Below are 56671 nucleotides of genomic sequence, written 5' to 3'. Positions count from 1 at the left end.
AAGCAAGCTGGGACAAGCAGTTCCAAAAACAAATTCGAGAATGGATGGATGCAATCGCAAGCCGAGACCCTCAATTCAAGCAATGGCAGGACGCCAAGACGGATGTGCAAACACTTGGTGCAGGGCAGCATCAATGGCTGGTAAGTATAAAAAAAGCGGACAAGCAGGTAGGGTATTTGGTGATAGGAGAATCACCTGATTCCACTTCCCATGAGAAATTTGTTCTACTGGAATACGGTGTCGGGGAGTACATCTTGTTCGATGACGCCTTTGCTCCGAAGGAAATCGCCGCGGAGCCCGTTTATGACGGGTTCGCTTCCTATTGGCTGATCACCCAGAAGTCAGATACACAAATGGTCAATGCAAAAACAGGAGAAATGTATCCCACTTCCTTTCAAATTAGCGAGCCCGCTGTCGATGCTTTTGCAGGCGAGCAGCTCATACAAAATGGCCAACGCCTAACGCAAATGAGAATTTTAAGCGCAGCCGAGTCTGATCCTTTTGATCATATCGGGTGGGTCAGCCAATTGAGTACAACGGATACAGACGTGTCCTGGAACCAATTGTGGAAACAAGATTATGCCTCACCAGTAACATTAGCCGTCCCGATTCACCAGTCACAGGTTTTGGCCCCCTTTGTCGTAGGTTCCCTGCATTTATGGAATGACCAAAACGCTTATGTCGGTGTATGGGATGAGGGCCTGCGCTTTGTCCCGTATTCATATGCCCATCGCGTCGGACGATTTTTCGTAAATGAAACAAGCTCTCCTGCCGAATAACCGGTTGGAGAGCTTGTTTTTTACGTTTTCTATTCACCGATGTTCTGTAGGAGAGAGACGCTCATGAACGGCATGAAAAATTTCATGGGCGGTCATTCCCTCTGCATTAATGACGGGAGCTCCTGTAATCGTTTTGTTTTGATCACCCAGTACGTTGATATCCTGTCCCGTAATGACAATCGCATCTACCACCTGCTGCCAGTTGCCTAAATCAACAACTTCGTAACCATTTTGACGCAGCATCTTGCACACTTCAGACAGGGAATTTTCTACCGCTACTCTCGCCATATGCACCCTCCGTCTCGTTCATGATAGGTTCCACGAATTTTATTTGCGCCACAACAGTCGTATGGACATAGGAATGGCACCAAACCAGCGTGACGACCAGGACTCGCGTGGAGTCTTACGTAAACGGCGTTCATCTTTTGGAGTATCCATGTACTGAACAAACAGTTTCGTCAGGTATTTTAAATATTCCTGAAAGGACATCGCACTTGACCTCCTTCTTACTCGCGGTTCACACCACGGCGCAAGCGCTGTCCCCTCTATTGTTCCCCGTCCTGTGTTCTTTCAACCACTTGCCTCGTAATTTCCAGTACAATATCGGAAAGACTCTTTCCTGTTGTATCCACCTGAATAGGCGCGAAATCGTATACACCTGCGCGCTCCGCCATTAAGGTTTTTACCCTTGTCGCGACTCCTCCTGCCAACAACGGACGGCCTGTATCCTTTTCCAAACGCTTGATGAGCTCTTCCTCCGTAGCATGCAGCGCGATTACGATGCCATGCTCCAACATCATCTCTACGTTTTGCTTCCGTAATACAGCTCCTCCCCCAGTTGTTACTACCTGAGATCCTACTGCCAGTAATTGCGCCAGACGTTGAGTCTCGACGTCACGGAAATACGCTTCACCTTGATCCGTGAAGATTTCTGGAATGCTGCGACCTTCCCATTCTACGATTGCATCATCCAAGTCCGTATGCTTCATTTCTAAAGAGGCAGCGAGTGCGGCGCCAACCGTGGTTTTTCCCGTTCCCATAAATCCGACTAACACCAGGTTTTTCATTTCATTTCTGCCCCTTTCCAATCGTTGGGTAGGTATTGATCTTTACCGTTTTTAGTTGTTGATTATACTCCGTCTCATATCCCAATGCTTTTTCAAAAAAGGTCAGTGGAACCATCGTACGTTCTTTGATTTCAATTAGCGGGCTGCCTAAATCTATTCGCTTGCCATCAACTTCAGCAAAGCGCTCCCGCTCCTTTATAAATACTTCGCGTCCATTTCCTTTTACGCGGATCATTTGTTTCTTGTCGTCCCAGCTAATCGCTACTCCCATTTTCTCGCCGAGCTCACGCAACGGAATATAAACCGTATTGTGGGTGACCCGAGCAGGAATCGATGGATAAAAGCTCATGTTATTGATGATTGTGGTGATATAAGGTTCCAGTTGTACGGCACCAAAGCCATTCTTATTTGCACTATTGGTATACAGGGTGAAATATTTGGCTTCCCCTTGCAAGGTTTGTCCAAGCGCCTGATCGAGATGCTCTGCACCAATGACACTGCCATGATAATTTTGCTGGATGCGCTGTAAGAATCGCTTATAGGCATCGTCACCGATTTTGCGGCGCAGGTTGTCGAACAGGAGTGCCCCCCGGGAATACCAGGTCAGCTTAAACTCTTCTTCGGTAGAAAACTTCTGCAATGGTTTGTCGAGCTTTCCATTTGGATAACGCTCTTGTAAACGCTTGACATCCCGGTTGTACGTATCCAGCAGAGTCGTAGCTGATTGGGCACCATAACGCTTCTGCAAGTAATGGGACACACCCAGCTCCACCAGCCCCTCATCAAGCCACCCATGCGAGGACTCCAATGTAGCCACACTGTTGTACCACCAAAGATGCCCTACCTCATGCGGCAGCCAATGATCAATCAGATTGTTGTAATGCATGTCTCTTTTGAATACGGCGAGGTTTGCGTATTCCATGGCGTACGTCGTCCCCGTACTTGTTTCCGCAATCGCCACGTTCGGATACGGCAACGGCCCATACATATCGATGAAAGTAGGAAAGACCGATTGAGCAATGGCTTTGATTCTTTCAATGTTGCCTTTATCAACGGAAGCAATGTCAACCGTTAAATTCGGAGCAAATTGAATCGTTTCAATGTGATAAAGAGGACTTCCCACCAGTCCAAAGTTCAACAGTTTTTTTGCTTGATAATGGACTTGCTGCTTATTGCCACCGATTGACTTCGTTTGCCCTCTGCCCCATGAACTGACCCATTTGTATCCCTGTGGAGAAGTAAATGACACATCATAATCTCCATAGTGGTAAACGAATGGATCACCAAAATCAACGCGTTGCGGTGGGTCATACCAAACGCCTTTTTGGTTTTGGGCACCGAGCATCGGGTACCATGTCGTCAACGTCCAAATATCGTCTTTCACCCCAAAACGTGTGCCTCTGCGTGGAACCGGGTTCTCGAATTCAATGGTTAAAGCGCCACGAAGCTCCTTGCCAAGCGGATTTGCCAGCTTCACCAGCGATTGACCACGTTCAAAAGAAAGCGGCTTGTCCTTGTAGCGAATCGACTTCACCGTCATTTTGTTCCAAAGGTAATCGTAAATATACAATCGTACATCTGGCGTTTTCGGATTGTCGAACTCCAAGGTCATGTTTCCGGTTATTTTTGCTTCGGACGTATGTAATTCAGCTTGAATCTTATAGTCAGGGTTCAAATCCTTAACATAAGACGGCAGAGGCGGATCATAGGAAAATGGATCAACGAACTTTTGCGCCTCCTCAGGTGATTGATTCATGGCAATGATTTGAGAAATAGCTGGCCAATACGCGACGACTCCAACTGAGCCAAAAAAAATGAGGATCGTCACACATACTAGTAAGCTCGTTTTATGTAGTGATTTCATGACAGCCCCCAAATAATAAACCGCCCGGCGGCAGGCGCTAAATGTTTTTGTTTCATTGTAGCAAATATATGTCAAACTGAGTAGAAATTCAGGAGATTCTGTAGAGAAACCGCCATATTTGACAATGATCTCATCTGCTGAAAATAAAAAAAGCCGCCACTCATTGTATCGTAAGGATTGGCAGCTTTCTTTAGTATTTACCAGGTTTCGTACATAATTTTTCCGGTCTGGCTAAGATCATAGCCCCCGACTGCTTCCAATTCCTTTTGAAATGGACGCGACCCGAGAACATCAAGAACAGCCTGAATGAGCTGCTCGTTTTCCTTGTTTTTCAACAAGACGAGGTCATATCGCTCACACACAGTTGGGACAAACTCCACTCCCACGAGTGAAGCCGCCTTTTCAATGCCCACTCCTACATCTGCTTCGCGCCGGGCCACGACTCCTGCGACTGCCAGATGATTGGACTCTTCCCGTTCATAGCCAATCACGTCACTCCCCGCTATCTTTGCCAGTCGAAACTGCTCTTCAATCAACGTGCGTGCACCGGACCCTTTTTCCCGATTGACCATGCGAATGCTCGGCTTCGTAAAATCACTCCATGCTTTGATCTGTTTTGGATTGCCTGCCTGAACGTAGAATCCGGCCCAACGTGACAACATATGGATGACAACAAAACGATGTCCACACAAAATGCGACGAATATACGGGACATTGTATTCATTGGTATCCCCATCGTACAAGTGCGTGCTGACGATATCAGCCTTACCCGTATACATCGCCACGAGGCTGTTCAGTGAGCCCACGTACGAGCGAAGCGGTCGGTATGCCTCATCCTTTTTCTCCAAATGCCCCGCCAGTAGGTCCAAGCTCACATCCTGTCCGCTAATAATGATATTGCGGCCTGTACCAGTCTGCTCATATCGTGCCGATTGTTGGGCTTGTCCTGTCTGCGGGATGCTGACGGCTGAGGCTTGTCTGTATTCTCCCTTTGCCTTCGCCTTGTACGCTTCCAGATCGCTTTCGTCTACGCGCATTTGCCGACCTACGCGATATGCGGGCAGCTCTCCTTTTTTTATGAGATCGTAGACCGTCAGCTTGGAAATACGTAAAATTTTCGCTATTTCTTCGGTGGTGTAAGAATTTTGTTGACTCATGTCCCGCCTCCGTTATCCCCTTTGCTCTATTGTCAAACAAGTGTCGTAAAATCGCAATTGATTATTCATTACGAATCCATATAATCTAGTTATGTCCAGTTATAATTACATATAACTAAATATAATTATGGAGGTCCTTTTTTATGAAGAAGCACTGGTTTGCCATATTGACAGCATTTTGCTTAATGCTAACGGCTTGCTCGACGACACAAACCGCACCACAAGCAAGTGAGCCGACCAAAACCGATGCAGCAAAGGTAGAACTGATGATTTCTGCTGCTGCTAGCTTGACGGATGCCTTGAATGAGTTGAAAACGCAATACGAAACGGAACACCCGGGAACAACCCTCACCTTTAACTTCGGAGGCTCGGGCAAACTCGCCACACAAATTACGCAAGGTGCTCCGTCTGACGTATTTTTGTCTGCTAGTAAAAAAGACATGGACGGTCTAGAGGAACAGCAACTGATCGCCAAAGACACACGCCAAGACTTCACGAAAAACTCGCTTGTGCTCATTGCAGGTAACAAAAGTGCTGTCTCTATCTCTTCTTTTGAAGAGCTGAACAACGCAGCGATCAAGCATATTGCCGTCGGCGAGCCTGAGACAGTACCCGCTGGGCGATATGCGAAAGAAACATTGGATACGCTGAAAATGTGGGATTCTCTTTCAGCACAAATGGTATTTGGCAGCGATGTTCGCCAAGTTTTGACCTTCGTAGAATCCGGTAACGCCGATGTCGGTATTGTCTATTCCAGTGATGCTGCCGCTTCGAAAGATGTTAAGATATTGGCGACAGCCAAGCCTGAATGGCACAAGCCGATCGTTTATCCAGGTGCGGTCGTCAGCGCATCGAAGAACCAAGATGCAGCAAAAGCTTTTCTAGCCTACTTGACAAGCGACAAAGGAAAAGCGATCTTACAGAAGTACGGGTTTCAATAAACGAACGGAATCGAATGGGAGGTGGCAAGCGTGATTGAAACCAATCTTACTCCATTGATGCTCTCCCTTAAAGTAGCTGCGCTCTCCACCTCCTTTGTTTTTATCCTCGGGATGGTTTCTGCAAGGTGGATGACACAAAAGGATTTTTGGGGAAAGAATGTGCTGGAGTCCTTCTTTTTGCTTCCGCTTGTTCTCCCCCCCACTGTTGTTGGCTTCGGTCTGCTGCTGCTTTTTGGGAAAAACGGTTTTCTCGGTCAGCTTCTGCATGATTGGTTCAATATTACCGTCGTCTTTACGCTGACAGGAGCCGTTATTGCCTCGATTGTCGTTTCCTTTCCGCTGATGTATCAAAGTGCAGTCGCTGCCTTCACAGGAGTGGATCGTCGTTTGGAGAATGCGGCACGCACGATGGGGGCGTCGGAATGGCGTTTATTCTGGACCGTTACCTTTCCCTTGGCTTGGCCTGGCCTGTTGGCTGGGTTTGTTCTTTCTTTTGCCCGTGGTTTAGGGGAGTTTGGTGCTACGCTGATGCTCGCAGGCTACATCCCTGGGAAAACCGATACGATTCCCGTCGCCATTTATTTTGCTGTTGAGGCTGGTCAAATGGATAAGGCATTGTTTTGGGTCATCATTATTGTTTCCTTGGGGATGGGTACGACTCTCTGGCTGAATTGGTGGAGTCGTCGCAATGTGCGCAGGTACGCCAATCAAAAGTAAGGCAGGTGAATGGTAATTGCTCTTTCTCGACATACAGAAGCGTTTGCCTGATTTTATTTTGGATGTGTCCTTTACGGTGCAAAAAGAAATTGCTGTGCTGTTTGGACCATCCGGCTCTGGTAAAACAACGATATTGAACAGTATTGCAGGTCTGGTTCATCCTGATACTGGCGTGATCCAATTAAACGAGAACGTCTTTTATCGTGAAGGACAGAAGCCGCTTCCTGTACAAAAACGCAGCATCGGGTATTTATTTCAAGATTACGCACTGTTCCCTCACATGACCGTCGAGCAAAATGTTCGATACGGCTTAAAAAAGGGGCATGAACTGAATTTGGCTCCATTGTTATCCTCAGTGGGAATCGATCATCTGTTGCAAAAATATCCTCACCAGTTATCCGGGGGACAAAAACAACGGGTGGCACTCGTACGTGCACTTGCGACTGAACCAGACATTCTGCTCCTTGATGAGCCTTTATCGGCGCTGGACGCGGATACGCGTAAACAATGCCAGGATGAGTTGCTTCGCCTTCACGCCATGTGGAACATCCCTTTTCTGCTGGTCACCCATGATCGTGAAGAAGCCGAGAAGCTCGCTGATGTCATTTTCCTGATCGATAATGGCTCAATCAAAGAACGGAAAAATGTAAAAAGCCATTCAGCAACGTCCATTTCCCGATAATGGGATGGCATTGCTGGATGGCTTTTTACCTATCGAGCTGTGATTGGTTCAATTTTTACATCGTTTTGTTTTGCCCACTTATGTACTTCGCCGAGGAATTGCAGGACGTCATGGCTCTCGTGATGGACACAAAGTGTATCAGCCGCCAAGTCAATGTGCTCGCCATTGACCGTCATTACTCTTTGTTTTAAAACGAGCTGACGTGTCTGCTCCATGCGTTCTTCCTTGCTGATCAGCACGCTTCCTTCCAGATCACGCGGCGCCAATCGACCATTCGGCAAATAAGCCCGCTCTGCAAATACTTCCTCTGCCACCTGAAGCCCGTGTTCCAAGCCAGCCTCTACGAGCTTACTGCCAGAGAGTGCATAGAGGATCAGATCTTCGTCAATATCTGCAATGGCTTGGACAACCGCTTCGGCGAGCTCTGGCCGCTCGGCCGCTTCGTTATATAGCGCACCATGCAATTTCACATGGTGAAGCTCCCCGCCGAGTGCTTTTGTAGTCCCTGCCAAGGCTGCAATTTGATACAACACCAGCTCATACACTTCATTGACAGACAAGTTCATCGAACGACGTCCGAAGCCTTGAATATCTGCATAGCCGGGATGTGCCCCGATTTTCACATCATGCCTGAGTGCGGCTTCGATTGTTCTGCAAATAATATGGGGATCCCCTGCATGCAATCCGCAAGCAATATTAACGGAGGTGATCCATTTCATAATCCCCAAATCCTCTGATTGTCGACCTCTGCTGAAGCCCTCTGCCATATCGCAGTTAATATCCAGATGAATCATGTATGCTCACCTTTCTTTCGCTACTCTATCTTTTGAAAACGCATTCATACGCGTGTCTTCTCGTTTTCTTCCACTTTAGCATACCATGTACGCCAGTTTAACAAAAGCAAAAAAGCTGCCGAAAAATGGCAGCTTATGAACAACTATGTCGAACCAACGGTTGCTTGACTGCTTTCTTCTGTCTGTAAGGTCTCTGCTAGTGCCATTACCTGGTTCTTTTCTTGTTTATAATCGTATTCCTTTGCCTTATCCGGTCTGGCATTGTTGTACTCTACCGGGATCTCATGGCGATGGGAACGTTCAATTTTCGTTACAAAGTGCAGCTTTTCCATAATGCGTATCGTTTCGTCCAACAAATTGGCATCCACATACATCGAAACGTAATTTAAGCGCTTGGAGATGTAATGAATGGTGCCAAATTTGCGTAAATTTTTGGCGGCACGCGTGTTTTTCACCCACACGGCGACCCCCAGACGTCGCTCTCTCATGTTTTGCCGTCGGTCTCCTTCCTAATCGTGGTATACTTACTGGTGAAAGCTTATGCAGAAAGGAATCGTGGTCTATGCTGGCTACGTTTTATCATCAATTCGAGGAAGCGCTTCACCGCGAAAAAATCGTGACCCATAGCAGTTGGCAAACCTATGCGGGCCAGCTCTTTTTCTATGTATGCAGTACGCTCCCTGCTCCTCTGCTTACAAACCAGCTCATGGAAACAGGAGAGCGCCTGACCACTGATACCAAATTACAGCCAGAATGCATTTACGTGCGTTCTGATGACGTGCAGCATGTGTATCGCTTCCGCTTTCGCGTACCTGACGAAAAACAGTTTTGCTGCGGCAATCTTTGTGAAGACTGCTTTCTGCTACGCCAAAATGAATCGGGAACAGCGTAAATTACGATGGCTTTTTCACGCTACAGCCACAGCTTCCGCCTGTTCCGCAACCGCTGCCCTGCGCCTCTAAAAATGGATTGTTGCTCGGAACCTTGATCGTTTCCGAGACGGAATGAGCAATGGTTCTACTCACCTGATACAAGAGCTCATCCAGAGCATCCTCTGCTCGCTTGAACGCCTGTACGGAATCCCTCAGTTCAATGTTGCGCTTCAGTTCCCGTACTTCTTTGGATATATGATTGTAATCCGGGTGATACTTCCCGAACCGTTGCACATCTTCGTACTGTTCCTTCTTAGCCTCGAACACGACGAGCAGACGTTGCACTTCCTCATCTGCTTCCATTTGGCGTTTGGCCTCCAGATACTCCGAGACCTCGCGCGATTGGTTAATCATTGTGGACAGCTCATGAGAACCCATGATCAACTGCGTCATATCCACTGCTTCCAATGTTTCCATAAAGCGAGACCTCCTTTCGCCGCAAAGCTTGAAACTTTACGTCATTCCTGATTGTATCACGATGCACACCCTTAGTACAGATATTCGGGCACTACAATGCGCACTCGCTCGATGCTATCGAGACGGTAACACTGTTTGCCTCCCTGTCCAGCAATCGTAACCATCCAGTACCCCATTTCCAGGCGTACTTCTGTCGGTAGCCCACGCAGCTTATCTTTTCCACCTTGCTGGATCTCGACTTCCAGCTTCAGTTCGATTGCGCGCTTAAACAAATCCCGCATGGATTGTGGATGATACGATTGAAAATGCTTCGTCCACATTTTTGGAAGCGCTGCGATTTGCTCATTTTGCTCAGGGAACGTGTTTTCTATAGCATAACCGTCCCAAGGCCGTTCGATGAGAAGCAAGCCCTTATTCCCCGCGTGACTGTTTGGGAGTGGCTGGAGCTCTTTACTTGCACTAGCAATATGTGATAGCACTTGCGGCTCATAACCAAACTGTCGTAGTAAACGGATTAATTCTTTTTCCTGCGAGAACGGAATCAAAAAAGTAGTGGGCGAGACTATTTGGGTAAGAAATGGACGAAAGTCAGGAATTTCGCGCCATTCCTCCAGAAATCCGGCATGTGCTGTCCGCACGAGGAAGTACGGCTCCATTTGAATCTGCCTCGCTGTTCTCGCCCATTGACTCACAACCTCAACCAAGCTCTCAGGCAACGGATGAACACAGGAGGCTCGGAGCTTTTCAATGACTTGCTCCTCCGTCCCTCCTTGAGCCAAATACGCTTGCAACAGCCTTGCTTGCAATTCACCCCGAATCAACTGCCCATCAAATTGGAGCTGGCAAAATTGACTGATCTCCCATACATCCAGCAACGGGACAAGCGGAGGGATTGTAATGGCACCTGTGGGGTCCACAAACCAGCCTTCCTCTGACGATAATCGCGGCAAGCTGCTCCAACGCCAAAAAATCCCACGCTCCTCGTCCATTCCGAGCTGAATCCATCCCATGCCTAACAATATATGCAGCCATTGCACCACAATCAGCTCCTCCGCATTGTCTGGCAAAGGAAATCCTGCTTCTTTTAGCATGCGTAATTGTTCATGAATGGAACACCACTGCTCGACAGGAACCTGTTTCATCAATTGAATGAAAAATTCCCACCAGTCACCATGCGGCAAAAATTGTTCCATGACGAGTTGATACAGCTCTTCCCAACGTACGAGCGGCGGTTGATGCAGCCATTGCTTCGTTCGATGGAGATCGAGTACGAGTTCTCGCTCCTCCCTATACACCAGGCCAAGTCTGAGCGCAATATCAAGAACAACCGTCAAGGATAAGCCCTCTCTTTGTTCCTGATCGAGCGGCGGAATCAAGATTCCTTTTACATGCTCGTCTGTAAACGAGAGTAGCGGCAGCATTTTTTGCGACATCCTGCGATGAATGCTTCCTTTTTGCGTAATGGGAATGTGGTTGTCTCGAACAAACAACAAAAGCCCAAAAAGATCCAGCTGTATCCCTCTGCCTGCTGATATATAATAAGGGAGCGTTTTTGAAAGAGAAACAAAAGCCTGAGAGGCTTCCGGCAGCATTTGATTCGTCAACTGTTCCCGAACCTCTTGTGGCATCAAATAGCCGATTTCACTCCACATTTTCCGTACAGTCAAGATCAGTCCAAGCCGTCGCAATTTCGTCAAGCCGACTGACAGATGCCTGTGCTCTTTTGCCGTTTCGCGTTCCCACGTTCGTTTGCTAAAAAAGCCTCTCGTCGCTTTGGTTACGAAAAGCCGGATAACGGCTCGTTCCAGCTCATCTGCCTGTTCCCATGCTTGGCCAATAAAAACGGGGTCCAATAATCTCGCCGTTAAATCTTGCTCTTCGGCAATCTGATATCGTTTGGTTTGTTCATGTAGAATCGCTTGTCGCGTTGATTCGGACAGGTATTCCAGCGAATCCTTCACACGCACGCCTGTCACCTCAGTCTATATGATGATCGATTCATTACTTTTACCAATTGGAGGGATCTTGATGTTGCAAGTATTTCCTAGTTTACTCTTAACCGCAACCTTGGCAGTAACCGGTACACAAGTCTTGTCACCTCAACATCCTATCGTATCTGAGCCTGTGGCGAAAGAGGCTGTACAAGCCAATGCTGGTTATGAGGCCGTTGCTGCTCCCTATCCACCGGCTGTGCAGGAAGCTTTGAAGACAGTTCGAAAAAATGGCGGACACACTATTGTTCGTGCCAATGGAAAATCCTATGTAGTCGTGGGTGCAGGACAGCGCCCTACAGGAGGATATCGTTTAGTGGCGGACCAAGTCAAGCGGACTGGCCCTCATGACTTCGCCGTACACGTTCGGGTACAAGCACCAGCTCCAGGTTCGATGAAAATCCAAGTCATCAGCTATCCGACTTTGGTGATTGCCCTGCCAGACCAGCAAGCAAAAGTCAGCGTGCTCATGCGCTAGTCTATTCACGAAAAAAGCCGACAGTTCGAAAGCCACAAGGCGCATCGAAGTCGGCTTTTTTCCTTTTCCCAACAGTTACCCTTGCTTATCAGGGCTTTACCTCAATGGAAAAGCTCTCTGCTACACCATACGACTCGTGGTTATTATGTGCCAATTCTACCTTGACCTCATGCTTCCCAGCAGGGATATCCTTCATGACATAGCTAGGCTCAAATACTTTGGCGATTTTTTTGCCATCGAGGTACAAATGAACATGGCCTTCCCCGTGCTTGTTTTCTTTCCCCATGTTTTCGAGGGAAAAAGAAAAGTTCGTTACGGCCAATTTGAGTTGCAAATCATCTTTTACAAGGGTATGCGTCACAGCGAGTGTCGGTGCTGCATGATGAGCGTGCGACTCGTCTGCTACCGCTTCGGTTTGCGCTTGTTGGTTCGCGTACACAAACCATTCCACACCAGCCGCAATCGCAATCAATAGAAACAAGCGGAAAAGAAATCGTTTGGTTTTCACCGGAGCTGCTCCCTTCCAAAATGAGTCTTACCCCAGTGTGCCCGACTCCTGACTGCTTCATTCATCCATTTTTGCCTCTTGATCTCACCTGTTATCCATACATACTCAGCATTCCAATAGGTAAAAGTAACCACAAGATCCTTTAGGGAGGTCATTACAGCGTATGAATGCATGGAATGAAACTCTTTCTATTTTTGCTTTAGGAGGAGTATATGAAATCGGCAAAAACATGTATGGGATTCAATATGGGGATGAAATTGTCCTCATCGATTGTGGCTCGAAGTTTCCGGATGAGAGTTATTTAGGAATTGATCTGATCATACCGGACATTAGTTATCTGCTAGAAAATCAAGAAAAAGTACGTGCCTTGATCGTCACGCATGGGCATGAGGATCACATTGGGGGTATCCCATATTTTTTGCGACAATTATACGTCCCTGTTTACGGTACCCGCTTAACGTTAGGTCTTATCGAATTAAAGCTGAAGGAGCATAATTTGCTTCATCAGTCCACCCTCATCTCCATCGATCGTGACTCTACCATTTCATTTGGCTCGCTCACAATCAGCTTTTTTCAGACGAACCATAGTATTCCAGATTGCTTGGGTGTTGTATTTGAAACAAAAGCAGGCGCTATTGTGCATACGGGCGATTTTAAATTTGATTTAACACCTGTGCATAAGCAATCCCCCGATTTGCACAGAATGGCTGAAATCGGGCAGAAAGGTGTATTGGCCTTGTTGTCGGAGAGTACCAATGCAGAGCGCCCAGGCTTTACTCCATCAGAAAAACACGTGGGCGATCGTTTATTAGAAGCATTCAGTAAGGCACAGCAAAAAATATTTGTCTCGACGTTTGCCTCCAATGTATATCGGCTCCAACAAGTCATTGATGCCGTAGAAGCGACGAATCGAAAGCTGGCATTATTGGGTCGAAGCATGGTCAATGTGGTCAAAATCGCTTCGGAACAAGGCTATTTGCATATACCAGAAGGCATGCTGGTGGAAATAGAAGAAGTGGGCGAGCTCGATCCGGCCTGTGTCGCTATTCTATGCACTGGAAGTCAAGGCGAACCCATGGCTGCTTTATCACGGTTGTCGACCTCCGGGTATCGGCACGTAAAAGTAGAACGCGGCGATACCGTCATCCTCTCTTCTTCCCCCATTCCAGGGAACGAACGAAATGTAGCGCGCATCGTCGACAACTTGTTTATTATGGGAGCCAACGTTATATATGGCTCTGGAACTGGCATGCATGTATCCGGTCATGGCTTTCAGGAAGAATTGAAGCTCATGCTCACTCTCATGAAGCCACAATACTTTATCCCCATTCACGGCGAGTATCGGATGCTCCATCAACATCGTCAGTTGGCTGAATCCGTCGGCGTTGATTTTGAGTCCATTTTCATAATAAATAACGGGGATGTCGTGGATATTCAGGATGGTGTGGCTGTGCAAGAAAGAAAAATCCCTGCTGGCAATACCTTGGTGGATGGTTTAGGAATCGGGGATGTAGGGAATGGAATATTACGGGATCGCAAACATCTTTCGGAAGATGGCATTCTCGTAATCGTTGTGACGCGCAGTAAAACTGACGGCAAAATTTTGTCGGGTCCTGACCTTATTTCTCGCGGATTCATTCATGCCCCCGAATCAGAGGGCCTGTTGGAAGAAGCGACTCGCCTTGCATCCGAGGTGATCACCAATTTGCAGGAAGCGAATGTGAGTCAGTGGAACCGCCTGAAGCAAGGAATGCGGGATTCAATTGGGAAATTCGTGTATACCAAAACAAAGCGCAGACCCATGATCCTGCCGATTATTATGGATGTGTGAGGGAAAAGCCTTCTTTTAGGAGGGCTTTTCCAGCATGTTATTTTCAATCTTGGGGTGATTTGAAATGGTGAAAATGGTTAGACTTTTAGCGTGCTTTCTTGCAATCTTTTTTATTTTCTTTGCTTCAGTTCCAGAGTCTGAAGGGGCAGAACTCAAGGCAAATGTCATTGTAGATTCAATGATTTATGGAAGATCAGAGGACAACAACACGTTTTTTATTTATGCCCTATTACTTAATCTAGGTGAAGCAACCGCTACAAATTTTAGCTACGCAGGTCTCTCATTTGAGGGCAAAAACGGAATGGACCACTTCTACCCCGAAACTAGCCACACTGTTATCAATTCATCGTTGAAGCTAGAGCCGGGACATTTTGTAGAAGCAAAATTTGAACTGCCCTTAGATTTTATTGATTCTAGGTTTAAAAACATAAATGACATCAGAAAAATTAGTATTTTGATTATCCGCGATAACTCTGCTCCTTATAAAGACGACTCAGCAGTGACTGTGACCGTAAATAATAAAAAGCTTGTGCAACAAACCTTTGTTGAAAATGATGTCACTTATGTTTCCCTTCGCGAGTTAGCCGACGTTCTTGGTGCTACGATCCAGTGGAATGATCCTACCCAAACGGCAACGCTCATCCTGAGAGACAACTTCATGGAATACGATAGACAAATAGTCATACCGGTTGGCAGTGATCGCTTTATTGATCAAGGTCGCGAAACTACTGTGTCGGGAAAAGCGAAGCTGTACAATAACACCACCCTGGTTGTACCTTTACGAGATATTGTAGAAATGCTGGATTACTATGTTGTTTTTGAACATAAAGGGGGTCAGAAAACCATCGTCGTCATTCCGAATGATCTTATCTTTACAGATGAGTAGAGACAAGTTTTCTTTTACGTATGAGAGCTTAGCACCTTATAAAGATACAGCCCTAAGTGTGACAGTTAATAAAGACCTACCCGGGAAGCGCAATTCGGATTACCATTCCAGCAGGAAGTAATCAATTCATAATCAATAATTACCCAGTTACTGCATCGGTAAAAGCAAAGCTGCACAATAATACTATTCTTGTGGTCCCGTTACGAGAAGTTGCAGAAATGTTAGAGTGCGAGGTTATTTTTGTTCATAAATGGGGGCAGAAATCCATTATAGTGATCCCATACGATTTTAGCGAAGATTAACGACTTCAATCACCTTCGCCAGCTATGGGATAGAATAAATTAGAATAAAGAGAGCCCACCAGCTCTCTTTTTTCACCCTCAAAATATCTTCTTCGCATTCTGCTCTTCCTTCAAAATCTCTACAGCCTCGCGGAAACGCATAGAGTGAACGACTTCCCGCTCCCGCAAAAACTTCAAGCTGTCCTGCAAATCAACATCATCGGTCATGTCGATCAACCATTGATACGTCGCGCGGGCTTTTTCTTCCGCCGCAATATCCTCGTAAAGGTCGGCGATTGGATCGCCCTTGGCAGCGATGTAGGCTGCCGTCCACGGCACACCACTGGCATTGTTGTAAAAGAGCGCCCGATCATGATTGGCGTAATGCTCACCCAGTCCCGCTTCCTTTAACTCTTCCACAGTCGCGTCTTTGGTCAGCTTATACACCATCGTGGCAATCATTTCGAGATGCGCAAATTCTTCGGTAGCGATATCCGTTAATAATCCGACCACTTTATTCGGGATCGTATACCGCTGATTCATATAGCGCAGAGCGGCTGCTAGCTCTCCATCCGCCCCTCCGTATTGTTCAATCAAATATTTCGCCATTCTCACATCGCACTTACTGACACGAACCGGATACTGCAGTTTTTTTTCATAGATCCACATCGGTTTCGTTATCCCTCTCTTCTAAACTTGCCAAGGCCATGGATCATCATTCCACTGCCACGGATAGCCTGAATAGCTACGGCCAAGATTTTGCAGAGGCCCGTACAAATTCTCATATTCGTTTGCCAAAACCCAGCGTTGCTCCGTTAAATCATTAAACTGCTGGAGCGCATTCTGATCGGTAGGATGCGTATCTAAATAAAGATTGAGCTCTACCAGTACAAAATCGATCGCTTGTAGCTGTTCAAGCAATGCGTAATATTGTTCGTCGCCAAATCTATTTTCAGCTGTCATGAGTGCCCCCTCCCCAAATGACTCAGTCTGGGATCATAGGGGCTAAAAAGTGCCGGCCATAACGTACCTAATTTCAACGCTTCCATCGGGCTATATTGTGGTAAGTTCTCCGGCTGAAAGGTCATGAACAGCTGAGGGGGGACCTGGTACGTCTTCACCCGAATTGGCGGACATGGATCGAAGGGACCAACGTACGGAAAGTAGTCGCGTGTTTGCGAATGCAATGCCAATATCCTCCTCCAACTTGCAATGTCTGTTCCTTCATGACTACACTATGCAGCCCACCCAGTAGGCGTGATTGCTATCCCAAAAAGAAAAACCGCTCTCCGTATATAAGGAAAGCGGTTAACAACTTTTCGTATTTTATCATGCAGCAGATCCTCCCTATCTGTACTTCATCCCGTCACTTGCAAGCTACCAATCATGCCGCTTTCTTTGTGTCCCGGGATCGTACAATAAAATTCATAGGTTCCCTCCTCCAATGCCTTCCACACTGTTTCAACAGACTCTCCCGGTTTGGCATGCAAGTGAACCACACCCTCAGCCATTCCTCCATGCTGATGTTCGCTGCTTGATTCTGAAATCGTTACAATTTTCCCATACGAGACAACCTGAATATCGTGCTCTACATTGCCATCATTTTGAAAGACGACTTTGATCTCCGTATCTTTTTCAACAGTAAAGTGGTTCGGTTTATAAGAAAAGTCGACGGCTGTGAGGTTGATTTCTGTCGTGGGATCACCAGCATAAAGAGCCGGGGATGGAAACGGTAATGATTGATACCAGAAGAAGACAGCGAGGAGCAATATAGCTGGAGTGCTTGGATGATGAAAAAAGGAGGACCACTTCGTTTCTTTTTTATGAAAATCAATCAGCTTGGCTACGAGCAGCATACATACGGTATAGAGCATGACGAAAACAAACAGGAGGGGCTCTACTTTTACACTGGGAACCATTTCTCCCAGCATCGCGCCCATCATCCCGCCCATGACGCCCGATAAAATTCCTTCTACAATACTCAGCATCGACAATGGAACGCCTAGCAGAATCCCAGCCAGTCCACCTGCCAGCATTCCCCACATAGTGGATAAATAAAGGTCTCCCTTGTAAACATCGCCGAAGATCAACCCTCCGATCAGGCCAATCATCATACTGACAGACATCGTGCTCATCATGCCTTGCATATGATCGATTCTTTGCTTTCGTCGCCAAATAAACCATGTGAAGCAAGCATAAGCGAAACTGACGTAGATCAAGACCTGATACACCGCGCTCAAGATACCACCCCCGAGTATGTTCCTCTCCTTGTAAAGTATGTCCTCCTCCAACAAAATAGGACAAAACGAACGCGAAAACCCTCTGACTACTGTCGAGAGGGCTCATACATTTTCTTATTTCGCCATTATAAAAAAGCTTCATTTCTGAAGCTTTTATTTCATCAGCTTATTCATCGTGGTTAACAGCTCGTCAATGACTGCGCTGTCCCCTTCTTGGATGCGTTCTATCACACAGGATTTCATATGTCCTTCCAAAAGGATACGTCCCACTGAATTTAAGGCGGATTGTACCGCAGCTATTTGATTCAAGACATCATCACAATAAGCATCCTTTTCCACCATGCCTTTAATCCCGCGAATCTGTCCTTCAATCCGATTAAGACGCGCCTGCAAGTTTTGCTTGGTTTTTTCCGAATGATGACTGTTTCGATCAGATGTATGACATGACTGTACAATGTTCAGTTCTGCACTTGACAATGCGATTCCTCCTCTAATCATCCTCGTAAACACCTGTCAGGAAGTTAGCCCCAATTCCTTTCGAACATTTTCCAATCCATATCGCTCGACAAACTTGAAAAACTTCTCTCTCTTTTTCCCTTGTGTCTGATACAGTGAAATGATGCTTTGGACGATGGAGGATAATTGTTCTTCCTTCACCTGCTCGACCAGGAGCTCGGCTGTTCTGGCCTCCATTGTTTTCGATTGTCCTCCGACGTAGATTTCAAAGGTTTCTTTTCGCTTGACGATCCCGATATCTTTTACCAACGGCTCCCCACAGGCATTTGGGCAGCCCGTATAACCGACTCTCATCGTAAAAGGAACGGCCATGCCTGCTATCGTATCATTCAAATTTCTCGCTGCCTCAAGCCCTTCAATCTCTGCTCCTTTGCAAAAAGAACAGACAGACAAATTCTTCACAACAGAACCCGTTTCGTACACGCATAAGCCTTTTTCACGCAGCGCTTTTTTGGCATCCTCAGCCTTCTCTTCATTCATCTCGACAATCAGCTGCTGAAATATCGACAGTTCAATTTGTGCATCCTCGCCAACGATTTGACCGATCACCACCATTTCTGCTGGAGTAAACACAGAACCGCCGACACGAATTTCTGGACTTACGGCAAACTGCACACGCTTCAAAAGGCATTCCTCCTAGAGTAATTGAATTTGCAATATTCTGTCAATCGATAGAGATAAGAAAGGCTGCAATTCTACAATCACAGCCCTTCCCCCAACTTTTGCTTAAATGACATCGTATCCTTGATCTTCAATCGTCTCTTTCACATTGTCCAGCGAAACAACGGATTCATCAAAAGTCACGCTTACCTGATTGTCAGCAAGGCTTACCGTTGCTTTGCTAACCCCGTCTAGTTTTTGAAGAGCACCTTCTATGGAGATGACGCAGTGATTGCAGGACATTCCCTGTACGTTCAAAGTGACATTCATTTTGCATCCTCCTTTGTTTTTGGGAAGCTTAACTTGATTACATTTTACAATACCCCTGTAGGGTATACAATACCCATTTTTATATTTCCTGCTGTGTTGCTGTAAAAAAACTCCCCATCGATAAAAGACAGGGAGTTTTTGCTTACGCTTCTTGGCTGAAATGCGTTCTTATCGGAACAAAAAACGCTTGCTCCACCTCATTCGCAGATAATGGGCGGCTGTAATAGTACCCTTGAATTTCCTTGCAATGATTTTCTGTCAAAATATCCAACTGATCCTTCGTTTCAATGCCTTCTGCAATTACATCCAATTTCAGATGCTTCGCCATCGAAATGATGGTGGCCACAATGGCTTTATCGTTATCATTGCGAGACAGATCTGTTATGAAGGAACGGTCAATCTTTAGCTTGTGGATCGGGAACTTTTTCAAATAGCTCAATGAGCTGTAACCGGTTCCAAAATCATCCAAGCTGATTCTCGTTCCGATTTTATTTAACTCATGAAGGATACTGATTGATACTGCCGGGTCCATCATCATGCTCTCCGTGATTTCCAATTCCAAAAAGTGCGGGGCAAGCTTGGTTTCCTCGAGAATATTTTTGATGTACTGGACCAGGTTCCGTTGGTGGAATTGATGGGAGGACAAATTGACAGAGACGGGTATCAACGGCCCCCCTTTATCATGCCACTGCTTCATTTGCCTGCACGCTTCCCGAAGCACCCATGTACCGATCTCATAGATCAACCCTGTTTCTTCAGCAATAGGGATAAACACTCCTGGTGAAAGCATCCCTTTGGTTGGATGATTCCACCTGACGAGCGCCTCCACTCCGATCATGCGATTACTTTCCGAATGAAATTGAGGTTGGTAGTACACCACCAGCTCTTTTCGTTCAATTGCTTTTCTGAGATCACGTTCTATTTCAATATTTTCCAGCAATTGGGCGTCAAAATCGGTCGTGTAGAACAGGTGACCATTTTTCCCTTGTTTTTTCACCTCGTACATAGCTGTATCCGCTTTTTTGAGCAACGCGACAGCATCCGTACCGTGATCTGGGGATATCGCTGTTCCAATACTTGCGGATATGTAAAATTCACTGTCTTTTAGCGTGAATGGCTGTTTCAATGCTTCAATGATCTTATCGGCTAAACTCGCCGCTTCCCTGCCATCCGCTCCTGTTTCGCAGAGGATGGTAAATTCATCTCCACCCATCCGGGCAATTGTTGCGTGGTACCCTTTGGCACTCTTTGAAATTCTGTCGCTGACCCCCTGCAAAAAGATATCGCCGTAGGAGTGACCCAAGGAATCATTAATCATTTTGAAACGATCGATGTCGATAACCATGACGGCAAAGCTCGATGAATCTTGGCTGCTTTTTTCAATGGATTGATGAAGAACTTGATTTAACTTTCTTCGGTTCGGTAAGTCGGTCAGCTCATCGTGATAGGCCAAATACCTGATTTTTTCTTTCACGCGATTCTCTTCGGTAATATCTTTCACAATGATGTGATTCCCCACCACTTCTCCCTCAATTTCAACCGGGACATTGAGTACACTCAGCTCTACGCGATTTCCGTTCGGATGAAAGATGGTCGTCTCAAAATTATTTCGATTGGGCGCAAAAGACTGGGCGAAAGAATCTTTCGTGAGTTCCCTTTTCTCCTCAACAATATGCATGCGAATTTTCGATACATGCTGGTTGATGAATTCTTCCTCCCGCAGTCCGCCAATCTTCGTAACAGCTGGGTTCATTTTGATAATACATCCACCTGTATCTAAGGAAATAATGCCGTACTCATTATTTTTATAAAGGGAACGATACCAGCTTTCACTTTCCTGAATGACCGTATCCTTTTGCGAAAGTCGTCTGTTAATAAACAAGCCGAACAATGTAATGCCGATCAGTAAAAAAGTGGCCAAGACAATGATATAGGCCAAGCTCTCCGGCTCAATCTGCGTCCCCACTTGTTTTGTCGGCTGTTCCGTTCCGTAGAAATGCGCTGCAGCCATCCCGGTGTAATGCATACCCGCGATTGCGGCACCCATAATGAGTGAGCTGCCCAATTTGTATAAATACGCGTATTTCGACTGATCACGGCGAAAGTAAAACAAAAGCCATAGTGCCGCTGCCGAAGCAGTCGCTGCGATCATAATGGATAAAATGACAATCCTTGTATCGTATGTAATTTCGATCATCATCGCGGCCATTCCAACATAGTGCATCCCAGATATTCCAGCAGCCATAAGAATTCCCGCGATACCTAGCTTTCTCGTATGTAAGTTGCGTTTCGTGATGGTAAACAAGGCTATGCTTGAGACGAAAATGGCAAGGATGACGGATAGAATGACATACTCCATGTCATACAGAACCTTAATGGGGAGGGTAAGTGCCAGCATTCCGACAAAATGCATGGACCATATTCCAAGCCCCATCGTTGTCGCACCAAACATCAACCAGAGTAGCTGATGCTTTCCTTTACTTGTACTCACTCTGGCTGCCAGGTTGAGAGCAGAAAAAGAAGCTGCAACCGCGATAAAATAAGATAGTATCACAAGGAAACTATCGTACGTCCCATGTATCTGGTGATCCAAGCTCCTTCACCGCTTTCCTTTTGTTAATCTCGATGGTCTACTTAAACCATGCTGCCTGATTCACCATAACGATTTACCTGCAAGAAGGAATCGATTTCTTTCGGGGGCAGCGGTTTACTGTAAAAGTACCCTTGGACTTCATTACACAATTGTTCCTTTAGAAAATCAACATGTTCATGTGTTTCTACACCCTCTGCAATAACAGCAATTTTCATGTTATGTGCCATATGGATGATCGTTTTAATAATCGCTTGATTCTGTGGATTCAAATTCCTTAGAAAGGATTGGTCGATTTTGAGCCGATCGATCGGGAATTGACTCAGATAGCTCAAAGAACTGTAGCCCGTCCCGAAATCATCGATACTGATGCTAATCCCCAGACCTTTCAAGCGATGCAATATCCGAATCGTATAGTCTACATTTAGCGCCATGCTTTCCGTGATTTCCAGCTCCAAGTATTGTGGAGCTAACCCCGTTTCTTCAAGGATCGAGGTAATCATCTCAATGAGATTGTTTTGCATAAATTGGCGTAAGGATATATTGACCGCAACAGCCAGCTGTGTAAAGCCTGCTTCCTGCCACGCTTTTGTCTGTTGGCATGCCGTTCGCATTACCCATTCTCCAAGCGGTACAATTAAGCCTGTTTCTTCTGCGATCGGAATAAATTGAATAGGCGGGATGAGACCAAGGTCTGGATGGTCCCAACGAATCAACGCCTCCATGCCAATAATCTGGCCCGTCTGCAAATGAATCTTCGGTTGGTAGTGCAGCGTAAACTGTTTCTCATCCAAAGCTTTTCGCAGCTCTCTTTCAAGCTGTAGTTTTTTCGCTAAAACCAGATGAAGCTCCTCCGAGAAAAATTGATAATTATTTTTCCCTTGCTCTTTTGCCAAATACATGGCAGCGTCTGCATGCTTCAGTAGCGCTTCAATATCGTCTCCATCATCCGGATACATGCTGATGCCGATACTTGGTGTGATAAAGATTTCGATATGGTCTAACGTAATCGATTCGGACATGCTCGTGATGATTCGTTGTGCAATTTCACCAGCCTCCCTGTGTGTGACACCTGTGAGAAAAATGGCGAACTCATCTCCACCCAGTCGAGAAACAGAATCTTCTTTTCGCAAACAACAAAGAAGACGATTTGCTACTGCTTGTAAAAGGACATCCCCAATGGAGTGACCAAGCGTGTCATTGATGTTTTTAAATCGATCCAAATCGATGAACATAACGCCAATTTTCTCATCTTTTTGTTTTGCTTTAAGCATCGCCTCTGCGAGTTTTTCATGAAAAAGCGTTCGATTAGGCAGGTTAGTCAAGGAATCGTAATGGGCCATGTAGCGAATCGTTTCTTCCGCCTTTTTTCGCTCAGTGATGTCAATCATGGAGCCTACCATTTCCACGATTTCTCCGTTTTCCTCAATAGGTGACAACGTAATGTAATAATCATTTCCGGATAGTTTTAGTTCGAAAGTGACAGACTCGCCAGCAAATGCTCTGCGAAAATAGCTTTCCATTTGCTCCGCTACCTCATAAGGAAAGATTTCATACGACGTTTTTCTTAACATCCTCTCAGATGTTAGCCCGAGCTCTTCGGCAATTTTCCCTTCACACAAGGTATACGTAATGTTCCCTCTCTGATCTGTCACGATCTTGAACACACAGTTTTGCAAGTTTCGGACCGTCCTGCGAAAATCGTTCTGCAAGGCTTCTGCCAAAGCTGCCTCTGCTTCAATCCGGTCGGTAATGTCCGTACGGATTGAAACATATTGATACGGAACCCCCCGGTCGTCTAGAAATGGCACGATGGTCGTATTCATCCAGTATTCAGTGCCATCTTTGGCGCGATTCTTCACTTCGCCCTTCCAGACACGTCCTTGCTTGATCGTTTCCCACATTAATTTAAAAAACGACTTGGAATGATAGCGAGAGTTAATGACCCGATGTGTATTTCCAACTAATTCATCCACTTCGTATCTGGAGATTTCACAAAACTTGTCATTTACATAAGTAATGACGCCTTTGTCGTCTGTAATCGCTACAATCGAAGATTCATCCAGTGCATTTTTGATATCGTGCAAGTCCTTCATCGTTTTTGCAAGAGACTCTTCCATCAGCTTTCGTTTCGTGATGTCCGTCCCGATTGCTACATACTGATAAAGGAATCCACTATCGTTCATGAACGGAACTAATGTCATGTTAAGCCAATATTCCGTCCCGTCCTTTGCCCGGTTTTTCATATCGCCTTTCCATACTTTTCCTCGGCTGATGGTATCCCATAGCAATTTAAAATAGTTTCGTGGGTGGAAACCGGAATCGACGATGTTATGGTTCTTTCCGATTAATTCCTCTCTATTAAACTTGGATATTTGACAGAAGTTGTGATTGACGTAGGTGATGATTCCTTTTTCATCTGTTATCGAAATAACTGATGACTCTTCCAATGCAGATAATGCAAACTTTACATCTCTGATATGATTAAACACATGGCACCCCCGCCTGTTTTCGCATTACAATTGAAACTTCCGGATGGAATGCTGCAGCTCTCTTCTGCCATTTCGGCGAGTGTGCTAGAAGCGGTTGTAATCTGTTCCAAAGAAGCTGTTTGTTCTTGTACAGAAGCAACTACGTTTTGCGTGTTTTCCGCTGCCATTCTTGAAACATGCGCAATTCCCACTATAAATTCCACAACGGAAACCGTTCCGTCATTGGCTTTATTGATTTGTCCCGACATTTCTTGTGTACTTTTCGAGACTTCGTCTACTACCCCCAAAATTTTATGGAAGGCAACCCCAGCTTGTTCAATCATGATGACTCCTTCTTGGACAGATACGTCCCCTTGACTCATGACGTGAATCGCCTTTTCCGTATTTCTTTGAATATCCCCAATGATGGAAGCGATCTGCGAAGCGGCTTGCGCGGATTGCTCTGCTAATTTGCGAACTTCATCTGCGACGACCGCAAATCCTCTTCCCTGTTCCCCCGCTCTCGCCGCTTCAATCGCTGCGTTCAACGCCAATAAATTCGTTTGACTCGCGATTTCCGTAATAATCGAAACGATTGAACCAACTTCTTTTGATTTTTCGCTGAGCATATTGACCACTTCGGTAGAAGAGCTCACTCTTTGATTAATCTCTTTCATTTGTTCGATTGATTTGGCAACCACTTCATTACCTTCCGTTGCTGTTTTGTTCGCTTCAACGGATGAGCTGATCGCATGCTCCATGCTCGTTGATACTTGCTGCATCACTTGCGAGATGCTCACAGCAATCTGTGTTGCATTCTCTGCATCATTTACTTGCTGCTCAGCACCTGCTGCAATACCTTGGATCGATTGGGATACGTGCTCTGCTGTCTGATGTGTTAGTTCGGAGCTGGCTGTCAATTCCTCGGAGGATGCGGCTACTTGTTGTGAATGGAAGGAGACTCGTTCTAATAAATCTTGCAAATTGTGCTTCATTTGAGTAAAATGGCGAGCAAGTTCGCCGATTTCGTCACGATTCTTGATCGAAATATCTGCTTGTGCCAAGTTCATGAAGGCGATACCGACTCCTGTGAGAAGCGCCAGCGCGCTAAGCAAGACTCTTTATAACGGTTATTGGCTTTTGAATACCCTGTCAGGTAGCTGTCATCGCCTACAATGACATATCCTCGTGCATACTTTTGTCGTTCACTGACACTAGCAATAATGTCCTTGGACAACATCTCCTTGTGGATTCTGTCTTCAATTATCCTCCTATAAACAGGAATCGATGGAAGAAATCTGAGAAAAACCAATTCCTGCTACTGCCACTAAAAGTAATAACACGGCCAAAAACCCTAAAAAAAGCTTTCTCCTTACCGTCAACTTCATAATAGTTGTTTCCTACATCGTAATTCTACGAATGATTTCTTCTTTCTGTGAAAAATGCGAGTTATTTTATAATCCCTTTCTCTTATGTAACGGCATTTTATATAGGACTTTTGACCTTTTTTATCATATAACATCGTTCTGTAACATTTCTAAAATTCTTTTCGACAAGGAAAAAGCCCCGACTACCAAAGCAGACGAGGCTTGCGTTTTCATTTATGCGGCTCATGTTCCTTACATGTCTTATCGTTTTGGCGCTCGAAAACCTGCTTGCTGCGCTTCTTCCTCCGTCGCAAACCACGTCTCCGCATTTGTTTGCTCATAGCTAGCGGAGCCAGGGACGTGATAGATTTTCTCGCCCTTGCTATTGATATTTCCCTTGATCGTTTTGCCTTCTGGTGGTGCAGTGTTTGTTGCGGTATTGTTATTGGACTGTTTTTTTGGCTTGGCTTTTTCCTTAGGAGCATCTGCCTGCTGCCCTTCTAAAGCCCACAATCCACGATTCTGCTCCCGCGCCTCCCGCTCTGCTGCCAAGAACAGCTCGGCTTGGGCTACATTCGGTGGGATTGTCATGATCCGGGCGTAGCCGTCACGAACGAGCTTTTCATTGACAAAGGTGCCGTCTTCCAAATATACGTAAGCAAGCAAACGCTTGTATTTGTCATAGGGCTCGACATCGAACTTCAGCTTAACCTTTTTGCCCGTTAAAAGCTCTTTGGAGTAATTGCTCGCTTCTTTCCCATACGGTTCGACTGGATGGTTCGGTTTCACTGTCTCCGGGGTATCTACGCCAATCATACGGACTTTTTCTCCGCTATCTAGCTCGAATGTATCGCCATCAACCACTCGTTTGATCACAGCATCCATCTCTCCGTTAGCTTCTGGTTGGCCGGACGCTCCACATGCCGTTAGCAAAAGAGTAAGGGCGAGCAGGTACATAGCAAATCGTCTCATAACTTCCTTCTCCTCTTCTATGTTGCATTGTTTTCCAGCGTAGTGGATTTGCCCGCGCAGGTCAATAGGAGAGAAAAAAACGCATCGCCACAGGAACCGCTACCGCGCGAGCATGTTTTGGATGGAGAAGTCCACTTTGGGTAACGAAAAAAACGACCTTCGCCCAAGGTCGTTTTGTCTATACGTCCAGATTTTAATCACGATCGGCACTAAACAAGAACAACAGGACGACCACGACAATAATAATCCATATAAATTCCTCGTTTTCGCGATCAAAAAAACCGTCGAACAGACCCATGGTGGAGTCCTCCTTTCCTTCTCGTTACAGCCTATGCAAAAGGCTAGACACGTGTCAGTAGTTGGAAGAGCCCAAAAGTGAAATTCGTGTTCGAAAGAATGGATTACGAACAAGTAGACAAGATCAAATGCGTATAGGTACCTAGCTGTCTCACTTTATTCGTAAAACCAAGATGAACAAGCTCCTGTAGCAATCGGGAGCGATCTGCATAACAGCGGTCCTGAATATCTGCTATCACTCTCGTATGTCCGGCTTCCTCTAGGGCTTCCAGATGAGCTTGTCTATGCATCTGATCCTCAAACATCAAATCGGCAATAACCAACCGTCCCCCTGGTTTTAATACGCGGCGACATTCCGCCAAGGCAAGCTGCTTTTGATCATCCGTCAAATGGTGCAAGGCGTAACTCGTAGCCACAAAGTCAAACCGATTTTCTAAAAACGGAAAGGCGAAAAAGGTTCCCAGCTTCGTCTCGACCTCCGCGTGCTTTGCTCTGCATTGCTTCAGCATTTGCGGAGATTGGTCGAACCCGCTCATCTTGGCTCCTTTTTTCACGAGACGCCCTGCGAGGTTCCCGGTTCCCGTTCCAGCATCCAAGCCGCATTCTCCTGGTTTGACTGCAATGGCTGCTACCACCTCATCCAGTACGTTCTCGTACGATTCATGACCATTCCCGCCATGTACCCATTCGTCGTAGCGATCCGCCCATTCATTAAAATTCCATCGATCCACCCAGTTATCCCGCGTCTGCTTCAATCGCTTGTTCGCCTCTGCCAATGTAAATAGCTCTGCTGGATCAATCGATTCCCTACCCTTTACCCGCTCAATCATCGCTTCTGTCGTTTGGATGACCTTGCTCATTTCTACCCACCTTGTATACATAAACGAACGCTGCAGCTCTAAATAATGGAGAAGAGTGCCTTCCTGATCTTTCATATGAATCAGAAGCTCCCGTATGTCTTCTACCGCCATCCCGACCTCGCGCAGGGTAATGATGGTTTGCAGCCTCCAGACATCTTCCTCCGTGAACTGGCGATACCCGGACGCATCTGCTTTCGATGGCTTGATCAGCCCTTTTTCTTCATAATATCGAATCGCACGCGGAGTTATTTGCAAGCGATGGGCCATGTCTTTGATTTGCATGGAACTCTCTCCCTGTTTCATTCTTTCCTTATCATAAACCTTGCCGCAGCGTGAATGTACAGACAGAAAGAAAAAAAGCTGCCGGATTCCTCCCGACAGCTGATTTCTATCTTATTAATGTGGCGCCGGCTCAGAAATTTGTTGGAGAGCATCACTCGCCTCATCGTGGTGAACTTGACGAACAGCCATATCTGCCAACGCCACAATTCCAACCAGCTTGCCATGCTCGACAACGGGCAGGCGACGAATTTGATGCTGAGCCATCACCTTTGCCGCTTCATCAACCGTCATCCCCGGCTGTCCGAGAATAATGTCTCGGGTCATGACCACCTCGGTGGCAGTCGATCCTTCATGCTTTTCAGCCAAACCGCGAATCACAATATCGCGGTCTGTAATGACACCGATCACATCTTCTTTTTCATCCACAACCGGAATGACCCCTACATTCCAATCGCGCATTTTGCAAGCCACTTCATACACATTATCCTTAAGCGTCACAGTAGCGACATCTTTTGTCATAATTTCACGTAGGGTACGATTTTCCAGCTTTGCCATTTCATTCTCCTCCTTTTGCTAATCAACGATTGTAGTTTGTCCGCTCATCTATCGTTTCATTCGCAAGAAAGAGTATGATATATTGCGCTTCTTCTAAAAACAGACTATGATTAAATGAGTGAATATCTCACCCATTTTTAGGAGGAAAAAGAATGGTCATTAAGGACACGGGTATTGGCACGAAAGAAGTCTTTTTCGCCGATCTGGAGCATTATATGAGCGAACTCGGCTTTGATCGCGGCGCTTGGGATTACAAGCATGCTACATACGATTATAAAATCCAAGATAAAGGCAACGTCTTCTACCTGCGCATCGAAGCGAACGTGACGCAAGGCAAGCTTGAGGATACGCACGCAGTACTGAAGCTCGAAGATCCTTACATGGGCAAACACCTTTTCCCACACGGGCTGGATTACGATTACCCAATGCCAGACTCCGTTGTAAAAACAGCGAAGTTGAAGCTGCAATTGCTGGGTGAAAAGCTGTCCTCACATTAATAATTGAAATGCATGGTGTGCAGAGAGGAATCCCCTCTCTGTTTCACGTAGAGGGGGGTATTTTTTATGAAGACGAGGGGCGTACCTGACTTCTTGCTCCTGTTTTTGACCGCCCTACTTGTTGGGTTTGGGATAACCATGGTTCTCAGCTCCAGCTCCATTTTCGCATTGACGAGCTTTACAAGCGGCGGCTGTGATTACTGTGGCGGAGATGAGCTTTATTTCGTGAAGCGTCAATCCGTTTTCTTGCTGCTCGGTGTCGTTGGGATGCTGGTGGCCATGAACATTCCCTTCTCCTTTTATAAGAGAAACTTCTTATTGATTGCGCTCGTCAGCTTCTTTTCTTTGCTCCTGGTTCTTGTTCCGGGTATTGGTAAGGAAGTGAACGGAGCTCGATCATGGTTTGAAATCGGTTCTGCAACTATACAGCCTGCGGAGTTTGCCAAGCTTGGTCTTATTCTGTACTTGGCAGCGATCATCTCTAAAAAGGGGAACGGGATACAAAAGCTGAAATCTGGATTGATGCCCCCACTGATGGTAACGGGAATGTTTTTTATGATGATTGTCGTCCAGCCTGACCTCGGTTCTGCGGCCATCCTGCTCGGGTGCGCTTTGATTGTCATGATCTGCGGTGGGGCCAGAATCCGTCAACTGGTCGGTCTCGGTGCACCAGCTGTGACTGTTGCACTTTTGGTATACATCACAGCAAAGCCCCATGCCTTGAATCGGATTTCTTCCTACCTCGATCCATGGAGTGATATGAGTGGCACCGGCTACAACATTATTCAATCCTGGATTGCGATTGCACATGGCGGCCTGACTGGGACAGGCTTTGGAAAAAGCATTCAAAAGTATTTGTATTTGCCCGAGAGGCATACCGATTTTATTTTCTCGATCATGACAGAAGAGCTTGGCTTTATCGGTGCCTCTGTGTTCCTCTTGATTTTCTTGCTTTTCCTGCTGCGTGGCATCCATATTTGTCTGCGCGTAAAAGACACCTTTGCCAGTCTCGCAGGAATCGGTGTGGTCAGCATGTTCGCCATTCAGGCAATCTTAAACATTGGCGGAGTAACGGGTTTGATTCCATTGACAGGTGTACCATTGCCGTTTATCAGTTATGGTGGCTCCTCCTTACTCGTATGTCTGCTCGCCACAGGCTTTTTGCTCAGTATATCGCGGGAAGTCAGTCGCCAGAAGGTAGAAGAGCAATTACAAAAACAGCCATACGCCATGTAAAAAACAAGCATAAGGGATACCGGATGAGTCCAGTATCCCTTTTTTCTTACTCATTTCGAAGGAGTTCGATTGTTTCCACCCGTACATTCACGGCTTCCACATAAAGACCTGTCAATGTTTCCACCGCTTCTTTTACTTTTTCCTGTAGGACATGACAGACGTGATGAATCTGCGCCCCATAACGGACGGACACACGCATGTCAATGGTGACTCTGTCTTCTATTACGGATACGGTAATGCCTTTCGCGCCGCCATTCAGCTTTTTCGCCAAATCTTGATAAATTCCGCCTGAACGGACTGTGACTTCCAACACTTCTTCTACAGCAACGCCAGCAATGATTGCGATCACCTGATCTGCTACTCGGATTTCGCCAAGTCTGTCAGCCATCAGGACGCCCTCCTCTTCGCCCGTTTCGTTCTTCCCCCACTGGTTTCATTTGCCTTTTCTTTCATTATAAACAAATCATGCTTGGGCTTGGAAGGAAATTTGTTTTTTTCTCTCCGTTAGTGTCGGAGATGTGCAGTGAATGTCAACGAGTGTCAACTGATCTGCAGCAAGCGCCTCCCGCAATACAGGCTCCAGAGCTTGTACCTCTTTAACAACCTTGCTACTGATCCTGCAAGCTTTCGCCAATTGTTGAAAATCTGGATTATGCAATTTCACTCCAAAAGGGATCAAGCCCGCCTGACTCATTTTAACCTCTTCCAATCCTAATGTCCCATTGTTCACCACGAGAATTACAATCGGAAGCTGAAGCTGGGCTGCTGTCATCAATTCCGCCAGATTCATTTGCAATCCCCCATCCCCAGCAATGCAGACGACCTGCTTATCAGGATAGGTTAGCTTTGCAGCCACAGCCGCAGGCAACCCGAATCCCATTGTTCGCCACTTTCCAGAAAAGAGTGGGGTCTGTTTTTTCCCACGGAACGCACGATTAAACCAGATCGTGTGCTCACCCGTATCCAGGACGATAATCGCATCTTCATTGACCACTCCCCCAAGCGTGTGCATCAAGGTTTGTGGCTTTACTTGTTCACTCGCTTGTTGAATAACTGCTTGCTCTGTCTCCTCGCCAAACTCGCCATGCCAACGCTTGATTTGTTCCTGCCACGCATCGTCTTGTCTGCGCGATTGCAAACGTCTCATCCAGATCGGCAGGACATCGTCCAATTCAGCCGTGACAGACTGGAGGTAGGGGTGTGCATGTATCGATGCAGGCTGATGATCTACTTGCATGACGGATAGTTTCTTGGGTAAAAAAGCGCGAGGGAACCAGCTGGCTCCCAAAATTAGCAACAAATCAGCTTCCGCTAAAGCATGTAAAGCTGTTTCGCTGCCCCCCTCTCCCCATCCGCCAATCACAAGTGGATGTGATTCATCTATCGTTCCTTTTGCTCCGAGCGACAGCAACACGCCTGCCCCTAGCTGTTCCGCTAGCTTCACACACAAATCCGCCGACTTGCGGGCACCGATTCCAAGTAGAATGAGAGGCTTTTGCGCCTTTGCAACCTGCTCGGAAGCGAGCTCAATCTCCATCCGATCCGGGTAAATGGCATGTGGAATGCGTGGAAGTGCTGCAAGGACAGCTTCTGAAGTCGTTTGGGTAAAGACGTCCTTGCAAATGGCGAGATGTGTCACTCCTTTTTGCTGCATAGCCGTGACAAATGCTTTGTGCAGAACACTTTGGATTGCATCTGGATGCGTAATTGTCGTTGAATAAAAACTGATGGGACGTATCATGTCTTCTTGAGAGACAAACTGCTTGTACGCTCCACCCAGCTTGTATGTCTCCACTTGACCTGTAATCGCAATGACGGGTACACGATCCGTATGCGCATCTGCAAGTCCATTCAGCAGATTGACGAAACCTGGCCCCATCGTCGCGGTACAAACAGCTGGGTTCCCTGTCAGCTTTGCTTCCGCACTTGCCATCATGGCCGCAGCAGATTCATGCTTGCAAGCAACGTATTGGATGTCGGATTGCTTCGCGATCTGATCCAGCCAGGCAAAGATTCCGTCACCTGCCACCCCATATATTCGTTTTACTCCCCACCGAATCAATTGTTCCGTCAAATATTGCGCGACCTGCATGAAAATCTTCCCCTTCCAGGACAAAGTTCAAATACATGTACTCGTAGTCTACGCATTCTCCAATATTTTACTAAGGCCAAAATGACGGAAGTTGGAGAACCTAACAATAATCAACTGATATTCAAATCCATACCCGAAGGAGGGTAAGAAATGAAACAGCCTGTCAAATGGCTGCTAGCTGTAGTAGTATTCGCACTTCTGGTTACAACGGCGGTTATGGTATCTCCCTTACGCTCAGATGCATTCAGTGAACAGATCGTTAAAGTAGGAGAAGAAGGCTCAGACGTGCGTGAGATGCAGTATCGCTTGAAGCACCTTGGATTTTATACGGGAAAAGTAGACGGCGTATTCGGGTGGCGTTCTTATTGGGCGCTGCGTAACTTTCAGTATGAATTTGGCTTACCCATAGACGGTGTCCTTGGCGCGCAGACGAAAGTAAAGCTGTACAACGCAACGAAAAATTATAAGCCCACTGCTTCTGATCTCGGGGTGCCACAAACCGCAACCCCTGCACCATCGACGCCTTCTACACCTTCTGCGCCTTCTAAACCTACGTACCATGTAGCCGGAATATCGGAGAACGACCTGCGTCTGATGGCGAATGCCGTGTACGGAGAATCTCGTGGAGAGCCCTACATTGGCCAAGTGGCAGTGGCGGCTGTTATTCTAAACCGGACGAAAAACGCGTCCTTTCCCAATACACCAGCGGGCGTTATCTTCGAACCTCGGGCCTTTACGGCTGTGGCGGATGGTCAGATTTGGCTAACACCGAACGAGCAGGCAAAAAAAGCAGTGAATGACGCGCTCAAAGGTTGGGACCCAACAGACGGAGCTATTTATTATTTCAACCCGGATACAGCTACATCGGGTTGGATTTGGAGCCGCCCTCAAATCAAAAAGATCGGCAGACACATTTTTTGCCGCTAGCATTCCATAAAAAAACAGGCACGACAGTCGTAAACTGCGTGCCTGTTTTCCTTTTCGAGTTTTCATTTCGAACGTTGTGATTGCATGTGCTGGGCCATTTTGACGAATCGCTCTTCCGGTTCTGTGGTCCCGCAAACTCCACATTGTATCATGTACTGCTCACCTTTGTACGGCTGGTGAAACATATCAAGCTCTTCTTGATGGAGTTCTGCTACGACTTCCCCTGACTGTGGGTCCAGTCTTATATAGCGAGGGGTCTGCTCAATGACAGTGTACCTCATCCGATTCGATTTACATGTCGGGCACAACAAAGGCTGGGTCATAAAAAAACACCTCACTTTTCTAGTTCATGGTTAGTTTTGTCCAGAACAGGAACTCTATACCTATGAGGTTCTAGGGATGAGTAAAAATCGTAGAGGTGATGAAATGAACTTGAAACTCTTTTTCTCATTAGTAGGCGGGAGCATGGCATTAGCTCTCTACGCCCACTATTTTTCTGGAAATGAAATGCTCCAATTCGTCACAGCTTCACTGGCCATCATTTTTTTGGCGGCTTGGCTCGGAAAATCGACAGAGAGCGTCGCCCATTATGCTGGAGACCGAATCGGGGGCTTTCTTAACGCTACCTTCGGAAATGCGGCAGAACTTATTATTGCTTTTTTTCTGGTGAAAGAAGGCTTGTTCGATATGGTCAAAGCCTCTATTACGGGTGCGATCATCGGAAATATGCTGTTGGTTCTAGGCTTGAGCACATTACTGGGTGGTCTTAAGTACAAGGAACAAACCTTCAATAGCAGGCTCGCCAGTCACAATGCATCGTTGATGACTCTCGCAATCGTCGCTTTGTTTATTCCGGCTGTCTTCATGTTCGATCTGCCTGTGATCAAGGTGGAGATCATCAGCATCGTCATCGCAAGCCTGCTCATCATTGCCTACATTTTGTGGCTCATCTTTTCCATGATTACACACAGTGAGTTTTTATCGGATATCGAGCCGCAAGAAAGTGATGCGGTATGGCCAAAGGGTGTCTCTCTCTTGATGCTTGCTGTCTCTACCTTTTTCGTTGCGGTTGTCTCGGAATGGCTGGTAGAGGGTGTACAGCATGTCTCCGAATCGTTAGGGTGGTCGGAGTTATTCGTCGGGGCTTTTGTCATTGCGATCATCGGGAATGCCGCAGAGCACAGTGCTGCCATGCTGTTGGCACTAAAAGGACGCATCGGTGCAGCAGTCGAAATTGCGATCGGCTCCAGCTTGCAGATCGCCTTGTTTGTAGCCCCGACTCTGGTCATCATGAGTCTCTTGCTAGGCAATCCGATGGACATCGTGTTCTCTACCTTTGAATTGGCTGCGATCGGTGTTGCTACCTTTATTACGATTTCCATCACACGGGATGGCGCCACGAACTGGTTTGAAGGCGTCCTTCTATTGACCGTGTATATTATTTTGGGTACGGTCTTTTTTTTCGCGTAGAGCACTGGAACAAAACAAAGGCTCCGCCATCTTAAAGTGGCGAAGCCTTTCATTGTTTTACCAGATACCCAGCATTTGCAGGAAAACGGCGAGAATCGCGATAGGTGCTACATATTTAATCAGGAGAAGCCAAATGATAAACATGCGTTTGCCCAGAGAAGTATGCGCCCCCAGCTCGTTTATCAAAGTCTCACGCTTCATTTTCAGCGGAACGAAGATCGCAATGAGCAACGCTCCCAACGGCATCAAGATATTACTGACCAAAAAGTCCATCGCATCAAAGATAGATTTTCCGAACAGCGTAACCTCGTTCCATACACCGAATGACAAAGCCGACGGAACACCAACGATAAAAATCAGCAGACCAATCACCCAGGCAAGACGCTTGCGCTTTGCTTCGTCCCCCTTTGCAAGAGATGCAACGATAATTTCCAGCATCGAAAAAGCCGAGGTCAGTGTAGCAAAAAGGAAAAGAGCCAGAAAGATTAACAGAAAAATGTTACCGAAGGCAATTTTTTCAAACACAGAAGGCAGTACGATAAACAGTAATCCCGGCCCTGCAGTTGGCTCTACGCCAAGGGAGAAGACAGCAGGGAAAATCGCCAAACCGGCAAATAGCGATACGAGCAGATTCAAACTGACAATCGATCCAGCAGAACGAACCAGACTTTCGTTTTTGGCAAGGTACGAGCTGTACGTGACCATGACGGACACCCCGACGCTCAGCGCGAAAAAGGATTGACCCAATGCGTAAAGGATCGATTGCGCACTCAGCTTGGTAAAATCAGGACGCAGAAAGAAGGAAACGCCCTCCATCGCCCCATCCAATGTCAAGGAACGAACCATCAATACCATGAATAAAAGGAACAAACCAGGCATCAAGTACTTGTTAGCGGACTCAATTCCACTCGATACGCCTCTCGCGACAACCCATGCGGTAATGAGCATGAAAACCAACTGCGCAACTACTGCACCAACAGGATCACCGATAACGTCACCAAACACTTTGTCATAAGCTGGCCCTTGTAGTTGACCAGTAAACCCGCGAAGAAGATAAGTAAGAATCCATCCTCCCACTACACTGTAAAAGGACAAGAGCAAGAAGCAAGTGGTCACCCCAAGGCGACCGATCCAATGCCAGAGTGATCCGGGCGCAATTGTTTTATACGCACTGATCGCCTCTTTTTGTGTACTACGTCCGATTGTGAATTCCCCTAACAACAGTGGAAGACCAATTGCTAGCGTAAAGATAATGAATAGCAGAAAGAACGCTCCTCCACCGCTCGTTCCGACCATGTATGGAAATTTCCAAATGGCCCCCAGTCCAATCGCCGAGCCTGCTGCTGCCAAGATGAAGCCGAGCCTGCTCGTCCATTGTTCGGCTTGTTTCATAATTTTCACCCTCCAAAGATATTCTTTTCATTCGTAAAAATGGATACAAAAAAACCCGCCCCAAAAAGGGACGAGTTATTTATTTCTCGCGGTACCACCCTACTTAGACACCCCTGATAGGCGATGCCTCGCTTCGTCATTGATAACGGGTATGACCCGGACTCTCCTACTGGCGTCGCCTGCGTTCAGAGGTCAGCTCAAGAGTGAATTCAACGGGGCTTACATCAGGCTGCTCTCAGTCTATGGCAGCCTTCCCTGTCATGCAGCAGGTCCGTTTACTAGTCTCTTTCCTTGCTTGTTTCTATGATTCAGTTGTTGGGCTTTTCCGAAATAAAAAAAACCCGTCCAAAAAAGGGACGAGTTATTCGCGGTACCACCCTGATTAAGTGCACGGGATACAGATTCCCTACGCACTTCTCTCCATCATTGATAACGGGAATGACCCGATTCCTCCTACTAGGCAAACTGCCATTAAGAGGGCTGCTCAGGAGGGAATTCTACGGGGCGCGCTTCAAAGCTGCTTTCAGTCTAAGGCAGCTTCTCCCTGACAAGCGGTGATTCCGCATACTAGTCTCCGTCATTGCATTTCAAAATTAATAAAAAATTATAGACTTTAATTTAATATAAATACACGAAATAGGCAAGAGTTTTTTCTCTCAATAAAATGAAAAGCGAGGATAATCGCCGCTCTCCTCGCCTTACCTTTGATTAAACAGTTCATGAAGATGGGCCAATTTACGCTCCAATGAACCCATAATTTCTCGACCAATGTCGTCGCTAATCAGTCCTAAGCGGACCGCATACTCTACTTCACGAGAAAGCCCGAACATTTGGGTATCCAGCACTTCTTCATACAGTGGGCACTGCGGCATGGTCAGGTTTTCCATCTGTACGTCGATCAACTTGTAAATTTTGTCGGCGTCTGCTTGAAGCAACGCTAGCGCTTTTTGTTCCAGATCGGGAACCTTAATTTCTGTCAAAACCTATCCCTCCGTTTGCCTCCATCCTTATCATACATAGTACGCGATTCTGGGCCATTTGAAAAGGGGAGAAGACAGATCAACTGCAAGTAGCTAAAAGATACCAAGCTTCCACTCTTTTGAGAGTAGCTCCAACAGCTTGACACCAGCAACCGAATTTCCTTTTTCATCCAGTGACGGACCGAACACACCAATCCCCATACGCTGTGGCACGGTTGCCATAATGCCGCCAGCAACCCCACTTTTCGCGGGAATTCCTACATCAATCGCAAACTCACCAGAGGCATTGTACATCCCACAAGTCACCATGAAAGTCTTGCAGATTCGCGCTACCTCTTCTGGAATCACTCGCTCACCCGTATTCACGAGAATTCCGTCTGCTGCAAGCACCATCCCTAGTGTAGCTACTTCCTTCGCTGTCACCTCTATCGAGCAATGGCGAAAATACAGATCAAGCGTCTCTTCTACATCCGTTTCCAGTATGCCACTGTCCTTTAGAAACCAAGCGAGGGCACGATTTCGATCAGCCGTTTTCTTTTCAGAACAATAAACAGCTTGATTGATAGAAAGATGAGGATTCCCCGTCATTTTCCGCATTAAAGCCAGCACAGCATCTAGCCGCTCATCCACGTTGGCACCACGAATCATGCCCGCAACGGCAATGGCTCCTGCATTGATCATCGGGTTCAGTGGTTTATGAGATTCGGTCGTCTCCAGTTTTATAATCGAATTAAACGGGTCTCCCGTTGGTTCTTTCCCCACATGCCGAAACACGTAGTCCTTCCCGTTTTGGCATAAGGCGACGATCAGAGAGAAAATCTTGGAGATGCTTTGCATCGAGAATGGCACTTCTGCATCTCCAGCAGAAAGGATCGTCCCATCGGGCAAGCATACAGCTACTCCTAATTGGTGTCGTTCGACTTTTGCCAATTCAGGGATATAGGACGCTACACTCCCCATGTATGTAAACTCAAGTGATTGGTTGCGTATTTGCTCCAATTGATCGGACGCTTGTTTCAAATCCATTGAAAATCCCCTCAGTCTATTACGTCGATGTATACAGATTCGATTGTAGATTTCTACATGGGACATGTCAAATGATCCCTACTTATGAACAGCGTGCTCCAATCGTTCCATCGCTTCGACTAGAATCGATCTCGGGCAAGCAAAATTAATTCGCATGAACCCTGCACCATCTGGCCCAAACGTCGTGCCATCGTGCAAACCGAGCTTTGCATCTTCGCGAATAAGCTTATTCAACTCCGCCTGATTACATCCTAACTGTCTAAAATCCATCCATCCCAGGTATGTCGCTTCTGGAATTGCCATGGATACCCCCGGAATACGAGTCGATAAAAACTCATGTACAAAGGCTGCATTCTTCCGTAAGTAGATCAACAGTTCTTCCAGCCATGCGTCTCCATGTTGGTAGGCCGCAATCGTTGCTTCCATCCCAAACAAGTTTAGGTTCTCATAGCCCATTTTCGATGCTGTGACCTGGAAGTTCCGCAATAACTGCTGATTTTCTGTCATCAAATATGAAGTGTACAGACCAGCCAAATTAAATGTTTTAGCAGCTGATAGAAAGGTAACGCTCTGGTTGGCTAATTCCGGTGCCAGCGAATAGTAAGGCGTATGAACATTTGGCTCATAAACCAAGTCTGAATGAATCTCGTCGGCAACCACAAGCACGCCATTTTCTACACACAATCTTCCCAAGCGCTCCAGCTCTTCTCTGGTCCATACTCGCCCAATTGGATTATGCGGCGTACAAAGCAGCATGAGCTTCACCCGCGGGTCGCTCAGCTTTTGTGCGAGATCATCCCAATTCATTTCATAATAGCCGTCACGTTCCAAGAGTGGGCTGGTAACGACATGACGTCCGCGGTTTTCGACTGCATGATAAAAAGGATGATACACAGGTGTCTGGATCAAGACACTATCTCCGGGGGCTGTGTAAGCCTCTACTGCTACATGTATGCCGGGAACAACCCCAGGTATCCCTGTCATCCAGCTCACTTCTACCTCTACACCAAATCGCTTGTGTATCCACTCTTTCAAGCTCTGATAAAAGGCATTTGACTTCAACGTGTATCCGTATATCGGGTGATTCGCTCGTTTGATCAATGCCTCCGTGATTTCAGGAGCGCAAGCAAAATCCATATCCGCCACCCACAGCGGAAGCATCCCTTCTCCGTTCACTTTCGGATTCTGAATCTCCCATTTGACACTATCTGTCCCTCTGCGTTCGATGCGCTGATCAAAATCGTACACGCTCGTTCCCTCCCCGTAGTCCCTTCCCTTCCCTTCCCTTACCTACACAGCATAAACCGTTTTTGACAATTGTCCAAGCTCTCTTGCCAACGAAAAAGAGCCACTTCGATAAGTGGCTCTCGGCTCTTCATTCATGCATCTATTAGCGAGCGTATACACCGGGACCGAACGGGAGATCCAGGAAGTACCATGCTGTCAATTGCAGGATCCATACAACCAAGAAAACGATCGCAAATGGCGTCATGGTAGAGAAAATCGTTCCCATCCCTGCATTCTTATTGTACTTCTGATAGAAAGCCAGGAAGAGCGGGATGTACGGATTCACAGGTGAGATCGTATTGGTTGCAGAGTCTGCAATCCGATAAGCGACTTGGATAAACGCCGGATTGTAATCCAACAGCATCAGCATTGGCATGAATACAGGTGCCAGGATCGCCCACAGCGCTGAACCACTCGTGATAAACAAGCTACAGATACCTGTGAAAAGTGTGAAGGCAATAATGATTGGCAAGCCTGTCAGGCCCATGCTTGTCATGTATTCTGCACCATTGACAGCCATCAAAATCCCAATATTGCTCCAGTTAAAGAACGCGATGAACTGTGCTGCTGTAAACGCTAACACAATAAAGCCGGACATATCCTTGATGGCTTCGGACATGTAATGCGGAATGTCCTTCGATGTTTTAATCAGTCCCATTGCTCTACCGTACACGAACGATACGGTCACGAAGAACAGCAGGATGATGGGAATAATCCCTTTCAAAAATGGTGAGGTCAAGAAGTCACCTGTCTTTGGATCGCGTAGCAGGGAACCTTCTGGAACGACCAGTAATCCTACTATGACTACGAAAATCAACGCTGCGAGGCCAGCTTTGCGCAGTGCTTTGTTTTCTTGCGGAGTTACTTCTTCGAATTGTACGTTTCGATCTCCGTGATACGTACCAAGACGTGGTTCGATCATTTTATCGGTAATCCATCCTCCAAAGAAAGCAAGGATCACAACGGAAGCTGACATGAAGAACCAGTTATCTACCGGTGTAACCATTGCATTTGGATCAATCGTTTTCGCTACTTCTGTACTGATCCCTGCCAAGAGAGCATCTGTACCGGCTATGAAAAAGTTCGCTGTAAAACCGGAGGATACACCCGCCATACCAGCTGCAAAGCCAGCAATCGGGTGACGCCCCATTGCCAAAAACACGAGACCGCCAAGCGGAGGAATAATAACCATGGCTGCATCAGAAGCAAGATTTCCTAAAATACCGACAAAGACAATGGCATAACTGACAACCGCTGCCGGAATGCCTGCCATCAATTTGCGTAGAACTGTCGTCAAAAGGCCGATTTTTTCTGCCAGTCCAATTCCAAGCGTCATCGCCAGAACGAGACCAAGTGCTGGAAATTCAATAAAGTTTTTCAGCATACTCGTTAAAATCCAGTGAATACCTTCGACGCTAAGCAAGCTCTTAACGGCAACCTCTTCGCCTTTTGCAGGATGTATAACCGAAAAATCCATCGCTGCGAGGATTGCTGAGACTACCATCAATACGCCACACAAAATAATGAACAATACAAATGGGTGCGGGAGCTTATTCCCTACCGTTTCAATCCACTTTAGGATACCTTTTTGCTTCAACAGATCCGCTTGCACATTCGTGCCTTTTGCCATCGTTTTGCCCCCTAAATCGTTTGAATTCCCTGAATCTTTCTGCGACCTTGCAACCATCCTCGGGTGAATGATGTGGCTGTTAACGCTTTCATGAAAGCCCTTTCAAAAATGGAAAGGCTTGTACACAATGCCTTATCTCTGCCCCCAGCTTTTATGATTATATAATCTATAAAAAGCATGTCAATAATTTTTAGACTATTTTAAGAATTTTTCGCTTTTTAGATAATTGCTGTCATTTACGAGTCTATAGTAATATAGAGATTGATTATGAATGACCACGGAGGAATGACGTATGTCTGATGTTATCGTGTTCAAAGGGGCCATTTCTTTCCCTATTACATTGGATCCAACCGTTTGGGTTTTTGATGAACGCAAATTCGATCTGAAAACATACTCAGGCGAAGATGATAGCTCACTGGCTACGCAAGCAAAGTATTTGGCTGGCACGGGAACGCAGTGGGATAAGGAGTTACGCGAAGGGGCTACGCTTCCTTCTGAGAGAAAAAGCTTAGCCGAAGAACGTAAAGTGCTCGAAGGCGAGTATGGAATCCGTCTTGATCCCTTCATTACAAATGCTGAGCCCCTACCAGAGGTGACTCATGTCCGCCTTCACCGCGAGGATCAGGAAGCGATCGTTCTTCCACTTGCAGAGGCAAGAAGAGCCATCCTCCAATTCTCCAAAGACGGCAGGCCTATTAAAGAGGACGGTCCTGTGTATTTTTATTTGCCGGAAGTGTTGCTTGCCAAAGAAGAACCGATTAAAGGAATTACTGCTTTTGAGTTTATCACGGAGCAAGCGTAAGATAACAAAAGCCATCCTCCTTCGAAAAAAGAGGATGGCTTTTGCCATATGTTACGTATGTGTGATGATTTTGCTCTTAGGCGCTGAACTGCGTGATACGGATATTCCGATGCTGTAGTTCTTCGCGAAGCAATTCGATAAAAGCTGCATCTAGTTGAAGGTCGACAGCTCGATGATATACTTCTATCAACATTTGGTCGCTTAAGTATTTCACCTTTGCTCACCTCCATCTCTAATATGAGCCCATTGTACCAGATAGGTTTGTATCGAACAACCGTTCGGATATCCACAAGCAATGTGGACATCTTGTTGGTAACATGTGGGCAAATTGTGCGTAACTCATAAGCATCCAAGCATTTCCTTTGTGGATTGTTTTTTTCCTTTTATCCACAGTCAGTCGAAATTTGTCGAACGAATGATGCGACTATTCTGTCATAATGACCCCACATAAAAAAAGCCACCCTACACGGGGCTGTTGACAAATTGCCGTAGAGATAGGGGTTTCTGGGAATCGTGTAGAAATCATTTCTATACGGTTCTTTTTATTTTGGAGGGCTATCTCATGATGGGAATCGATGGAGACAAACAGCACCAGTTTATGTTCTTAAATTTGGATGATCTTGTACCCGAGAATCATTTTTTACGTGTTGTTCGTAATAAGATTGATTTTTCTTTTATCTATGAGAAAGTGCAACACTTATACTCGCCTGTAGGTCGTCGCTCAGTTGATCCAGTTTTGTTAATGAAAATGATCCTTATCGGGTATCTTTATGGCATCCCTTCCGAAAGGAAGTTGGAACAAGAAATCCAAGTGAATTTGGCCTATCGATGGTTTTTAGGATTGGACTTAACTGACACTGTTCCCGATCATTCCACACTGAGCCAGAACCGCCGTCGTAGATTTAAAGAAAGTCATATTTTTCAGGAGATCTTCGATCACATCGTCTCGGAATGTATTCGAACTGGTTTAGTTACTGGGGAAATAATTGTTGTTGATTCTACTCACATCAAAGCGAATGCATCGATTAATAGGTCAGAAAAAGTTTTAGTGGAGAAAAAGCCTACTGAGTACCTTGAAGAGCTAGAAAAGGAAGCACGGAGAATTAAAAAAGACAGAGATAACGATCCCACTAGGAAAAAACGAGGAAGAAAACCTAAAACCTCTCCTCCTGAGAAGGAAGTAAAACAGAGCACAACAGACCCGGAGTCAGGTTTATTGAACCGTCCTAATAAACCCAAGGGATTTCACTATTTAGCGCATACCAGTGTGGACGTTAAGCATGGAATCATAACTGATATACACGTTACGGCTGCTAATGTGAATGACCACGAACCATTTATAAAGCGATTACAGATACAAAAAGAGAAATTTGGTTTACATATTGGCAAAGTAGGCGCAGATAAAGGGTATGATCGCTCTGGAGTACACCATGAATTAGAAAATTTAAAGATAACCGGTTATATCTCTCCGATAAAAGGTGTTATTGATCAGACCGAAAGGTCAGTACAATTTACATTTGATGAAATGAACGATGCCTATTATTGCTCGAATGGCAAGGCACTTCAATTTACTCATGTTAAGTGGCACAGTTGGAAACAAAGTTATAGCAAAATTTATGCTGCCCAAACAAAGGACTGTAAGTCCTGTGAGTTACGCCAACAATGTTTTGGACAAACCGCATCTCGCAAAACAATAGAAAGACCATTATTCCAAGAGGCTAAAGAACGCAACCAAGCAAGGAAGCAAAGCCAAGAGTACAGTGTTATCCAAAGGCAAAGAAGAATATGGTGCGAGGGTACCTTCGGTACAATGAAAAGGCAGCATAACTTAAAAGAAACATACAAAAGAGGCATTCGAAATGTATCCGAACACTGCCTCTTTTCTGCAATGGCAATTAACATTAAACGAATGATAAAAGCAAACTAATCACAGGTTACGAAACAAAACAATCCGACGACGTATAAGTGAAAAAACGGCAAAAGGGTTAGGGCATTGGGTCCCTAACCCTTTTTGTCAACAGCCCCTACACAGGATGGCTTATCTTGTTGCTTTTATTCTGTCACGTGCAGAACTTGCTTGATGCGATCAATTGCCCAATCCAAGTCTTCTTTGCTGATAACGAGTGGTGGTGCAAAGCGAATAGTTGTCTCATGTGTTTCTTTGCACAGGAGTCCCAGTTCTTTTAGTTTTTCGCAATATGGACGAGCTGCTGTAGTCAGTTCCAAGCCGATGAACAGACCACGACCGCGAATTTCCTTGATGATCGGGTTGTTGATTTCTTTCAATTTCTCCATGAAGTATGCGCCCATTTCCAAGGAGCGCTGTACAAGACCTTCGTCAGCCAATACATCCATAGCTGCGATAGCAACTGCACATCCGAGTGGATTTCCGCCAAAGGTAGAACCGTGGGAGCCTGGCTCAAATACGCTCAAAATTTCTTTATCTGCAGCTACTGCAGAGATCGGGAACACGCCTCCACCAAGAGCTTTCCCCATGATGTACATGTCTGGTACTACATCTTCCCAATCGCTGGCAAACATTTTACCTGTGCGTCCAAAGCCTGTTTGGATCTCATCGCTGACCAACAGTACATTGTTTGCTTTACATACCTCTTGTGCCTGCTTCAAGAAGCCCTCTTGCGGAATGATGATCCCTGCTTCGCCTTGGATTGGCTCCAGCATGAATGCTGCTGTATTCGGTGTAATCGCTTGCTTAAGCGCTTCGATATCCCCATAAGGAATGATTTTGAAACCAGGTGTGAATGGTCCAAAGCCACGTCTGTACTCTTCTGCAGAGGAGAAGGAAGTCACTGTGACAGTACGACCATGGAAGTTGCCTTCACAAACGATGATTTCTGCTTGGTTTTCTGGTACTTTTTTCACATCATAAGCCCAGCGACGAACTGCTTTGAGAGCCGTCTCTACTGCTTCAGCACCCGTGTTCATTGGCAGGATCATTTCTTTTCCTGTCACCGCAGAGAGCTTTTCGTAGAATTCACCCAGTTGGTCATTGTAAAAAGCTCGGGAAGTGAGCGTTACTTTATCTGCTTGATCTTTCAGAGCCTGGATGATACGTGGATGACGATGTCCTTGGTTCAGCGCAGAATATGCACTCAGCATATCCAGATATTTATTGCCCTCCGGATCGTGTACCCATACGCCTTCTGCTTTGGAAATAACGATCGGTAGCGGATGATAGTTGTGCGCACCGAATTTTTCTGTTTGTTCAATAACCACGTTTGTTTTACTCATGTCGTTAGCCTCCTTCAAGATCACTTGCTAAAATTATCTAGCAAGAACGATGCCAAACAAAAAAACCCCACAAAGTCGGTCCAATCGTATCTAATAAGCAAAATAATTTTGCATTTTGCATTCATAATCTTTTGCAGTGCATAATGTTTTTGCACTCATTCCCTTTATGCTATGATACCCTCATAAGGAAAGGCTGGTGACCCACAGTGTCGTCTTCTACGCATAATTCTTCTGCTGACACTCTCTTGCGCATTTATGAACATATTTTGGACAGAATGAATGAAGGTGTACATGTCATCGATTCGGACGGGACAACGATTATCTACAATTCCAAAATGACCGAGCTGGAATTGATGACCAGACAAGACGTTTTGCACAAACCTTTGGCAGAGGTTTTTCAGTTCCCTTCTGGACAGGAAAGTACCTTGCTCACTTGCTTACGCACCGGAAATAGCATTCGCAATACACGCCAAACGTATTTCAATGACAAGCAAAAAGAAATTTCAACCATCAACAATACGTACCCCATCATTGAAAATGGCAAGATCATCGGCGCGATGGAAATCGCAAATGATGTTACCAAAATGGAGCGATTGATCAGAGAAAACCTGCTGCAAAAAAACGGGTCACGCTACACATTCGAGCACATTATCGGGAGAAGCGGTCCTATTCTCGATGTCATAGAGAATGCCAAACGCGCAGCACGCACCTCCTCGTCCGTATTGGTAGTCGGTGAAACTGGTGCCGGGAAAGAGCTGTTTGTGCAAAGCATTCATAATGCCAGTCTGCGTGCATCTGGTCCCCTTATCTCACAAAACTGCGCTGCACTTCCAGATAGCCTGATTGAAGGGCTTTTGTTTGGAACGGCTCGTGGAGCATTTACCGGGGCAGTAGAGCGACCTGGATTGTTTGAGCAAGCGGAAGGCGGAACACTCTTTCTCGACGAAATCAACTCGCTTAGTATGCCTCTACAGGCAAAATTGTTGCGTGCTCTGCAAGAGAAGTCGATTAGACGTATTGGTGACACAAAGGATCGAACGATTGATGTACGAATCATTGCGGCTATCAATGAAGATCCTGTTGAAGCAATTGCCAATTCGCATTTGCGAAAAGATCTGTACTATCGTCTCGGAGTCGTCACGTTATTTCTTCCCCCACTTCGGGATCGCAAAGAAGATATTCCGATGCTGGTCAGCCATTTTATCGAAAAATACAATGAGCTGTTCCAAATGGAGGTAAGAAGCATCAGTGACGAGGTTCTGCAATTTTTTATCCAGCATGACTGGCCTGGCAATGTGCGTGAACTTCAGCACTTGATCGAGGGGGCCATGAATCTGATGATTGACGACGAATCAACCATACGTTATGAACACTTGCCCTTACACTTTCTGCGTCGGACGCCAGCCGTTCCCGTAACAATCGAGCAGCCCTCCCCTCACACGTTGCCATTTTTGGATGAAGGAAAGCCGTTGAAGGAAACGATGCAAGAATTTGAAACTGCATATATTCACTATGTTGTGGAACGCTATAACGGAAATATTTCAAGAGCAGCCAAGGAATTGCAAATCAGTCGTCAAAGCTTGCAATATCGTTTGCGTAAGCTGGGGATTAAAGGATAAAACATACTAATAAAAACGTTCTGGTTTGAGTCAACATGGTGGAGGAGAAGAAAAAGCACAGTTCTCTGCGACTCTGACACACCCGCAAGGTTGATTCACTGCTCGTCTCCATTTCAAAAAGGGGACCGTCGAGCCAAAGCCACCCTACGGGCGGACGTTTCTCAAGAAGAAGTGTTCGACAAGCGTGGTCCCCTTTTTGAAGTTCCGACTGGGTAGGCGTTGTCAAGGTTTACGAGCCCTGCGCTTTTTCTTCTCACTAGCTTTATTGGTTCATCGTTACCTTCTAAAAATCTTGCACTAAAAAACTTGCAAGTTCATATCTTGAGATGTTTTCTCTCAGTCCAATTTTTTCCTTATCATTTTTAATAAACGCCAAGATATTTGGCGTTTTTTTAATTATTTTGCATCTACATGCCGAATCTTTTTGCGCTTTTTGCCAGCAAATACCTCAAAAATAATATTTTCATAAAGTATTTCATTTGGTATCATTCTTGCAGAGCATATATCGCTATCGCGCCTGAAAACGCATACATCCATTTAACATACTCGCGTGAAGGAGAGGGTTATATGTCCCAAAGCAACATGGAACAGCACAATCAATTGAAACGCACAATGAACAGCAGACACCTCTTTATGATTTCTCTTGGCGGCGTAATCGGAACCGGGTTATTCCTCGGATCAGGTTATACAATTAGTCAGGCAGGACCAGTTGGTGCCATTCTCTCCTATTTAGTCGGCGGCTTTATCATGTACCTGACTATGCTATGTTTGGGCGAGCTGACAGTTGCCATGCCAGTGGCCGGTTCGTTCCAAACATATATGACTCGCTTTGTTAGCCCCTCACTTGGGTTTGGTGTAGGCTGGTTGTATTGGCTTGGTTGGGCCGTGACCGTTGCTTTAGAGTTGTTGTCATCAGGACTGCTGATGCAACGTTGGTTCCCTGACTCACCTGTTTGGATGTGGTGTGCGATCTTCGGTGTAGTGCTCTTCTTATTAAATGCTTTATCTGCTCGTGCGTTCGGTGAATCTGAGTTTTGGTTTTCCAGCATTAAAGTAAGCGCTATCATCTTGTTCATCATCTTGGGTGGAGCGGCGATGTTTGGCTTCATTGACCTGAAAAACGGTCAGCCTGCGCCAATGCTCACCAATTTTACAGAAAGCCCGCTTCTCCCCTTTGGAATTACAGGCTTGCTGATGACGATGATCACCGTGAACTTCTCCTTCCAAGGTACCGAGCTAATCGGGATTGCGGCTGGAGAAAGTGAGAATCCAGAGAAGACGATTCCGAAGGCCATTCGTACGACGGTTTGGCGTACACTCGTGTTCTTCATTCTGGCGATTGCCATTGTGGCAGGGATGATTCCACACCAACAGGCGGGTGTGATTGAAAGTCCGTTTGTCGTCGTATTTGACAGCATTGGGATTCCTTATGCAGCTGACATTATGAACTTCGTTGTCCTGACAGCACTTCTGTCTGTGGCCAACTCTGGTTTGTACGCAGCAACTCGTATGCTTTACTCCCTGTCCAAAGAAGGAATGGCTTCGAAAAAGCTTGGGGCTGTAAATGGAAAAGGGATTCCGATGAACGCTTTGTTAATTACGTTTGCAATCGCTCTCTTGTCTCTTCTCTCCGGTATTTTTGCCGAAGATACGGTGTTCATGGTACTGTTGTCTATCGCTGGTCTCGGCGCACAGGTAGGATGGATCTCCATCTCTGCTTCGCAGCTCGCATTCCGTCGCCATTACCTGAAAAACGGAGGCAAGCTGGAGGATCTGAAGTTCCGTACACCTTTGTACCCTATACTGCCTTTGATTTCCTTGATCTTGAACTTGCTCGTTCTCGTGAGTCTGGCATTCGATCCAGAACAGCGCATCGCCTTGTACTGCGGGGTTCCGTTCATGATCATTGCGATCTGCGTGTATCAATTCCATTTTAAAAAGAAACTCGAAGTGTAAATCAATCAAAAAGAAAAGCTTGCAGCCCCCTTTCAAAAAGGAACTGCAAGCTTTTCGTGCTTTATATGCGATGTGTTAGGCTTGGCAATGCTACAATGAGATTCGGACAATTTCCGTAACGACTACCATGGCAAATACTGCAAATCCAAGGGAACTCGTTACCAGCAACATGCGCTTCAGCTTTTTCATATCTTCCATAAAATTCCCTCACTTTCTTGCGCCAATCATCTCTATCGTTATATACGTATGAACGATGGAAAATGTTTCATTTCGCCCAAAAATATTTACGATCGAGCTATTTTCTTTAGATCATTCCCGATTTGTCCGGTTTGTTGTTCCATGCGATGTAGCATCCAGGCCACCCAAAACCCGATGACCAAACAAATGGTCCACGGCAGCCACGGCGTTTGCAAACGCAGCCCGACATCGTACACCCATCCTCCCGCTACCTGTCCAAATGAACCCCCGATGGCAATCGAATACCCGTTGAAGCCATAATAGGCGCCAACCAAGTCCTTGGGAGCAAAACGGGGAACGACATCCACTAGATTCGGGACAGCAATCATGGTACCCAGTGCAAAAAGGAACACATCCAAGAGAATGAGCCACAAAGAATCGGCAAACGTGAACAAAAATAGTCCCACGCTCATAAACAACGTCCCGATGCCAATCAAGGTAAGCCTTTGCGGATACCCCTCCAGCAAATGTGTCACTTTCATTTGAAATAAGATCACAAACAGCGAAAGCGCAGAAAGCACGATCCCTACATTCACCTTGCTATGTGTAACATTTTCAACAAACAGCGGAATCGTTAAAAACACCTGCATATTCAAATAATAATACCCCATCAAAATAAAGGTATATCGTACAAACAGCTTGTCCTTCACTACCGTAGACATACTTTCCCATATACTATGCCGTGTATTCGTGGCGCGAATCGGTGGGAAGAAAAAGAAGATCACGATGGTATTCACTCCGAAAACGGCCCCTGCAAACAGCGAGATGTACGTAAAATCAATAGCCGAGAGTGCTGTCCCCACGATTTGGGAACCGACAACCGCAATATTGCCTAGCACATTGCGAAGGGAGAATACTTCTTTTCGAATGGCCTCAGGTGTAATAATGGCGTAGGCAGCAGAGCAAGCAGGCTCAAACAACGCCCCACCCAAACCGGAAAGGATCGCGGCAACAAAAAAGTGCCATGTCTCGGTACAAAAAGCGAACATTGCAAAACCAACGGCACGTACGCCCAATCCGAGGAACATCGCCCCTTTGTATCCGAAGGCATCCGCGATCACACCACCTAAAAAGGCAAGACCTTGCTGGGAGAACTGTCTGACACTCAGGACAATCCCTGCCATCGCCAGGGTCCAGCCGATGCTACCCGTCAAATACAAAGTGAGATAGGGGATTAATGCATAAAAACCCATATTCATCATAAAAGATGTACTTAACAAGAGCTTCACTGAAAAGGGCGTTTCTCGCCACCATTCCCACTTCATTCCAATACCCCTCGCTCTCCCGATAGCCCACATGAAATAAGGATATCCCCAGCTTAGCGAACAGGGTATAATTTGGGAAACGAACATTTTTGTATATGGTAATCAAATATTTAGATAAGAGGGATTCCAACTGTATGGACTTCGAACAATTACGCGCTTTCTACACATTGGCCCAAACGAAAAATTTCACCAAGGCTGCTGAAATGCTCCACTTAGTCCAGTCTACGGTGACAATGCGAATCAAGCAACTGGAAGAAAAAGTTGGCAAACCTCTTTTCATTCGTGATAAAAGAAGTGTTGAAATTACGCAAGCGGGCTTAACCCTATTACCGTATGCAGAGAGAATCCTCAAACTGTCCCATGAAGCCCTAAATGAAGTTGCTTCACTTCAGCCTTATGAAGACTATTTATCAATCGGCAGCTTAAATGCGATCTGGACTTCTACCCTCGAGCCGATCTTGAAAGAGTACCACTATCGGTATCCACAAATTGCGATCAGCACAAAGACAGGCCACTCGTCCGATGTCATCCAGTATTTGCTGGACAACGTGATTCAAATCGGAATCGTATACGTTCCCCCATCCTTGCCCAACTTTGACGTCATTCCAACGTGGGATGATGAAATCGTCCTAGTGTGCTCTCCAGAGAGCCCCATTGCCGCATCTACACAGGTCAATTCGCGCGAACTGCGCAATCTGCCGTTGCTGTATATGAATTGGGGCCCTCCGTTTAACGAGTGGATTAGACAGACACTGCCGCGTAATTATGTACCCAAGCTAACCGTAGACAAAGCAGAGCTCGCCATCGATCTGATAAAAGAAGGTCTCGGCGTGAGCTTGTTGACGCGCTCTACCGTCAAAGCCGATCTTGCGGCTGGTAACTTGAAGGAACTGATCATAACAGGCAATAAGCCTCCCAAACGCTCGGCGTATATCGTCTTGCCGAAGGACAAAAAAAATAAACCCAGCGTAGAAAAATGGCTGAGTTTAATGAGTGAATTAGGGTATTCCACCTAGCTTCATGATTATCTGGAATGAGGTACGGGGTCGACGGCTGTGCTTCGTCTCCCCATCCTTTCTTCATAGCCAAGACGAAGGAGAAAGTACCAGCACATCGACAGGAAAAAGCCGGTTAGCACATCACTCAAATAATGAACGCCCAAATACACACGGCTGAACGCGAGCAATGCTACAAAAATAAAAACCGCAGGCTGCACGAGCGACGACCATCTTTTCTCCGCAAACCATTGGGCAATCCAGTATGCGACCATGCAATAAAAGGCTGGTCCAATCATCGCATGACCACTCGGAAACGAAAAGGACTCCGGCAGCTCAATCAGATTGACGCCGCTCGGTCTAGGTCTGGCAAAAAACATCTTTAAGAGCTCATTTGCAACTTCACTGACACCGAGGGAAATGAGAACAAACATTGCCTCTACACGATATTTCTTTATGTATAGGACAGCGATTATAATCACCGCTACTGGTACAAGGAACATGCCTCCGCCCAGATTGGTTACCCATCGAAAAAAAGCAGTCCCAATATCCGAGCGAATCGATTCCGCAAATGCAATAGCAGCTTGATCCATACCGGCCACTTTCCCCGCTGCATAGAGGGCAAACATGATCGTAGCAAGTACCGCAAATATAAGTGCTCCGCCTACATATCTATTTTTTCTCGTTGTCGGATTCATTGTTGATCTCCTCTTTCCATCAAAAAGCGCAAGGACTCCGCAAATCGCTGATCATCTTCACGCGTGCGAGCGGCAGGCCCCTTCGTACGACCTCCTCCGCGCCGATATCTCGCTTTTTCATTTCGTTCTTCCAAATGAAACGCAATCCGTTCTGGGTCAAAAACCATCCCGTGTGGTGTCAGGGCATGGGCCCTCTTCCCGAGAATGAGCGCCGCCAGACCAATATCTTGCGTCACCACGACATCCCCTGAACTCGTTTCATTCGCGAGCTTCATATCTACCGCTTGTGGGCCGGCATCTACCGTCACATGATTTGCGTTGCCAATTTGATGATTATAACTAGCAAAGGTCAAACAGATCCAGTCTAGCTCCTTGCACAATGCTTGGGCAGTTAAGAGTGCCTGGCGCGGACAAGCATCCGCATCGATAAGAAGACGTCCTTTTGACATGGTTGCTCCTTTCGTGTGTATTTCTCTCCCCGTACGGATTCATTTTTGGTATGATGGAGGTGGAGAGGAGTGAGTTCACCTTTGCGCTATCAATTTATCCATGATGAACGGCTAGGTATACGGCTTCCCGTGCTGCATCTGGAATGGGAAGATTATTCGACTGTAGAAAGAGCGGACATGTTGCTAGAATGGGAAGAAATCCGCGCGTCCATTCCAGATCAAATACACCGGGTAGAGAAGGTTATCATTGAAAAAACCAACCAAATGTCCGAAGAAGAAAATTTCGTCAGATCTTGCGAATTAAACAGCGAGATCCACGAATTGGCCAGTGTTATTAACGATCTTAATATATGGTTCCGTGTCCAGCAAGACCATGACACCAAAATCCATCAATAATTCGTTTGTAAAAAGCAACAGCTCCTTGGCTTCATTTCTAGCCTCGGAGCTGTTTTTTTCGTAGAATCGCTATGCTCTTTTTCGCTTGCGACCAATTTCTAGCGCCTTTAGCCCTGCTACATGTGGTGCAGCCATCGAGGTACCATTCAGCTTTTTAAACTGATTGCCCGGCCACGTAGACAGAATATCAACTCCAGGTGCCTTCATATTTACGCCCTTACCTCTCGCACTGAACGATGCCAATTTTCCCGTTTGATCAATCGCACTAACCCCTAAGACACCATCGTACCGCGCTGGATACTCCGCTTCTCCCCCTCCGTTGCCTGCCGAAGCTACCAGTACGATTCCTTGTTGATGGGCACGACCAACTGCTCTTGCCATTGCTTCGCTATATTGGGGCATACCAAAGCTCATGTTGATCACATCCATCTTATTGGCAATCGACCATTGCAGGGCTTGCAAAATGGTCGACAAAGATGATTGACCATCATAATCAAAAGCACGGACGTCATACAAATGGGCCTCTGGAGACACTCCTACAATTCCTCTTTGGTTCATCTCAGCTACGATGATCCCTGCGACATGCGTACCGTGTCCATTTTGTTTGCCGCGGACAAGCTGGATGCCTCCCTTTATTTGATCCCTCAAATCAAAATGATCGCGGGAGATTCCCGTATCGATGACAGCGACCTTGACGCCTGCTCCACGCCCCTTTCGCCACAATCTCTGTGCCCCGACATATCTCACGCCCCACGGGATTTCATCCTCCCCTTCCGCATGGACGCTTACGGTAATGTTCTCCTCCACCATCGCTTTGTACCTTCGAAAAAGTTCCTCATGCTGCTCAAAAATCTTTTGTTTGACACACAAGCAAGAAAGGTCATCATAGCATCGCCATGGAAGTCTCTCGGTTTTCGTCAGAACCTTGGTTTTCAAATCTGACAGTATCTCGGTAAACGGCGTATCCCGATGAAAGCTGACAATTTTCAACCCACTAGCCTCCTGTCATGCATCGTTCTGACTCATCCTATGTCACGGCTCCCCCTATGGGTTTGGGCCATTGCACAACGTTAAGCAAAATAGGCGAATAACGACGTGAATCTGTCCAAGCGAACCCCCTTGCTTTTCCATATAACTGCATAGGGCAGACGTATTCTTGTGAAAGGAGCGTTGCATCATGGCAAAAGCAAAAGGAAAAGCAGGGGCAAAAGTCAAGCTCAAAGCGAAGGGCAATCCACGTGATTTATTGAAATCCATCAACAAGAAAAGCAAGAAAAAATGGACGATGGGCGATGTCCGATCGCTGGCAAAAGACTTCTCCATGAAAGACTTGAGGGACGACAAGAAATTAAGCGAACTGATTAAAAAAGTCAGCAAGGCGGTCGGTGTCAAATTATCCGACCAGCAAATGTCCAGTGTAAAAAAACAAGTTCACGATCGCCTCGGATAAGATAGGTCTCTCCTTTGCTTCGCCTCTCTATGGCGAAGCTTTTTTTGCAAAACAAAAGAGAGAGCGAAAAATCGCTCTCCCTTCTGGCGAAGCTACCTAGTGTTTTCGTTAGTCGCAAGAGCAAGCAACGATAACGAGCAATACGAACAACACCAGTATTAAAGCAAAGTCGTCAAATCCTCCGTTGAACAGACTCATTCGCTTTCCCTCCTTTGCCAGCAACTAGTCATACTGTATGTGCGAATGCTCAAGGATGATTGGACCCTCGCCTATACAAGACCGTTTTTCCCGTATTTTTACACAGGTACTGGCAAGTGGAGTGGAGATTAGCTCGATTGTCTTTCAACTGGCTCTGGCAGACCGTACGGCTTTTTCATAATTTGACGCCAAAACGGAATCGTCCGTTTTACTTCCAGCCTGCAATGACTTCGTAAAAAAGTCCGTCCTTCCGGTAATACGCTTCGGATTTGGAGAATTTCAGGTAGGTCTGTGCCTCAGCAAGCTGCTCTCCCGTCAAAATGACCTGGCGTTGCTTGTTCACATCGTCTCGATATTCGACGACGAGGCTGACTTCTTCCGACTGACAATGTTGAATAAGCTCTTCTGGTGTAGCAAAGATAATCCGCTTCATACTACTCCCCCACCTCCTCCATCGTAATCATTCATTATAGCAAGGTTTATGGCTTTCTCCCATCGTTTCTCTCTCGCTTTACAGAAATGCTGCCGAGATCATCAGCCAATTGGGTAGCTGGGAAAATTTGCTGCGCCTCTGCCAACAGATCCTCCATCGAAAAATCTCCGTCCTCATCTTCATAACGTGGACTGAAGTGAGTCAGACACAATTCTTTTACGCCCGCCTCTTTGGCAATTTGAGCTGCCTCGCGTGCTGTGGAATGTCCGCTTCTGGTCGCCAGCTCCTTGTCGTGATGGGCGTAGGTCGCTTCATGGACGAGCAAATCGGCCCCTTTTGCCAGCTCCAAAACCGCTTGGCTCGGCTCTGTATCTCCACTGAAGACGATTTTGCGTCCTGGCTGCGGCTCTCCAACGAAGTCCTTTCCATCCAGAACACGACCATCCTCGAGTGTGACCTGTTCTCCTCTCTTCAAGGCTCCAAATAACGGCCCTGACGGCACACCAGCCTGCTTTGCCCGCTCTACTTGAAATGCTCCTGTCTTTTCCTTTTCCTTCACGGCATAAGCAAACGAAGGCACGCGATGTTTCGCCATTCGGCAGCTCACCACGATCTCTTCGTCCTCGTAGATTACGCCCTCACTGACGATCTTTATTTCTAATGGATATTGCAAATGAACCGGACTTGCCTCCATGATACCTCGAAAATATCGGTCGAGCCCTGGTGGTCCGTACAGCTCTAACGGAGTCGGTTCGGTATTGCGCAAAGATCGACTCGCAAGCAGTCCGATCAGTCCGTACAGATGGTCCCCATGCAGATGAGTGATAAAGATTTTATCCAATTGACTAATTTTCATCGGCGCACGCAGTAGCTGGTGCTGAGTCCCCTCTCCGCAGTCAAACAACCACCACTTTCCTGCCTGTAAAAATCGCAAGCCGATCCCACTCACGTTTCTTCGCGTAGTGGGTGCACCTGATCCGGTGCCTAAAAATGTAACGATCACGCTATATCCATCTCCTTTGTGGCCTTCCCTCATTATGTGCCTGTCTCTATCTCTAGGCATTCACCCTTTTTTGTCTGGGCGCATAGCCTACAACATACAAAGCCTAGCAAGGAGGGACTCCTAATCATGAAACGATTTTTGGCGCTGGGGCTGGCCGCTTTTTTCGCTATGACGGCCGTTTTGACTGGCTGCTCCAGCACTCCCGAAAAAATAAGAATTGGTGAAGTGACTCGTTCTTTGTTTTACGCCCCGCAATATGTCGCACTTGAAAAAGGATTTTTCAAGGAAGAAGGGCTGGAAGTGGAGCTCTCCACCATACCCGGCGGAGATAAAGTGATGTCAGCTCTGTTATCTGGCGGCATCGAGGTCGCGCTTGTCGGCTCTGAGACCAGCATCTACGTCTCTCAGCAAGGAGCTGCCGATCCCGTTGTCAATTTTGCGCAGCTTACTCAGACGGACGGTACCTTCCTCGTCTCCCGCACCAAAATGAATGACTTTACTTTCGACAAGCTAAAGGGCAATGTCTTCTTGGGGCAACGGAAAGGCGGCATGCCGCAAATGGTTGGAGAGTATGTACTCAAAAAGCACAATATCAATCCGCAAGGCGACCTAGAACTCATTCAGAATATCGAATTCAAAAATATCGCGTCTTCCTTCGCATCTGGTACTGGAGCGTATGTACAGCTGTTTGAGCCGGAAGCCTCTCGCTTTGAACAGGAAGGAATCGGCCATGTCGTCGCCTCTTTTGGCAAAGAGAGCGGAACCGTTCCTTACACGGTCTTCATGACAAAACAAAGCTATATCGACAGCAACGCAGCAGCTATCCAAAAGTTTACCAATGCGGTCTACAAAGGGCAACAGTGGGTTGCCAGCCACAGTGCAAAAGAAACGGCTGATGTGATAGGCAAGTACTTCGAGCAAATCGATCCAAAGATTCTGGAAACCGCTGTCCAGCGTTACTTGGAACAGGGGTCTT

At 46.3% G+C, this 56671-nt stretch carries 61 protein-coding genes and 2 other annotated features (2 of these 63 running past the window's edge); of the genes, 21 read left to right on the top strand and 40 right to left on the bottom strand.

Features of this window, described 5'->3' with window-relative positions; translation table 11 throughout:
- Positions 1–779, top strand: the 3' portion of a protein-coding gene (locus tag ACUUHJ_RS12610; protein WP_289677555.1) for a hypothetical protein. Its footprint begins 79 nt before the window's first position; only the last 779 of its 858 coding nucleotides appear in the window; its start codon lies off the left edge, out of view; the stop codon is at positions 777–779.
- A 33-nt stretch (positions 780–812) separates the two neighbouring features.
- On the opposite strand, the gene ACUUHJ_RS12605 is transcribed toward ACUUHJ_RS12610, so the two are convergent.
- The 5 genes from ACUUHJ_RS12605 to ACUUHJ_RS12585 all read right to left on the bottom strand — a co-directional run bounded on the left by ACUUHJ_RS12605 (position 813) and on the right by ACUUHJ_RS12585 (position 4867).
- Entirely contained in the window at positions 813–1067 is a 255-nt protein-coding gene (locus ACUUHJ_RS12605; RefSeq protein WP_012685991.1) for a YkuS family protein, read from the bottom strand.
- 39 nt (positions 1068–1106) lie between these two features.
- On the bottom strand, positions 1107–1268 hold the full coding sequence (locus ACUUHJ_RS12600; protein ID WP_007725773.1) for a YqzE family protein: 162 nt from the start codon (positions 1266–1268) through the stop codon (positions 1107–1109).
- 56 nt (positions 1269–1324) lie between these two features.
- Complete coding sequence (locus ACUUHJ_RS12595) at positions 1325–1846, bottom strand: shikimate kinase (protein WP_142496246.1); 522 nt, start codon at positions 1844–1846, stop codon at positions 1325–1327.
- Position 1847: 1 nt separating this feature from the next.
- The gene (locus ACUUHJ_RS12590) at positions 1848–3710 is read right to left on the bottom strand and encodes a stalk domain-containing protein (protein WP_472299032.1); all 1863 of its coding nucleotides are present in this window, start codon (positions 3708–3710) and stop codon (positions 1848–1850) included.
- A gap of 197 nt (positions 3711–3907) precedes the next feature.
- Positions 3908–4867 (bottom strand): substrate-binding domain-containing protein, encoded by a 960-nt coding sequence (locus tag ACUUHJ_RS12585; RefSeq protein WP_472299031.1) that lies wholly within the window; start codon positions 4865–4867, stop codon positions 3908–3910.
- A gap of 143 nt (positions 4868–5010) precedes the next feature.
- Between ACUUHJ_RS12585 and modA the strand changes: the two genes are divergently transcribed.
- Genes modA through ACUUHJ_RS12570 form a run of 3 tightly spaced genes read left to right on the top strand, consistent with a single transcriptional unit; the run spans position 5011 to position 7207 of the window.
- The gene (gene modA / locus ACUUHJ_RS12580; protein ID WP_289677552.1) at positions 5011–5808 is read left to right on the top strand and encodes a molybdate ABC transporter substrate-binding protein; all 798 of its coding nucleotides are present in this window, start codon (positions 5011–5013) and stop codon (positions 5806–5808) included.
- 30 nt (positions 5809–5838) lie between these two features.
- Complete coding sequence (modB, locus tag ACUUHJ_RS12575; protein ID WP_172138872.1) at positions 5839–6525, top strand: molybdate ABC transporter permease subunit; 687 nt, start codon at positions 5839–5841, stop codon at positions 6523–6525.
- A 16-nt stretch (positions 6526–6541) separates the two neighbouring features.
- Positions 6542–7207: an ABC transporter ATP-binding protein gene (locus ACUUHJ_RS12570; protein ID WP_472299030.1), complete on the top strand. Its 666-nt coding sequence runs from the start codon at positions 6542–6544 to the stop codon at positions 7205–7207.
- Positions 7208–7236: 29 nt separating this feature from the next.
- Here ACUUHJ_RS12570 and ACUUHJ_RS12565 read toward each other — a convergent pair whose 3' ends face one another.
- Together ACUUHJ_RS12565 and ACUUHJ_RS12560 are read right to left on the bottom strand one after the other, a co-directional pair.
- A complete protein-coding gene (locus ACUUHJ_RS12565) occupies positions 7237–8001 on the bottom strand; it encodes a LamB/YcsF family protein (protein ID WP_173604287.1) in 765 nt (254 codons plus the stop codon).
- A gap of 143 nt (positions 8002–8144) precedes the next feature.
- Positions 8145–8489: a YlbG family protein gene (locus ACUUHJ_RS12560; protein WP_007725782.1), complete on the bottom strand. Its 345-nt coding sequence runs from the start codon at positions 8487–8489 to the stop codon at positions 8145–8147.
- 74 nt (positions 8490–8563) lie between these two features.
- On the opposite strand from ACUUHJ_RS12560, the gene ACUUHJ_RS12555 reads away from it, so the two are divergent.
- On the top strand, positions 8564–8893 hold the full coding sequence (locus tag ACUUHJ_RS12555; protein WP_012685983.1) for a hypothetical protein: 330 nt from the start codon (positions 8564–8566) through the stop codon (positions 8891–8893).
- A 1-nt stretch (position 8894) separates the two neighbouring features.
- Here the strand turns inward: ACUUHJ_RS12555 and ACUUHJ_RS12550 are convergent, their stop codons facing one another.
- Positions 8895–9350: a YlbF/YmcA family competence regulator gene (locus ACUUHJ_RS12550; protein WP_012685982.1), complete on the bottom strand. Its 456-nt coding sequence runs from the start codon at positions 9348–9350 to the stop codon at positions 8895–8897.
- Between the two features lie 71 nt (positions 9351–9421).
- Entirely contained in the window at positions 9422–11317 is a 1896-nt protein-coding gene (locus ACUUHJ_RS12545) for a hypothetical protein (RefSeq protein ID WP_472299029.1), read from the bottom strand.
- A gap of 61 nt (positions 11318–11378) precedes the next feature.
- Between ACUUHJ_RS12545 and ACUUHJ_RS12540 the strand changes: the two genes are divergently transcribed.
- Positions 11379–11819, top strand: a complete 441-nt coding sequence (locus ACUUHJ_RS12540) for a protease complex subunit PrcB family protein (RefSeq protein ID WP_172137758.1) — start codon at positions 11379–11381, stop codon at positions 11817–11819.
- An 88-nt stretch (positions 11820–11907) separates the two neighbouring features.
- On the opposite strand, the gene ACUUHJ_RS12535 is transcribed toward ACUUHJ_RS12540, so the two are convergent.
- Positions 11908–12327: a thioredoxin domain-containing protein gene (locus ACUUHJ_RS12535; RefSeq protein WP_289677546.1), complete on the bottom strand. Its 420-nt coding sequence runs from the start codon at positions 12325–12327 to the stop codon at positions 11908–11910.
- A 163-nt stretch (positions 12328–12490) separates the two neighbouring features.
- On the opposite strand from ACUUHJ_RS12535, the gene ACUUHJ_RS12530 reads away from it, so the two are divergent.
- The 3 genes from ACUUHJ_RS12530 to ACUUHJ_RS12520 all read left to right on the top strand — a co-directional run bounded on the left by ACUUHJ_RS12530 (position 12491) and on the right by ACUUHJ_RS12520 (position 15346).
- Entirely contained in the window at positions 12491–14158 is a 1668-nt protein-coding gene (locus tag ACUUHJ_RS12530; RefSeq protein WP_472299028.1) for a ribonuclease J, read from the top strand.
- A 64-nt stretch (positions 14159–14222) separates the two neighbouring features.
- Positions 14223–15044: a copper amine oxidase N-terminal domain-containing protein gene (locus ACUUHJ_RS12525; RefSeq protein ID WP_472299027.1), complete on the top strand. Its 822-nt coding sequence runs from the start codon at positions 14223–14225 to the stop codon at positions 15042–15044.
- Positions 15045–15112: 68 nt separating this feature from the next.
- A complete protein-coding gene (locus ACUUHJ_RS12520; RefSeq protein WP_354142440.1) occupies positions 15113–15346 on the top strand; it encodes a stalk domain-containing protein in 234 nt (77 codons plus the stop codon).
- A gap of 78 nt (positions 15347–15424) precedes the next feature.
- Here the strand turns inward: ACUUHJ_RS12520 and ACUUHJ_RS12515 are convergent, their stop codons facing one another.
- From ACUUHJ_RS12515 to ACUUHJ_RS12455, 13 genes are all read right to left on the bottom strand, one after another.
- A complete protein-coding gene (locus ACUUHJ_RS12515; RefSeq protein WP_012685975.1) occupies positions 15425–15994 on the bottom strand; it encodes a manganese catalase family protein in 570 nt (189 codons plus the stop codon).
- A gap of 21 nt (positions 15995–16015) precedes the next feature.
- Positions 16016–16288, bottom strand: coding sequence for a spore coat protein CotJB (locus ACUUHJ_RS12510; protein ID WP_289677542.1), 273 nt, complete (start codon positions 16286–16288; stop codon positions 16016–16018).
- Positions 16285–16512 (bottom strand): spore coat associated protein CotJA, encoded by a 228-nt coding sequence (locus tag ACUUHJ_RS12505; RefSeq protein WP_012685974.1) that lies wholly within the window; start codon positions 16510–16512, stop codon positions 16285–16287. Before ACUUHJ_RS12505 ends, ACUUHJ_RS12510 begins: the two co-directional genes overlap by 4 nt.
- Before the next feature lie 171 nt (positions 16513–16683).
- Positions 16684–17556, bottom strand: coding sequence for a cupredoxin domain-containing protein (locus ACUUHJ_RS12500; RefSeq protein WP_472301180.1), 873 nt, complete (start codon positions 17554–17556; stop codon positions 16684–16686).
- Between the two features lie 162 nt (positions 17557–17718).
- Positions 17719–18042, bottom strand: a complete 324-nt coding sequence (locus tag ACUUHJ_RS12495) for a metal-sensitive transcriptional regulator (protein ID WP_289677539.1) — start codon at positions 18040–18042, stop codon at positions 17719–17721.
- 36 nt (positions 18043–18078) lie between these two features.
- Positions 18079–18696 carry a nitrite reductase gene (locus ACUUHJ_RS12490; RefSeq protein WP_472301178.1) on the bottom strand — a complete coding sequence of 206 codons (618 nt, stop codon included), beginning with the start codon at positions 18694–18696 and terminating at the stop codon, positions 18079–18081.
- 111 nt (positions 18697–18807) lie between these two features.
- Positions 18808–19011 (bottom strand): copper chaperone CopZ, encoded by a 204-nt coding sequence (copZ, locus tag ACUUHJ_RS12485; protein ID WP_289677538.1) that lies wholly within the window; start codon positions 19009–19011, stop codon positions 18808–18810.
- Positions 19012–19153: 142 nt separating this feature from the next.
- On the bottom strand, positions 19154–21604 hold the full coding sequence (locus ACUUHJ_RS12480) for an EAL domain-containing protein (RefSeq protein ID WP_472299026.1): 2451 nt from the start codon (positions 21602–21604) through the stop codon (positions 19154–19156).
- 41 nt (positions 21605–21645) lie between these two features.
- Positions 21646–24093 (bottom strand): EAL domain-containing protein, encoded by a 2448-nt coding sequence (locus ACUUHJ_RS12475; protein ID WP_472299025.1) that lies wholly within the window; start codon positions 24091–24093, stop codon positions 21646–21648.
- Positions 24069–25142, bottom strand: a complete 1074-nt coding sequence (locus tag ACUUHJ_RS12470) for a methyl-accepting chemotaxis protein (protein WP_472299024.1) — start codon at positions 25140–25142, stop codon at positions 24069–24071. The genes ACUUHJ_RS12475 and ACUUHJ_RS12470 overlap by 25 nt, the downstream gene beginning before the upstream one ends.
- A 558-nt stretch (positions 25143–25700) precedes the next feature.
- Positions 25701–26411, bottom strand: coding sequence for a thermonuclease family protein (locus tag ACUUHJ_RS12465; RefSeq protein ID WP_472299023.1), 711 nt, complete (start codon positions 26409–26411; stop codon positions 25701–25703).
- A gap of 401 nt (positions 26412–26812) precedes the next feature.
- Entirely contained in the window at positions 26813–27850 is a 1038-nt protein-coding gene (locus tag ACUUHJ_RS12460; protein ID WP_289677532.1) for a MerR family transcriptional regulator, read from the bottom strand.
- 114 nt (positions 27851–27964) lie between these two features.
- Positions 27965–28405 (bottom strand): CBS domain-containing protein, encoded by a 441-nt coding sequence (locus ACUUHJ_RS12455; RefSeq protein ID WP_289677531.1) that lies wholly within the window; start codon positions 28403–28405, stop codon positions 27965–27967.
- 152 nt (positions 28406–28557) lie between these two features.
- Between ACUUHJ_RS12455 and ACUUHJ_RS12450 the strand changes: the two genes are divergently transcribed.
- Together ACUUHJ_RS12450 and ftsW are read left to right on the top strand one after the other, a co-directional pair.
- Positions 28558–28902 (top strand): YugN family protein, encoded by a 345-nt coding sequence (locus ACUUHJ_RS12450; protein ID WP_016739853.1) that lies wholly within the window; start codon positions 28558–28560, stop codon positions 28900–28902.
- A gap of 66 nt (positions 28903–28968) precedes the next feature.
- Positions 28969–30138 (top strand): putative lipid II flippase FtsW, encoded by a 1170-nt coding sequence (gene ftsW, locus ACUUHJ_RS12445; RefSeq protein WP_289677530.1) that lies wholly within the window; start codon positions 28969–28971, stop codon positions 30136–30138.
- 46 nt (positions 30139–30184) lie between these two features.
- On the opposite strand, the gene ACUUHJ_RS12440 is transcribed toward ftsW, so the two are convergent.
- Together ACUUHJ_RS12440 and ACUUHJ_RS12435 are read right to left on the bottom strand one after the other, a co-directional pair.
- Positions 30185–30526, bottom strand: coding sequence for an Asp23/Gls24 family envelope stress response protein (locus ACUUHJ_RS12440; RefSeq protein ID WP_289677529.1), 342 nt, complete (start codon positions 30524–30526; stop codon positions 30185–30187).
- A gap of 75 nt (positions 30527–30601) precedes the next feature.
- Complete coding sequence (locus ACUUHJ_RS12435) at positions 30602–32230, bottom strand: thiamine pyrophosphate-binding protein (protein ID WP_472299022.1); 1629 nt, start codon at positions 32228–32230, stop codon at positions 30602–30604.
- 216 nt (positions 32231–32446) lie between these two features.
- Between ACUUHJ_RS12435 and sleB the strand changes: the two genes are divergently transcribed.
- Positions 32447–33157 carry a spore cortex-lytic enzyme gene (gene sleB, locus ACUUHJ_RS12430; RefSeq protein WP_396476162.1) on the top strand — a complete coding sequence of 237 codons (711 nt, stop codon included), beginning with the start codon at positions 32447–32449 and terminating at the stop codon, positions 33155–33157.
- Between the two features lie 62 nt (positions 33158–33219).
- Here sleB and ACUUHJ_RS12425 read toward each other — a convergent pair whose 3' ends face one another.
- Positions 33220–33480 carry a hypothetical protein gene (locus tag ACUUHJ_RS12425; RefSeq protein ID WP_472299021.1) on the bottom strand — a complete coding sequence of 87 codons (261 nt, stop codon included), beginning with the start codon at positions 33478–33480 and terminating at the stop codon, positions 33220–33222.
- A gap of 103 nt (positions 33481–33583) precedes the next feature.
- On the opposite strand from ACUUHJ_RS12425, the gene cax reads away from it, so the two are divergent.
- Positions 33584–34627, top strand: coding sequence for a calcium/proton exchanger (cax, locus tag ACUUHJ_RS12420; RefSeq protein WP_289678074.1), 1044 nt, complete (start codon positions 33584–33586; stop codon positions 34625–34627).
- Positions 34628–34684: 57 nt separating this feature from the next.
- Here the strand turns inward: cax and ACUUHJ_RS12415 are convergent, their stop codons facing one another.
- From ACUUHJ_RS12415 to ACUUHJ_RS12395, 5 genes are all read right to left on the bottom strand, one after another.
- Positions 34685–36019, bottom strand: coding sequence for a sodium-dependent transporter (locus ACUUHJ_RS12415; protein WP_472299020.1), 1335 nt, complete (start codon positions 36017–36019; stop codon positions 34685–34687).
- A 63-nt stretch (positions 36020–36082) separates the two neighbouring features.
- Positions 36083–36320: a binding site (T-box leader), on the bottom strand.
- Between the two features lie 48 nt (positions 36321–36368).
- Positions 36369–36609, bottom strand: a binding site (T-box leader).
- 108 nt (positions 36610–36717) lie between these two features.
- Positions 36718–36999, bottom strand: coding sequence for an Fpa/YlaN family protein (locus ACUUHJ_RS12410; RefSeq protein WP_012685955.1), 282 nt, complete (start codon positions 36997–36999; stop codon positions 36718–36720).
- Between the two features lie 93 nt (positions 37000–37092).
- Positions 37093–38025 (bottom strand): glutaminase A, encoded by a 933-nt coding sequence (gene glsA / locus ACUUHJ_RS12405; RefSeq protein ID WP_064199836.1) that lies wholly within the window; start codon positions 38023–38025, stop codon positions 37093–37095.
- A 78-nt stretch (positions 38026–38103) separates the two neighbouring features.
- Positions 38104–39273 carry a MalY/PatB family protein gene (locus tag ACUUHJ_RS12400; protein WP_472299019.1) on the bottom strand — a complete coding sequence of 390 codons (1170 nt, stop codon included), beginning with the start codon at positions 39271–39273 and terminating at the stop codon, positions 38104–38106.
- 142 nt (positions 39274–39415) lie between these two features.
- Positions 39416–40942, bottom strand: coding sequence for an AbgT family transporter (locus ACUUHJ_RS12395; protein ID WP_289677524.1), 1527 nt, complete (start codon positions 40940–40942; stop codon positions 39416–39418).
- A 292-nt stretch (positions 40943–41234) separates the two neighbouring features.
- Here ACUUHJ_RS12395 and ACUUHJ_RS12390 point away from each other — a divergent pair, with 292 nt between their 5' ends.
- Entirely contained in the window at positions 41235–41744 is a 510-nt protein-coding gene (locus ACUUHJ_RS12390; RefSeq protein WP_472299018.1) for a hypothetical protein, read from the top strand.
- Between the two features lie 76 nt (positions 41745–41820).
- Here the strand turns inward: ACUUHJ_RS12390 and sda are convergent, their stop codons facing one another.
- Entirely contained in the window at positions 41821–41958 is a 138-nt protein-coding gene (sda, locus tag ACUUHJ_RS12385; protein WP_007725857.1) for a sporulation histidine kinase inhibitor Sda, read from the bottom strand.
- Positions 41959–42306: 348 nt separating this feature from the next.
- On the opposite strand from sda, the gene ACUUHJ_RS12380 reads away from it, so the two are divergent.
- The gene (locus ACUUHJ_RS12380; protein WP_472298067.1) at positions 42307–43671 is read left to right on the top strand and encodes an IS1182 family transposase; all 1365 of its coding nucleotides are present in this window, start codon (positions 42307–42309) and stop codon (positions 43669–43671) included.
- A 125-nt stretch (positions 43672–43796) separates the two neighbouring features.
- On the opposite strand, the gene ACUUHJ_RS12375 is transcribed toward ACUUHJ_RS12380, so the two are convergent.
- Positions 43797–44996 carry an ornithine--oxo-acid transaminase gene (locus ACUUHJ_RS12375; protein WP_289677520.1) on the bottom strand — a complete coding sequence of 400 codons (1200 nt, stop codon included), beginning with the start codon at positions 44994–44996 and terminating at the stop codon, positions 43797–43799.
- A 206-nt stretch (positions 44997–45202) separates the two neighbouring features.
- Here ACUUHJ_RS12375 and ACUUHJ_RS12370 point away from each other — a divergent pair, with 206 nt between their 5' ends.
- The gene (locus tag ACUUHJ_RS12370) at positions 45203–46615 is read left to right on the top strand and encodes a sigma-54 interaction domain-containing protein (protein WP_472299017.1); all 1413 of its coding nucleotides are present in this window, start codon (positions 45203–45205) and stop codon (positions 46613–46615) included.
- A 567-nt stretch (positions 46616–47182) separates the two neighbouring features.
- Positions 47183–48571 carry an amino acid permease gene (locus tag ACUUHJ_RS12365; protein WP_472299016.1) on the top strand — a complete coding sequence of 463 codons (1389 nt, stop codon included), beginning with the start codon at positions 47183–47185 and terminating at the stop codon, positions 48569–48571.
- Between the two features lie 284 nt (positions 48572–48855).
- On the opposite strand, the gene ACUUHJ_RS12360 is transcribed toward ACUUHJ_RS12365, so the two are convergent.
- Positions 48856–50073, bottom strand: coding sequence for an MDR family MFS transporter (locus ACUUHJ_RS12360; RefSeq protein ID WP_472299015.1), 1218 nt, complete (start codon positions 50071–50073; stop codon positions 48856–48858).
- A gap of 134 nt (positions 50074–50207) precedes the next feature.
- Here ACUUHJ_RS12360 and ACUUHJ_RS12355 point away from each other — a divergent pair, with 134 nt between their 5' ends.
- On the top strand, positions 50208–51089 hold the full coding sequence (locus tag ACUUHJ_RS12355) for a LysR family transcriptional regulator (RefSeq protein ID WP_289677516.1): 882 nt from the start codon (positions 50208–50210) through the stop codon (positions 51087–51089).
- An 8-nt stretch (positions 51090–51097) separates the two neighbouring features.
- Here ACUUHJ_RS12355 and ACUUHJ_RS12350 read toward each other — a convergent pair whose 3' ends face one another.
- Positions 51098–51766: a phosphatase PAP2 family protein gene (locus ACUUHJ_RS12350; RefSeq protein WP_472299014.1), complete on the bottom strand. Its 669-nt coding sequence runs from the start codon at positions 51764–51766 to the stop codon at positions 51098–51100.
- Positions 51763–52215 carry a YaiI/YqxD family protein gene (locus ACUUHJ_RS12345; protein WP_472299013.1) on the bottom strand — a complete coding sequence of 151 codons (453 nt, stop codon included), beginning with the start codon at positions 52213–52215 and terminating at the stop codon, positions 51763–51765. Before ACUUHJ_RS12345 ends, ACUUHJ_RS12350 begins: the two co-directional genes overlap by 4 nt.
- Positions 52216–52284: 69 nt before the next feature.
- On the opposite strand from ACUUHJ_RS12345, the gene ACUUHJ_RS12340 reads away from it, so the two are divergent.
- Positions 52285–52611, top strand: coding sequence for a hypothetical protein (locus tag ACUUHJ_RS12340; RefSeq protein WP_172137704.1), 327 nt, complete (start codon positions 52285–52287; stop codon positions 52609–52611).
- 69 nt (positions 52612–52680) lie between these two features.
- On the opposite strand, the gene ACUUHJ_RS12335 is transcribed toward ACUUHJ_RS12340, so the two are convergent.
- Entirely contained in the window at positions 52681–53601 is a 921-nt protein-coding gene (locus ACUUHJ_RS12335; RefSeq protein WP_289677513.1) for a S8 family peptidase, read from the bottom strand.
- A 187-nt stretch (positions 53602–53788) separates the two neighbouring features.
- Here ACUUHJ_RS12335 and ACUUHJ_RS12330 point away from each other — a divergent pair, with 187 nt between their 5' ends.
- Positions 53789–54061 carry a stage VI sporulation protein F gene (locus ACUUHJ_RS12330; protein WP_012685940.1) on the top strand — a complete coding sequence of 91 codons (273 nt, stop codon included), beginning with the start codon at positions 53789–53791 and terminating at the stop codon, positions 54059–54061.
- Positions 54062–54169: 108 nt separating this feature from the next.
- On the opposite strand, the gene ACUUHJ_RS12325 is transcribed toward ACUUHJ_RS12330, so the two are convergent.
- The 3 genes from ACUUHJ_RS12325 to rnz all read right to left on the bottom strand — a co-directional run bounded on the left by ACUUHJ_RS12325 (position 54170) and on the right by rnz (position 55695).
- On the bottom strand, positions 54170–54259 hold the full coding sequence (locus ACUUHJ_RS12325) for a YjcZ family sporulation protein (RefSeq protein WP_100169674.1): 90 nt from the start codon (positions 54257–54259) through the stop codon (positions 54170–54172).
- Positions 54260–54467: 208 nt separating this feature from the next.
- A complete protein-coding gene (locus tag ACUUHJ_RS12320; RefSeq protein WP_289677512.1) occupies positions 54468–54692 on the bottom strand; it encodes a hypothetical protein in 225 nt (74 codons plus the stop codon).
- A 46-nt stretch (positions 54693–54738) separates the two neighbouring features.
- Positions 54739–55695 carry a ribonuclease Z gene (rnz, locus tag ACUUHJ_RS12315; RefSeq protein ID WP_472299012.1) on the bottom strand — a complete coding sequence of 319 codons (957 nt, stop codon included), beginning with the start codon at positions 55693–55695 and terminating at the stop codon, positions 54739–54741.
- Positions 55696–55821: 126 nt separating this feature from the next.
- Between rnz and ACUUHJ_RS12310 the strand changes: the two genes are divergently transcribed.
- On the top strand, positions 55822–56671 hold the 5' portion of the coding sequence (locus ACUUHJ_RS12310; protein ID WP_289677511.1) for an ABC transporter substrate-binding protein. 143 nt of this gene lie beyond the right edge of the window; only the first 850 of its 993 coding nucleotides appear in the window; the start codon lies at positions 55822–55824; its stop codon lies beyond the right edge, outside the window.

The organism is Brevibacillus schisleri (genome assembly GCF_055685845.1).
This window is presented reverse-complemented; position numbering and strand designations above follow the sequence as displayed.

Excerpts from the sequence above, each read along its gene's own strand:
- ACUUHJ_RS12465 (WP_472299023.1), bottom strand. The coding sequence starts at position 26,411 with ATGAGACGATTTGCTATGTACCTGCTCGCCCTTACTCTTTTGCTAACG.
- ACUUHJ_RS12560 (WP_007725782.1), bottom strand. The coding sequence starts at position 8,489 with ATGAGAGAGCGACGTCTGGGGGTCGCCGTGTGGGTGAAAAACACGCGT.
- ACUUHJ_RS12585 (WP_472299031.1), bottom strand. The coding sequence starts at position 4,867 with ATGAGTCAACAAAATTCTTACACCACCGAAGAAATAGCGAAAATTTTA.
- ACUUHJ_RS12365 (WP_472299016.1), top strand. The coding sequence starts at position 47,183 with ATGTCCCAAAGCAACATGGAACAGCACAATCAATTGAAACGCACAATG.
- ACUUHJ_RS12455 (WP_289677531.1), bottom strand. The coding sequence starts at position 28,405 with ATGGCAAAGCTGGAAAATCGTACCCTACGTGAAATTATGACAAAAGAT.
- cax (WP_289678074.1), top strand. The coding sequence starts at position 33,584 with ATGAACTTGAAACTCTTTTTCTCATTAGTAGGCGGGAGCATGGCATTA.
- ACUUHJ_RS12510 (WP_289677542.1), bottom strand. The coding sequence starts at position 16,288 with ATGACAGCTGAAAATAGATTTGGCGACGAACAATATTACGCATTGCTT.
- ACUUHJ_RS12330 (WP_012685940.1), top strand. The coding sequence starts at position 53,789 with ATGGCAAAAGCAAAAGGAAAAGCAGGGGCAAAAGTCAAGCTCAAAGCG.
- ACUUHJ_RS12325 (WP_100169674.1), bottom strand. The coding sequence starts at position 54,259 with ATGAGTCTGTTCAACGGAGGATTTGACGACTTTGCTTTAATACTGGTG.
- ACUUHJ_RS12435 (WP_472299022.1), bottom strand. The coding sequence starts at position 32,230 with ATGCAGGTCGCGCAATATTTGACGGAACAATTGATTCGGTGGGGAGTA.
- modA (WP_289677552.1), top strand. The coding sequence starts at position 5,011 with ATGAAGAAGCACTGGTTTGCCATATTGACAGCATTTTGCTTAATGCTA.
- ACUUHJ_RS12320 (WP_289677512.1), bottom strand. The coding sequence starts at position 54,692 with ATGAAGCGGATTATCTTTGCTACACCAGAAGAGCTTATTCAACATTGT.
- ACUUHJ_RS12515 (WP_012685975.1), bottom strand. The coding sequence starts at position 15,994 with ATGTGGATCTATGAAAAAAAACTGCAGTATCCGGTTCGTGTCAGTAAG.
- ACUUHJ_RS12470 (WP_472299024.1), bottom strand. The coding sequence starts at position 25,142 with ATGAACTTGGCACAAGCAGATATTTCGATCAAGAATCGTGACGAAATC.
- ACUUHJ_RS12530 (WP_472299028.1), top strand. The coding sequence starts at position 12,491 with ATGAATGCATGGAATGAAACTCTTTCTATTTTTGCTTTAGGAGGAGTA.
- ACUUHJ_RS12360 (WP_472299015.1), bottom strand. The coding sequence starts at position 50,073 with ATGAAGTGGGAATGGTGGCGAGAAACGCCCTTTTCAGTGAAGCTCTTG.
- ACUUHJ_RS12590 (WP_472299032.1), bottom strand. The coding sequence starts at position 3,710 with ATGAAATCACTACATAAAACGAGCTTACTAGTATGTGTGACGATCCTC.
- ACUUHJ_RS12395 (WP_289677524.1), bottom strand. The coding sequence starts at position 40,942 with ATGGCAAAAGGCACGAATGTGCAAGCGGATCTGTTGAAGCAAAAAGGT.
- ACUUHJ_RS12415 (WP_472299020.1), bottom strand. The coding sequence starts at position 36,019 with ATGAAACAAGCCGAACAATGGACGAGCAGGCTCGGCTTCATCTTGGCA.
- ACUUHJ_RS12390 (WP_472299018.1), top strand. The coding sequence starts at position 41,235 with ATGTCTGATGTTATCGTGTTCAAAGGGGCCATTTCTTTCCCTATTACA.
- ACUUHJ_RS12540 (WP_172137758.1), top strand. The coding sequence starts at position 11,379 with ATGTTGCAAGTATTTCCTAGTTTACTCTTAACCGCAACCTTGGCAGTA.
- ACUUHJ_RS12345 (WP_472299013.1), bottom strand. The coding sequence starts at position 52,215 with ATGTCAAAAGGACGTCTTCTTATCGATGCGGATGCTTGTCCGCGCCAG.
- ACUUHJ_RS12595 (WP_142496246.1), bottom strand. The coding sequence starts at position 1,846 with ATGAAAAACCTGGTGTTAGTCGGATTTATGGGAACGGGAAAAACCACG.
- ACUUHJ_RS12425 (WP_472299021.1), bottom strand. The coding sequence starts at position 33,480 with ATGACCCAGCCTTTGTTGTGCCCGACATGTAAATCGAATCGGATGAGG.
- copZ (WP_289677538.1), bottom strand. The coding sequence starts at position 19,011 with ATGAATGTCACTTTGAACGTACAGGGAATGTCCTGCAATCACTGCGTC.
- ACUUHJ_RS12525 (WP_472299027.1), top strand. The coding sequence starts at position 14,223 with ATGGTGAAAATGGTTAGACTTTTAGCGTGCTTTCTTGCAATCTTTTTT.
- ACUUHJ_RS12440 (WP_289677529.1), bottom strand. The coding sequence starts at position 30,526 with ATGGCTGACAGACTTGGCGAAATCCGAGTAGCAGATCAGGTGATCGCA.
- ACUUHJ_RS12600 (WP_007725773.1), bottom strand. The coding sequence starts at position 1,268 with ATGTCCTTTCAGGAATATTTAAAATACCTGACGAAACTGTTTGTTCAG.
- ACUUHJ_RS12605 (WP_012685991.1), bottom strand. The coding sequence starts at position 1,067 with ATGGCGAGAGTAGCGGTAGAAAATTCCCTGTCTGAAGTGTGCAAGATG.
- ACUUHJ_RS12355 (WP_289677516.1), top strand. The coding sequence starts at position 50,208 with ATGGACTTCGAACAATTACGCGCTTTCTACACATTGGCCCAAACGAAA.
- glsA (WP_064199836.1), bottom strand. The coding sequence starts at position 38,025 with ATGGATTTGAAACAAGCGTCCGATCAATTGGAGCAAATACGCAACCAA.
- ftsW (WP_289677530.1), top strand. The coding sequence starts at position 28,969 with ATGAAGACGAGGGGCGTACCTGACTTCTTGCTCCTGTTTTTGACCGCC.
- ACUUHJ_RS12565 (WP_173604287.1), bottom strand. The coding sequence starts at position 8,001 with ATGATTCATCTGGATATTAACTGCGATATGGCAGAGGGCTTCAGCAGA.
- ACUUHJ_RS12375 (WP_289677520.1), bottom strand. The coding sequence starts at position 44,996 with ATGAGTAAAACAAACGTGGTTATTGAACAAACAGAAAAATTCGGTGCG.
- ACUUHJ_RS12550 (WP_012685982.1), bottom strand. The coding sequence starts at position 9,350 with ATGGAAACATTGGAAGCAGTGGATATGACGCAGTTGATCATGGGTTCT.
- ACUUHJ_RS12555 (WP_012685983.1), top strand. The coding sequence starts at position 8,564 with ATGCTGGCTACGTTTTATCATCAATTCGAGGAAGCGCTTCACCGCGAA.
- ACUUHJ_RS12350 (WP_472299014.1), bottom strand. The coding sequence starts at position 51,766 with ATGAATCCGACAACGAGAAAAAATAGATATGTAGGCGGAGCACTTATA.
- ACUUHJ_RS12460 (WP_289677532.1), bottom strand. The coding sequence starts at position 27,850 with ATGCAAATCAAAGACATGGCCCATCGCTTGCAAATAACTCCGCGTGCG.
- ACUUHJ_RS12450 (WP_016739853.1), top strand. The coding sequence starts at position 28,558 with ATGGTCATTAAGGACACGGGTATTGGCACGAAAGAAGTCTTTTTCGCC.
- sleB (WP_396476162.1), top strand. The coding sequence starts at position 32,447 with ATGGTATCTCCCTTACGCTCAGATGCATTCAGTGAACAGATCGTTAAA.
- ACUUHJ_RS12380 (WP_472298067.1), top strand. The coding sequence starts at position 42,307 with ATGATGGGAATCGATGGAGACAAACAGCACCAGTTTATGTTCTTAAAT.